Origin of the sequence: Herbidospora yilanensis, from assembly GCF_001570565.1 — a bacterium.
Classification (GTDB): domain Bacteria; phylum Actinomycetota; class Actinomycetes; order Streptosporangiales; family Streptosporangiaceae; genus Herbidospora; species Herbidospora yilanensis.
The window spans coordinates 1-56,894 of the sequence record NZ_BBXE01000025.1 but is presented as its reverse complement, the minus strand read 5'-3'; the positions used below and the strand labels follow the sequence as shown (position 1 = coordinate 56,894).

Sequence of the window (56,894 nt, the reverse complement as noted above, 5' to 3'; positions counted from 1 at the left end):
GATGGTGCCGACCCCCTCGGTCACCGCCGCCGACCAGATGCCCTACGAGGCGATCCGCGCCGCCGCCGCCGAGGGCTTCATCGTGCCGTCGAAGGCCAAGAACGCCGCCGGCGGTCTTGAGTACCTGCGCCAGATGCTCTCCAAGCAGGGCGCCCGCGACTTCACCGAGAAGACCAAGTCGCTGACCGTCGTCATCGGCGCCACCGAGGGCCTGACCCTGTCGCCCGGCCTGACCTCGGTCGCCGCCGCGCAGACCGCCGCCGGGACCAATGTGGTCACCTTCTCCTCCTTCGAGGGCTGGTACAAGGAGCTGGAGACCGAGCTGCGCAAGCAGACCAACGCCCTGATGTTCGGCCGCATCAGCGCCGAAGAGTTCGCCACCAAGATGCAGGAGGCGGCGGACAAGACCAAGGCGGACTCCTCGATCGTCAAGCAGACCCGGAACGTGTGACCCATGCGGCGTGGCCGGCTGACGCCGGGCGCGGTCAGGAAGTGGGGCTTCATCGTCTCCTTCCTGGCCGCGCCGCTGGCGATCTACATCGTCTTCTTCGTGAGTCCCAACCTGCAGGCCCTCCAGCTCGCGCTGACGAACTCACGCGGAATCTCACCCGACTTCCAGTACGTCGGGTTCGAGAACTTCACCCGGCTGTTCGGCGACGAGGTGTTCTGGGCCGCGGTCCGGCACCACGGGCTGATCCTGCTGGTCATGCCGCTGGTCACGATCGTGATCGCGTTGTTCTTCTCGTTCCTGCTCAACCTCGGGGGCGGGCAGAGGAACGGGCAGCTCGCCGGTGTGTGGGGGTCGTCCTTCTACAAGGTCGTCTTCTTCTTCCCGCAGGTGCTCGCCGTCGTCATCGTCGGCGTGTTGTTCCAGGCGGTGCTGAACCCCCAGAAGTCGGGCATCCTCAACAGCGTCCTGGGCTGGTTCGGGGTCGATCCCGTCGGCTGGCTGATCAAGCCCGACCTCGCGCTCTGGACGATCATCGGCGTGATGGTCTGGCAGGGCGTCGGCTTCTACGTCGTGCTGTTCAGCGCCGGCATGGCCGGGGTGCCGAAGGAGATCTTCGAGGCGGCCGCCCTCGACGGCGCCAACCGGTTCACGCTGTTCTTCAAGATCACGCTGCCGCTGGTGTGGAACACCGTCCAGGTCGGCTGGGTCTATCTGGGCATCGCGGCCTTCGACGCCTTCGCGCTGGTGCAGGTGCTCTCGATCGACCGCGGCGGGCCCGACAACGCCACGACCGTGTTGCCGCTGGAGATCTTCCGGCAGACCTTCACCTACTACCGGTTCGGCTACGCGTCCGCGATGGGCGTCGCGCTGGTCTTCCTGGTGCTGACGTTCGCGGCCCTCACCATGCGGGTCACCCGGCGCGAGAGGATCGAGTACTGATGAAGTCCGCGCGTCTGTTCGGCGGCGTCTCCCACCTCATGCTCGTGCTCTGGACGATCCTCACGGTGACGCCGATCGTCTACACGTTCCTCAACTCGTTCAAGACCAACACCGAGATCTTCGGCGACAGCCCGCTCGCGTTGCCGAGGCAGTGGGGCTGGGGGGCGTGGGGCCGCGCGTGGGAGACCTCGCGCATCGGCGAATACCTGGTCAACACCGTCATCGTGGTGGCGTTCTCCACGTTCTTCACGATGCTGCTCGGCTCGATGGCGGCCTACGTGTTGTCCCGGTACGACTTCCGCGGCAACCGCCTCGTCTACACCCTGTTCGTGGCCGGTCTGTCGATCCCGCCCTTCCTCGCGTTGTCGGCCCTCTACAAGGTGGTCGACAACGTCGGCCTGCTCGGCACCCACACCGGTGTCGTGCTGGTCTACGTCGCCTACTCGATGCCGTTCACGGTGTTCTTCCTGACGGCGTTCTTCAAGACGCTGCCGACGACGGTCGCCGAGGCGGCGATGATGGACGGCTGCGGGCACGCCCGCACGTTCTTCCAGATCATGTTGCCGATGGCCAAACCCGGCCTGATCAGCATCACGATCTTCAACGTGATCGGCCAGTGGAACCAGTACCTGCTGCCGATCGCGCTGCTCCCGGGCGACAAGCAGGACAAGTGGCTGATCACCCAGGGCATCGCCAACATCTCGACCAGCGCCGGCTACGAGGCCGACTGGGCCGGCCTGTTCGCCGCCCTGTCGATGGCGATCATCCCGATCCTGATCGTGTACGTCATCTTCCAGCGCCAGATCCAGACCGGGCTGACGGCTGGAGTCGGCAAGTGACTCACACGCCGAGCACGTTGGCGAGCGCCGTACGCGAGGAGACCCCGAGCTTGCGGTAGACGTGCGCGAGGTGGTCGTCGACCGTACGACTGCTCAGCATCAGGCGGGCGGCGATCTCCTTGCTGGTCAGGCCGGTCTTGGCCAGCTCGGCGATCTGCCGCTCCCGCTTGGTCAGCAGGTCGCCCCTACGAGGGCCGCGCGCGGCCAGGCGGCGCTGCTCGCGTTCGGCCTCCTCGGCCAGCACTCCGGCGCCGACCTCGGCGGCGAGCGCCCTGGCCATCGCGAGCGCCTTGTGGCCGTCGTCGCGGAAGGGGGCGGTCATGATCAGCGTACGGGCCGCCTGGGGCCGGAACCCGGCGGCGCCGAACAGGTCCACCGACCGCGCCGCGAACTCCGCCGCCCCCGCGAGGTCGCCCTCGGCGGCCCGCACACACGCCAGCGCGCGTGCTGCGAACGCGTGCTGGGCCGGGAGCGCGAGCGCCCCGGCGGCGGCCAGCGCCGCATTGGCGGCGGCGCTGGCCCAGGCCACCTCGTCGCAGCCGAGCAGCGCCTGGGTGAGGGTCTCCAGCCACATCGGCCGGTAGCCCGGCTGGCACTGCGGCATGCCGACGCCGCCGCCGATGCCGAGCAACATCCAGCGGGCCCGGTCGGGCTCGCCGGCGGACAGCAGCACCTGCGCCGACAGGCAGACCGTGCTGGCCGACCACCAGCCGTCGACCCCGGCCACCGAGCCGGCCGCCCACGTCGCGAGGCTGACCGCCCGCTCCACGTCGGTGTAGGCGACCGACTCGGCCAGGATCGCCCGCACCAGCGCCAGCAGGATCGGGCTGCCCGACTGGCAGGCGACGTCCTCGGCCTCCTCGCCGAACCTGATCGCCTCGGCCAGGTGGCCGGTCCGGCCGCAGAGCTGGGTGAGCGCCATCAGCACGTCGGCCAGCAGGGCGCTGCGCGACAGGGACCGGGCCAGCGTCAGCGCCCGGCGGGCGTGGCGTTCGGCGTCGGCCTGCCGTTCCACGAACGACTCGGCCCAGACCAGCCGGGTCAGCGCGGTCAGCTCCCGGGTGGCGGCGGCGTCGCTCAGCGCGTCGGCGGCGTGCGCGGCGGCGTCGACGGCCTCGGCGGCCGGGCCGGGGTCGCCCTCGTAGGCGGCGGCGAAGGCGAGCAGCGAACGGCCGGCCGACTCCTCCTCGGGGTTCTCGGCGGCGTCGACGGCCGCCGCGATGTCGGCCGTCGCGGCCGGCACGTCGCCCAGGTGCAGCCGCAGGGTGGCCAGCTCGCGGTGCAGCCACGCGCCCCTGCCGCCCTTGGCGGCCTCGTTGGTGAGCAGGGAGGCGGCTTCGGCGTACCGGCCGAGCAGGCGTTCGACCACGGCGCAGGCGGCGACGAGCTCGCTGCGGTGGCCGACCGGCAGGTGCGGGAGCAGCTCGTGGAGGGCCGCGCGGGCGTCCTCCAGGCGGCCGTCGTAGATGAGCGCCTGGGCCAGCAGCACGTGCAACTGGACGGAGACGGGGTCGGTCAGGTCGCCGACCAGCGGCTGCGCCGCCTTCAGCCACTCGACCGCCGCGGCGGGGGCGATGTTCACGGCCTCGCGGGCCGCCGCCATCAGCGTCGGCAGGTCGCCGGGTTCGTGCCTGCTGGCGGTCCGCGCGACGTGATGGGCCACCTCCCTGACCGGCGCCCCCAGCGCCGACAGCTCCCGCGCCGCCAGCCGGTGGGCCAGCATGCGCCACGCCGGGTCGGCGCCCTCGTACACGAGCTGCCGGAGCAGCGGATGGCGGAACCGGAAGCGGCCGTCGCCGGTGTCGCGGATGAGGTCGCGGGCGGCGAGCTCGCCGAGCACCGCCGGGACCGGCCCGAGCATCGCCACGTCGTCGGGGGTGAAGGCGTCGCCGAGCACCGCCCCGGCCTGGGCGGCCCGTAACTCCATGTCGGACAGGCGGGCGAGCTCCCCGGACAGCAGCCCGGTCAGCGTCGACCCGGCGGCCCCGCCCGCCAGGCCCTTCAGGTAGAGCGGGTTGCCGCCGCTCTCGTCGTGGAGGTCGCGCAGTTCGGGCCGGTCGCCGAGTAGCTCGCGCGCCTCGCCGAGCGACAGCGGCCCGACCCTGACCCGGACGTGCGGGACGGCGGCCGGTCCGGCCTCGGCCAGCGCGCCGAGCAGCCGGTGGCCGGCCTGGCGGTCGCGGTAGGCGCAGACGACGAGCAGCTCCTCGGCCGGCCGCCTGATCAGGTAGGCCAGCAGCTCGCACGAGGCCGGGTCGGCCCAGTGGAGGTCGTCGAGGATCAGCGCCACCCGGCCGAGCTCCGCGAGGTGCTCGCGGACGGTCCGGGCCAGCGCCAGCCGGTCGCCGCCCCCGAGCGGGCCGAGGGCGTCTTCGAAGACCCGGTGGGGAAGGTCGCGCTCGAACTCGGTGGCCACCCCCCGGAGCACCTTGATCTCCCGGCCGCCCGCCTCCCGGGCGAACTCGGTCAGCAGGCGGGTCTTGCCGATGCCGGGCTCCCCGGTCACCTCGGCGAGACCACCCGACTCCAGGGCTCCGGCCAGCGCGGCCGATTCCGCTTCACGTCCCACGAACACGAAAGACAGTAAAACCCCGCAATCCTACGGATGCTAGGAGGTTGACCGGATGTCACGGTTAGACTCCGCCATCCGGCAGCCCCCCTCCAGGAGTCTGTGTTGATGAACGAGTTCCCCTTCCCCTTCTTCGGGGCGGGAGAGGCGAAGTACTACATGTGGGCCGAGGTCCACGTGCGGTTCGAGCGCGAACCCTCGAGTTATCAGCGTTCGGCGATCGAGTCGAGCTGCCCTGGACCGCTCCAGGACACCATCGACTGGGCCGACGGCCGCCAGCTCATGGTCGCCTCGGGACTGTTCCTGCACGGCGCGCTGGCCCGCGCCTATCCCGCCAAACCCGGCGACGACGACTACCTGGGCGACGACGGCTGGTTCTACGCCGCCCACTCGCGGGTGGAGAGGTTCAACTCGGCCATCGAGTCGTGGCTGGCCTACGCCAACGACCACTGCCCGGTCATGGTCGCCTACCGGCAGGAGGACGGCGACAGCGGCGGCACCCAGCTCTCCCGCTGGCACGACTGGAGCGTCACCCAGCTCCCGCGCCTGATGGCCGACCTGGAGCCGATCCTGGCCAAGTCGATCGCCACCCGGCAGCAGACCCACGCCACCCACATGGTGCGCGGCATCATGTCGATGGCCCGCCGCGCCCGCGCCAAGGCCGCGCCGACCACGAGCGGCGGCTGGCCGCGCCTGTGAGACGGTGAGGTGTATGGCATGGACCAAAGACGGCGAGACGCTCCGGCGCTCCATCGAGGCCCCCGACTTCCCGACCGCGATCCTGATCGTCGACCGGGTGGCGGAGGAGGCCGAGAAGATGAACCACCATCCCGACATCGACATCCGCTGGCGCACGCTCCACTTCGTGCTCACCACCCATGACGCGGGCGGCCTGACCGACCTCGACTACCGGCTGGCCGAGCGCATCGACGAGATCGCCCGCTCCCACGGGGCCTGAGCGGGATCGTCAACCGAAGACCGCGGGTGGCGGCACGGGTGCCGCCACCGGGTCTCCGTCGTGGATGGGCTTGGCCCCCGCGACGAACCTCACCAGATCCTCGCCCGCCACGCAGCGCGCCCGCGTGAGCCCGCCCGCGGCCGACCGCACGAGCCGGTCGAGCGGCAGGTCCCGGTCGGAGGCGACCACGATCAGGTTGCCGAACCGGCGTCCGCGCAGCACACCCGGTTCGGCCAGCAGGGTGACGTGCCGGAACACCCCGCGCACGGTCGACAGCAGCCGCCGCGCGAACCGCAGCCCCTTGCCGTCGGCCACGTTGACCAGCAGCGTGCCGTGCGGTCTCAGGACGCGGGCCAGGTCGCCCATGTACTCGGCCGTGGCCAGCTCGATCGGCATGATCGCGCCCGAGAAGGCGTCGAGGATGACGAGGTCGGCCGAGGCGTCCTCCAGGGTCGCGACGCCCTCCCGCCCGCCGGTCGTCTTCACCTTGAGCCGGGGCACCGTCTTCAGTGCGAGCTGGTCTCTGACGAGTTGCACGAGCGCGTGGTCGGGTTCGATGACGATCTGGCGGGAGCCCGGACGCGTCGCCGCCACATAGCGGGGCAGCGTGAACCCGCCCCCGCCCACGTGGGTCACGTCGAGCGGACCCTCCGGCAGGCAGTCGACCGCGATGCCCATGAGCTGGACGTACTCGAAATCGAGATGGGTCGGGTCGGCCAGGTCGACGTACGACTGAGGGACCCCGTCCATCAGCAGCATCCACCCGGCCGGGTTGTCGAGGTCGCGCAGCAGTTCGACCTCCCCGAACACGACGAGGTAGCGGCCCGGTACCGGGTTCGTGGACTTCGCCATCACAATCTCTCTGCCTGTCGTCTTCGCGTGGTATATCCAGGAGTGCACTCCGACCCCCAGGAGAACCTAATGCGCAGGCGGCCCCTGCTCGTTCTCGTCGCGGCGGTCGTCACCATGTTCGTCGCCGGGGTGTCCGGACTCATCGTGAGCGGCCGGAGTGTGCCGCCCCCCGACCCGGTGACCACCGCGAGGCCCGAGGGCGTGCCCGACGAACTGGTCGAGCCGGAGAACCCCAACCGCAACACCCCCTGGGACGCCGGGACCGCCTACCTGAAGGAGTGGGAGAAGGGCGACCTGGCGGCGATGCGCGCGCTCGTCCACGACCCCCCGGAGGATTTCACCTCGCTCCACCAGGCCGCCGACACCGCGCTGCAGGCGGTGAGCCGGGCCTTCGTCCCCCTGTCCGTGGACGAGATCGACGACGTCACCGCCGACCTGTCGTTCACGGGGGAGTGGACGATGGCCGACGGCCCCCCAATGAGGCTGACCTCGACGGTCCGCCTCACCGTGGTCAAGCGCGAGTGGATGGTCGACTGGACGCCCGAGACCATCCACCCCGACCTGGAGCACGGCGACACCATCGAACGCCGCGACCTGCCGGGCGCCCCCTACCGCCTGGCCACCCGCGAGGGCGAGGCGCTGCCGCCCAACAGCTACGCCGACTCCTACGTCGGCGACCTGGCCGCGCAGGCCCCGCCCAACCCCTCGACCGGCGGCTGGCGCGTGGTGATCGACAAGCCCTTCGACGACGAGGTCGAGGAGGTCTACCGCCACGAGCAACCCCTCACCGAGGGCCCGGTCTTCACCACGACGATCGACAAGTACGTCCAGATGGCCGCCGCCCGCGCCCTCGACCCGGTGGGCAAGCCCGCGGCGATCGTCGCGATCCGGCCCTCGACGGGCGAGGTGCTCGCGGTGGCCGACCGGCTCGGCGGCAAGGGCGCCTTCTCCTCGGCCTTCCCGCCCGGCTCGACCTTCAAGATCGTCACCGCGGCGGCGCTGCTGGCCGCCGGGGTCACCCCCGACCAGCAGGTGAGCTGCCCGGCCACCTACCAGATCCCGTTCGGACGCGTGATCAGCAACTACCAGGCCCACGACTTCGGCACGCTGGCCTTCCGGCAGGCCTTCGCCGAGTCGTGCAACACCACCTTCGCCCAGCTCGCGGTCGAACGGGTCCCGGCGGCGACGCTGACCGCCCAGGCGGCGGCCTTCGGGTTCGGCGCCACCCTGTCGACCGGCGCGGGCGGCTCCTGCGGGTCGCTGACCGAGCCGCACAACCACGACGCGCTGGCCGAGGCGTCGTTCGGCCAGGGCACCGTGGTGGCCACGCCGCTGTGCATGGCGAGCGTGGCGGCGGCCGTGCAGAGCGGGGTCTGGCGGGGGCCGAGACTGCTCGCCGACGCGACCGGCCAGCCGGCCGAGGCGCCGCTCGCGCCCGGGGTGGCCGAAGGGCTGCGCGCCATGATGTCGTCGGTGGTGTCGGAGGGCACCGCGGAGGGCACCGGCCTGCCCGCCGGGGTGAGCGGCAAGACCGGCACCGCCGAGGAGGCCGGCCAGGACGACCACGCCTGGTTCGTCGGCTTCCACGACGACCTGGCGTTCGCGGTGTTCGTCAAGAACGGCGGCACCGGCCGTGACGTGGCGATCCCGATCGCGGCCCGGTTCCTGAACGCCCTCTAATACTTGGCCCACTTATGGGCTGAAAGCGGGATATTTCTGGACACATACCTCCTGATGGAGGTGAGGTCACATGCATCTGAACGCCGACCTGAACGCGGGCCTCCGCCCGGTCAGCCGTGACACCTGGTGGGTGCTGGCGGTCCGGGGCCTGCTGGCGGTGATCTTCGGCGTCATCGCCCTGGCGTGGCCGGGCATCACCCTGCTCGCCCTCGTCTACGTCTTCGCCGCCTACGCCATCGTCAACGGCCTGTTCACCATCGCGGGCGCGTTCCGCGAGGCCAACAAGGGCTCCCGAGGCTGGATGATCTTCTCCGGCGCCGTCGGGGTCGTCGTCGGCATCGTCGTGGCCACCTGGCCCGCGATCACGGCGATCGTGCTGCTGTGGCTGATCGGCGCCTGGTTCGTCGTCACCGGCCTGCTGGAGATCGTCGCCGCCGTGAACGCCCGCAGGCGGATCGACGGAGACTGGAGCCTGATGCTGGCCGGAGTCCTGTCGGTGGTCTTCGGCGTCGTCCTGGTCATCTGGCCGGCCGCCGGCGCCCTGACGCTGGCCTGGCTGATCGGCACCCTGGCGATCCTTCTCGGGCTGTCGCTCTTCTACCTGGCCTTCCGGGTGAAGAACATGCCTGCGTAAGATTTTCCGCGTATGGCGGCATAGGTCGGGAATATCTTCATCATGACGGTTCACGAGCGGCTCTCCCGGCACCTGCTCGTCGACGGCCTCCCGGTCGTCCTCGATCTGGCGCGCAGCTCGGGTTCCTGGCTCGTCGACGCCCGCGACGGCCGGAGACACCTCGACTTCTTCACCTCGTACGCGTCGTCGCCCCTGGGTTTCAACCCCTTCGACGACGACCCGGCCTTCCTCGCCCGCCTCGGGCGGCTGGCCGCCAACAAGCCGGCCAACTCCGACCTCTACACCGAGGAGCTGGCCGACTTCACCGACACCTTCACCCGCGTCCTCGGCGACCCCGAACTGCCCCACCTGTTCCTCGTGGAAGGCGGCTCGGCGGCCGTCGAGAACGCGCTGAAGGTCGCCTTCGACTGGAAGAGCCGCTGGAACGAGGCCAACGGCCGCCACCCCGGCCTGGGCACCCAGGTGCTCCACCTGAGCCGCGCCTTCCACGGCCGGGGCGGCTACACCCTCTCGCTCACCAACACCGAACCGGTCAAGACCGACCGGTTCCCCAAGTTCGGCTGGCCCCGCATCGACAGCCCCGCGATCCACCTGGGCGACGTCGAGGCGGCGGAGCGCCACGCGCTCGGCCAGGCCGAGGAGGCGTTCCGCAAGTACCCCCACGACATCGCCTGCTTCATCGCCGAACCCATCCAGTGCGAGGCGGGCGACAACCACCTGCGCCCGGAGTTCCTGCGCGCCATGCAGGACCTGTGCCACCGCCACGAGGCCCTGTTCGTGCTCGACGAGGTGCAGACCGGGGTGGGCGTGACGGGGTCGGCGTGGGCGTACCGGGCGCTGGGCCTCCAGCCCGATGTGGTGGCGTTCGCGAAGAAGATGCAGGTCGGCGGGGTGATGGCCGGGCGCAGGGTCGACCTGGTGCCCGACAACGTGTTCCGCGTCAGCGGCCGGATCAACTCCACGTGGGGCGGCGGCCTGACCGACATCGTGCGCGCCACCCGCGTCCTGCGGATCGTGGAACGCGACGGCCTGATCGAACACGCCGGCGTGCTCGGCGACAAGCTGCTCGGCGCCCTGCGCGAACTGGAGGCCGAGGGCCTGCTCCGCAACGCGCGTGGTCGCGGGTTGCTCGCCGCCTTCGACGTGCCCGACCGCGACGCGGTCGTCACCCGGTTGCGCGAGCGTGAGTCGCTGCTGGTCCTGCCCGCCTCAGAGGGGACCGTACGGCTCCGCCCACCCCTGAACGTCACCCCGGAGGAGATCGAGGTGGGGCTGTCCCGCCTAAGGCGAGGGCTCGCGACCTGACCACAGGTCGATGGCGGTCCCCCGGGAGGCGACGCCCAGCTTGGCGTAGATCCGGTTGACGTGGTTCTTGACCGTCTTCTCGCTGAGGAACAGCCGTTGTGCGATCTGGTTGTTGGAATGACCGTTGGCGATGAGGTCCATGACCTCGGTCTCACGCTTGCTGAGGGCCGTTCCGGTGGGGTCGTCGACTCGCATCTGGCCTCCGTGGCAGAGATCCATTGGCAGAGAGTTAAGTCGCCGCGGGCCCCCGCGTCCGGCGTAGCGGTTGTGAGCGATTTTAACGCGCGTGAAAGCCCTGTGGGGGTTGCTTCGTGGGCAAATCGCACCCGGTGTGCGTCACCGCAGCACGACGGGCCGCTCGGGCACACCAGAGGTGACGATCTCCGTGACGAGATCACCGAGGTCGGCGGGGTAGACGGTCTCACGGGTGGCCCGCAACTCGCCGACCGTCCACCACCGATATTCCTGAATAGTGTCAGGCTGTGTCGCCCGCGCGACGTCGACGTCGCGCGCGGAGAGTCGGGCCAGGTAGTAACGCTCGACCTGGCGGATGATCGCGCCCTGGAATGGGAACTCCTTGGTGCGCTCGGCGACCGGCCCATCTACGCGGACCCCGTCGCCGTCGGTGCCGAGTTCCTCGCACATCTCCCGGCGCAGAGCCGTAAGGTGGTCCTCCGTGCCGTTGAGGGCACCGCCCGGGGTGGCCCAGAATCCGCCGTTTTCTTCGTAGCGCAACAGCAACACCCGCCCGTCACCGTCGAGCGCGACGACGCGGACGGCTGTTCGCAACGGCGGGATTGTCATGCGCCCAAGTGTGACAGCCGGGGGACTCGATGCGGCCGGAGTCGACTATGTGGTCGGACGGGAGAGCCGTAACGGATGAGGGGCTCGTCCCTGGGTGTGAGTGCGTGTGAAATCGGATCTGTAGATCTCAACGTCGGTCACGGGCACACACCAAGTAAGGGTGAACTTCTTCGGCCGATCGTCGCCGTCGATACTCAGCGTGAAGGTGACATAGGACTCCGACATGGTTTCGGCAACGTCACCGCCTGCCCAGGAGGGCAGGTGAACCGTAGTCCGGCACACCGGGGATCTGGAAAGTCGAGAGGCCGAAGTCGGTTGTGCGGCCAGCTGGCGGAGCCGCAAAGCAGGGAAACCTGTGACCGAGGAACGAGACCCGGCGCTCTCGGGTGGTGATCAGTCAGAACGATGAAGGGCCGGTCCCGAAGGACCGGCCCTTGCGCTGGGTGAGTAATGGGACTTGAACCCACGACATCCAGGACCACAACCTGGCGCTCTGCCAACTGAGCTATACCCACCATGTGCGCGATCCCGCTCACCCGGTCTCGCGTACAAGCACGAGTGTAGCGGTATCGCGAGACAACTACGAACTACTAACCGCCTCCGCCGTGTCGCGTGCCGTCGCCGAGTCGGGACCGGGCTGGGGGACGAACACGGTCGCCCGGTAGTAGCGCAGTTCGCGGATGCTCTCGGTGATGTCGGCGAGGGCGCGGTGGCCGCCCTGCTTCTCGGGTGAGGCGAAGTAGACGCGCGGATACCAGCGCCGGGCCAGTTCCTTGATCGAGGAGACGTCGATCATCCGGTAGTGGAGGTGGTTGTCGACCACGGGCATGTCGCGCGCCAGGAACGAGCGGTCGGTGGCGATCGAGTTGCCGCACAGCGGAGCCTTCTTGGGCTCCGGGAGGTGGCCCCGGATGTATTCCAGGACGATGGCCTCGGCCTCGGCGAGGGTCACGCCGCCCGCCAGGGCCTCAAGCAGGCCGGAGGCGGTGTGCATGGTGCGCACGATCTCCGACATCTGCTCCAGCGCCTCCGGCGGGGGCTTGATGACGACGTCGACCCCGTGGTCCAACTGGTTCAGCTCACCGTCGGTGACGACACAGGCGACCTCCACCAGTGCGTCGCGCCCGAGGTCGAGCCCGGTCATTTCGCAGTCGATCCAGACCAGCAGGTCGTTCATGTCCTTAGCGTAGTGCTCCCGCTCAGTGCGTTTGGAGCGAGTCCAGGACATCACCGACCTGCTCGGACTCCAGGTTGTCGGGGATCGACACGTAGAAGAACGAGGGCCGCTTGCCTTCGCCCATGTCGACCAGCACGAACGCGCCCGTCTCGGTCTTGAACTTGTAGTCGTTGGCCTTGGCCTCGGCGCTGAAGTCCATCTTGTACTCGATGATCCACGCGTCGCGGTCGCCGACCTTGATCGCCTCGTTGCGGATGATCTGCCGCTCGTGCGCGATCGAGTAGAAGATCGGCTCGTACGCCGACAGCAGTGTCGTGGTGACCACTTCGAGGTCTTCGACGCCCCGGTAGGGGAGCATCTGGGGGAGCTGGGCCGCCGCGACCGTGCCCATCCAGTCGGCGCCCTCCTGGCCGTTGAACGCCGGCTGGGAGACGGCGGCGTAGCCGCTGGTGAACAGCGGATAGGTCGGGTCGTTGGGGGCGTTCATGGTCTTCGGGTCGGAGACCTTCCACGGCTCGCCCAGGTACTTGTAGCTCAGGCCCGAGACCGAGTCGTTGATGCGGCCGTCCTCCGGCTGCGGGAACGCCGTGATCGAGGGCTGCTGGGGCTGCTGCTGGTCGGGGATCGGCTCCTGCTCCTGCGGCGGCGCCTGCTCGGTCTGGGGCGGCGGCACCGGCTCGTTGGTGGCCGGCGGCCGGGCGATCGAGGGCTCGCCGGCGCCCTGGTTCAGGAACACGAACGCGCCGCCCACGACGAGCGCGATGACGAGCACGATGCCGACGCCGCCGAGCACCCACGGCAGCGGCGAGGGCGGCTTCGGCGGCGCCCCGAACTGGGGCAGCGGCAACTGGCTCGTCGCGCCCCACGCCTGCGAGGGGGCCGGCTGGGGCGAGGCCCACTGCGGCGGGGCCGGAGGGGGAGCGAACTGCGCGGTGGCAGCGGCCGGCGCGGCGGGGGTGGTCGCCAGGGTCTCCTGTTCGGCGGGCTCCGGAGACTCCGGGGCGTCCTGGCCTTCCAGGGGATGGGTGGCGTCGGTCCACTGCGAACCGTCCCACCACCGCAGTCGCGGCGAGCCGTAGGGGTCCGGATACCAGCCGGCGGGGGTCGTCGTCATGCCGTGCAGCCTAGTGAAGTCAGCATTTGTACGAGAAGCTCGCCTTCGCGGCGATGGGCTTCCCCTCGGGGGTGTGGTCGAGCACGCGGAGCGTGGCCGTGCCCTTGAATCGGCCCGGACCGCTCACCTGCCAGATCAGCGGAAGATCTACCGAAGTCGTGCCCGATTCGACCCGCTGGGTGCCCTCGGTCACCCGGCCGTCGCTCTGCTCCCACTCGTACTTGAACGTGCCGCTCTCGCCGTTGGTGGTGACCACGGCCATGATCTTGGTCTTGGCGTCGCACCCCTGGGTCTTCTTCGGCGCGGACACGCTGACCTTGGTCACCGACATCTCGGCGGGCGGGGCCATCCGCATATAGAGGACGAATCCGGCGATCAGCAGGCAGACCACCAGCGAGCTGAGCCACGCGCCCCGGCGCTTCTGCCGGGGCTTGCGGCGGCTCTGGGCCGAGGGGGCGGCGTGCTGGGTGGCGCCCTGCCGCCAGATCTGCGCGGCGGAGGTGTCGGCCGGCACACCCGGGCCGAACCGCATGCCGCCCGACTCCGCCGGGGGCGGCCCCCCCAGGTGACGTGCCGGGTCGAGCAGGGTCCGCAGCTCACCGCTCTCCGGCAGCCGCGCGGGCGGCAGCGCGGCGGCCACGGGCGGCAGCGCCGACCAGGCGTGGAGGGTGCGCACCAGCGACTCGCGGGTGCCGAACCCGGCCGGGAGCATGTCACGGCCGTTCGTCAGGACGTCGCGGGCCGAGGCCAGGCCGTGGGAGCCGGCCACCGACGCGGCGTGGTCGAGCAGTTGCGCCGACTGGCCGGTGGCCCAGCTCGTCGACAGGGTGCGGGCCAGGCTCTGCCAGGCGGCGATGTCACGTTCCGGGGAGGCGGGCTCGCCGCGCAGCGCCTCCAGCAGCCCGCGTTCGGCCAGCAGGGCCGAGCCGTCTTCGCCGATGACGACCGTGCCGGGATGGACCGCGCCGTGGGCCAGGCCCGCGGCGTGCAGGCCCAGCAAAGTCTGGGCGGTCTCGATCAGGATCGTGGCGGCGCTGCCCGCGTCGGGCCCCCAGCCGAGCTGGCCCCCGCCCGTGAGCAGGTCGGCCACGGTCGGGACGGCGCGGCGGCCGACGATCAGCCAGACCTCGCCGTGGGCCGCCACCAGGTCGGCGACCGGCAGCAGGCCGTACTGCCCCGACTGGGCCAGCCGCCGATCAGCGGAAATGGCCGCCACCAGGCGCTCACGCGCGCCCGGGGCGGCCAGAAGGTGGTCGTTGAACCGGAGCAGCCCCGACGGCTCGCCGCCGGGGCCCTCCGCGTCGTGCCAGGTGCCGACCTCGCTGACCCGCGTCCTGCCGGTCAGCCGATGGCCCGCGACAGTGCCCCCGTCATGCATGACTACTTACGCCTCCGCCGGTGCCTTCCCGCCATCGATCGCTTCACGGCAAGTGTGGCGGGCACGAGGCCGGTCGTCATCAGGCCGAGGGCGAAGAATCCGGCGGCGGCCGTCTCTCCGGTGGTCGGCGCGACGGTCGGATTGAGCGTCGGCTCGTCGGTGTCACGGGTAGGCGGCGGCTCCTCTGACGGGGAGGACGCCGGGCCGCCCGGCGAACCGGAGTTGGGCGTGGTCGACGTGGACGGCTGTGTGGTGGGGGTCTCCGAGGTGGTCGGTGTCTGGCTCACCGTGGGAGTGGGGGTCGGAGAGGCCGAAGTCGGGGTGGGCGACGGGGTCGGGGTCTCATCGCCCGGCTCGCTGCTGGCCGTCGGGTCGCCCGGCTCCTCCAGGCCGCCACCGCCGCCGCCCGGCTTCTTGGTCGGCTTGGGGGTCGGCTTCTTGGTGGGCTTCTTCGTCGGCTTCGGCTTCGGCTGCTGCGTCGGCTTCGGCTGGGTGTTCGACGTCGGCTGGGTGACCGGGGGCTGGGTTCCGTCGGCGTCGGGCGACTCGGTGACCTCGGGGGACTCCTCGACCGGGACCTCTTCGATCAGGCCGTCGTCGACCTCCTCGACCAGCGGGTCGGGGGCCGTCGAGGTGTTCACCGGGCTCGGGGTGAGCGTGGTGGTCCCGGCCGACAGGGTCGCGCCGCTGATCGAGCCGACCAGCACGGCCGTGCCGCCCGCGATCACCGCCATGCCGACCACGGTCAGGCCGATCTTCACGAACGCCTTGCTGAAGAAGCCGCTCCTGCGCTCCTCGTCGCCGCCGAGGTCCTCGCCGCCGGCGGCGAGCTGGGTGTTGGCGAGCTGGGTGTTGGCCTCGGGCACGGCCGCGGCCAGCGGGAAGAAGGCGGCCAGCAGACCGGCCAGTGCCGCCAGGCGGCGGCGTCCGCGCTCCTCCCACTGCGGGCCGTACGTCTCCAGCGCCACCGACTCCAGTTCCTGGAGGAAGGCGTGGGCCGAGGCGGGGCGCTCCTGCGGGTGCTTGGACATGCCGCGCTCGATGAGGCCGCGGAGCTGGGGCTGGATCTGCTCAAGCGGGACCGGGGCGGCCTGGTGCTGGTGGGCCAGCGCGGCCAGGTTGTTGGCCTGGAAGGGGCGCTGGCCGGTGAGGCACTCGAAGAACACCACGGTGGCGGCGTAGACGTCGGTCGTCGGACCGGCCGGCGCGCCCGCCCACTGCTCGGGGGCCATGTAGGACGGCGTGCCCGAGGCGGGCATGCCCTCGCCCGCGCGGGCGGCGATGCCGAAGTCGACGAGCTTGCTGTGGCCGTCGCCGTCGACCATGACGTTCTCGGGCTTGAAGTCCCGGTGCACCACGCCCATGTCGTGGGCGATGGCGAGGCCGATGAGGGAGCCCTTGAGCACCGCCAGGGCGGCCTCGGGTCCCGTGGGGCCTTCGGAGCGGATCATCGCGCGCAGCGAGACGCCGTCGACGAGCTCCATGACGATCGCGGCGCCGTGGGGCTGCTCGACGTACTCGTAGAAGCGGGCGGCGTGCGGGTTGCGGTCCATCAGCGCGAGGAGGCGGGCCTCGTGCCGGAACCGGGCGACGAAGTTGAGGTCGGCTCGGAGTTCCTGGGAGAGATATTTGATCGCGACTAGCGTTCCATCGGCATCGTGCCTGGCCAGCACGACCTGTCCGGCTGCGCCGGTGCCGAGCTCGCGTAGCTCCGTATAGCCGGGAACCCGCCAGGCGCCGGTCTGGCCGTACATGCGGTCTCCTTCTGTGCCCGGGCCCCCACCATGACGACCACAGAGCCTAACGGCGGGTCTACCTCGTGATGGGAAAAGTCATGAGATTGTAGTGACTCAGTGTCAAACGTGACTTTAGTGGTACAGGTGGGTGGGCCGGGGACGCCGTGATCCGGTCCGGGGGGCGGCGACGGCTCAGTCCGGCCGATTGACCAGGGCATATTGTGACACCGGCCGTCTGGGAAGCAATACTGGGCGACGTGCCGATCCATGCCCGGCGGGCATGTGATCCCGCGATCAGGTGACCGTGATCACAGCGGGGACTCCTGCGCCAGAGGCGTCACGGAGAAGAAAAAAGGCGACCCGGCCGCCCATGCGAGTCCCTGCCGGGTACTCGATGGCCACATGGGCGCCGGTCGCCTCGTGCTGCGTTAAGTAGACGCCCGGTTGGGCGGCGGGGTTGTCAAAGGTCATCTACCGGAGATATGGGCGGGAACCGGAATGTCCCGGGTCATCTTGGGATCGGGCTCCGGCTCGCCCCACGTGGTGACGACGGGGAGCACTCCCGCCCAGATCGGCAGGTCGTAGTCCTCGTCGTCGTCGTTCGGGCCGGCCGCGCGCATCTTGACCGAGGCCTCCTCCAGCGACAGCGCCAGCACGGCCGTGGCGGCCATCTCCTTGCGGTTGGGCAGGCGCGCGTAGTCCCACTGGCCCGGGGCGAGCTGCTCGGTGATGGCGGCCAGGCCGGCCATGCGCTCCTCCTCGTCGGTGACCAGGCGCGGCACGCCGTAGATCATCGCCGAGCGGTAGTTGACCGAGTGGTGGAAGACCGAGCGGGCCAGCACGATGCCGTCGAGGTGGGTGACGGTGACGCAGATCGTGTCGCCGGGGGCGGTGCGCAGGGACCGGGCGCCGGTGGAGCCGTGGAGGTAGAGGGTGTCGCCGATGCGCCCGTATCCGGTCGGGACGACCATCGGGGAGCCGTCGACGATCACCCCGAGGTGGCAGATCAGGCCGGCGTCGAGGACGGCGTGGAGCTCGGCGCGGTCGGTGCGGCCACGGTCCTTGGAACGGCCGAGGACGGTACGAGGGGTGCTGGACAACTCGGTCATACGGCTACCGTAGGAGCCGAGTGGCCTGGAGGAACACGTCCACTTTCGCGGCGTTGAGGGAGACCACTTTGCGGGAGCAGCAGGTCGAGCTGCCGGTGGCCGTCGACCGGTCCAGCCCGACGCCCCTGGTCGTCCAGGTCGGCGACCAACTGCGGGCGGCCATGCGCGACGGCGCGCTGCGGGCCGGGGAGCGGCTGCCCTCCAGCCGCGGCCTGGCCGGGCTGCTCGGCGTCAGCCGGACCGTGGTCACCGAGGCCTACCAGCAGCTCTACGCCGAGGGCTGGCTCGACGGGCGGCACGGCTCGGGCACCTACGTGGCCGACGTCCACGCCGACGGCGGCGACGGCTCCGGCGCCCGCCCGGCCGGCCTCGGGCCGTCTCCCGACGCCGACCTCCAGCCGCCCGCCGCCGGTCTCGTCGATCTGCGGCCCGGCCGCCCCTGGGTCACGGCCTACGACACCGCCGCCTGGCGGCGGGCCTGGCGGGCCGCCGCGGACCTGCCGATGAGCGCCTGGCCCGACCTCTACGGCGACCCGATGTTGCGCGAGGCCCTGGCCGACCACCTGCGCCGGGCGCGCGCGGTGCCCGCCGGGCCGGGGAACGTGCTGATCACGCGCGGCACCGGCAACGGTCTCGACCTGCTGGCCGCCACCCTGCTGAAGCCCGGTGACCGGGTCGGGGTGGAGGAACCGGGCTACCGGTCGGCCCGGCGCATCTTCGCCTCGCGGGGCGCCGAGATCGTGCCGTGCCCGGTCGACGCCGACGGCCTGATCGTCGACGACCTGCCCATCGGCCTGCGGATGATCTACACGACGCCGGCGCACCAGTTCCCGACCGGAGGCCGCCTGCCCATCCCGCGCCGGGAACGCCTGCTCGCCTGGGCCCGCGCCACCGGCGCGCTCGTCGTCGAAGACGACTACGACGCCGAGTTCCGCTACGACGTCGCCCCGCTCCCCGCCCTCTACGGCCTCGGTCCCGAGCAGGTCGTGCTGCTCGGCACGTTGTCGAAGTCGCTCAGCCCCGACGTCGGCGTCGGCTGGCTGGTCGCCGGGCGACCGCTGCTCGACCTGGTCGCGAGAACGCGGAAGGAACTGGCCGACCGCACGTCGGGGCCGGTCCAGCGCGCGGTCGCCGTCCTGCTCGACCGCGGTGACCTGGACCGGCACCTGAGGCGCATGCGCCTGGAGTACGCCCGCAGGCGCGCGGCCGTGGTGGCCGCCCTCGGCCCGTGGACCAAGGGCGACACGGCCGGTCTGCACGTCCTGGCGGAACTTCCGGAACACGTCGTGCCGGAAGTGGTCGCCGGAGCCCGTGAACGGGGGGTCCTGGTCGACACGACCATTCGCCACCACCACGGCCCGCCCCGCGTCCACGGCCTCGTCGTCGGGTACGGTTCGGCCGCACTCCACGACGTCCGCCAGGGCTGCGGGATCGTCAGGAACCTGCTAGACCACGCTCTCCAGGAGCCGTAGTTCCTCCCGGGGACGGGGCACCTCTAATTGCGGCGCGCTGTCTCCGATGATGCGGGCGACGTCGATGGCCCCCGGGTCCCCCTCGGCGGAACCCGGAACCTGCGAATGCCCGAAGTGCCCCCCACGGGCCCAGAGGCGGCGGTTGCCGTCCTGCACCAGCGAATGGGGCATGGGTAGTGGCGGACCGGCCGGCCAGCGTCGGGGAACCTCCCACGAGTCGAGCCAGGCGAGGATCTCGTCGAGACCGTCGAGCTTGCTGTCGGTGAACGGTTCGTGCACCGACCCCAAGACCCGGATCTGGACGCACACCCGGCCCTGCCGGTTGAGGTCTCCGGTGAGGCCGCAGGCCGCGCGGGTGGGCGGCAACTGCTGGATGATCTGCCCCGTCACCGGGTTCCACACCAGGTGGGCGGGGCGGTTGAGCTGGACGAGCCGCTGGGCCACGGATTTGGCCGAGATCCCTTGTGGGTCTGTCGGCCAAATGAACCAGACCACCCTGGGCGCGCCCCCGATCATGGGGCCGGCGTCCTGGGGAGCGGGAATGCGACTGGCGACGGGTAGCCATGCCTGGGCCACTGTGCCCCCTCATGTCCTCGGTCGCCCTGTTTTCTCCCCTTATGCTCTTCGGGCGAAACGCGTGATTCCGTACCTGCCCCGGCGGACGACGGCGTAGCCACGGGTCAGCGCGCGCTCCCGGAGATAGACCAGCGGGAGCGCCCGGCCCTCCACGGCGCGGGCGAACCGGCCCGGCCCGGTGGTCCGGCTCACCGTCAGGCGGGGAACGGCCAGCATGTCGGGGGCGGGCAGGCCGGCCATGTCGTTGGCGACCGCGCACGCCGCCCAGAACCCGGCCCGCCGCGCCTCCCGGCGGACCCGCGCGCTGGAGTAGCCGTAGGGATAGGCCATCGTCGTCACCGGGAGCCCGAGTCTGTCCTCCAGGACCGCCTTGCCGCGCCGGAGTTCCTGCCGGAGTTCGGCGTCGGGCAACTGGTCGAGCTGCGGATGGCTGTGGCTGTGCCCGGCGATCTCGTGCCCCTGCGCGGCGGCCTCCCGGGCCTGCGACCAGCTCACCATGTGGTCGAGCGGCCGGCCGGCCGCCTCGCCGCCCGCGTCGGCCACCCAGCCCGTGGTCAGGAACAGGGTGGCCGGGAAGCCGAACCGGTCGAGGATCGGCATCGCCTCGGTGTGGAAGTCGGCGTAGCCGTCGTCGAAGGTGAGCACCACCGGCCTGGCCGGGAGGGTCGGGCCGGCGCCGTTCACGGCCGCGATCAGGCTCGCGAACGTCATCGGCGTGAACCCGTTGTCCGCCAGGTAGGCCAGTTGCCCGGCGAAGTCGCCCGGCCGCACGGCGAGCGGCCGGGTCTCGGCGTTGGGCCGGTCGGTGACCGAGTGGTACATCAGGATCGGCACCCGGTTCATCGCCGCGCCTTCCCGACCAGGTAACCCCAGGTCGTCCAGGCCAGCCCGACGACGATGGCGGCGCTCCTGCCCCACCGGAGGGTGACCAGGCCCTTCAGCGCGCCGAGCGGCAGGGTCCGGAACGTGTACGACCGCTCGCTCGCCAGCCCGTCGCCGCTGCCCACGCTCCGGGTCACCAGGGCCTTCGACAACCCCTCGGCGTAGCAGCGGGACCGGAAGTAGCGGAAGGTCTCCCGCGCGGCCGGGACCCGGTGGCCGATGCCCGCCGACGGCTCGAACAGCAGCACCGAACCGGGCAGCCGCTGGGTGAGCCGGATGCAGAACTCGGTCTCCTCGCAGCCCAGCGGTCTGCTCTCGCCGCCCCTGACGCTGCGGCCGATGCCGGTGGAGAACCCGCCCGCCGCGCCGATCACCTCGCGCCGGAAGATCGCGTTGCCGCCCATCACGTTGCGGATCGGCGCCCGGCTCTCCGGCATGCCCTTGTAGGTGCAGCCGACCGTCCAGTCGAACTCCACCGGGAACCAGCGGGGACGCCGGGTGGCCCAGAGCGGGCGGGTCGCACCGCCCGCGCCGACGACGCCCGGCTGCGCCATGGCCGACTCCAGGCCCTCGATCCAGCCCGGGTCGGCCACCGCGTCGTCGTCGAGGAACGCGACGTAGCCGCCGGTGGCCGCCTCGGCGCCGGTGTTCTTGCCGCCCGACAGGCCCTTGTCGTGGACGTTCTCCAGCACGATCGCGTCGGGGTAGGCCCGCTTGAGCCGCAGGTGGAGGTCCGGGTTGTGGTCGACGACCAGGATGAGCTCACGCGCCCGGACCGTCTGCGCCCGCACCGAGGCGACCGCGGCGGCGATGTCGTCCCAGCGGTCCTCCGTGTACACGCAGATCACGACGGAGGTGTTCATGCCGCGCCCTGGTCGGCCGTGGCCGGTTGCGGCAGCGGCGCCGGGGTCGCGCGGCGGCGCCGCCACTCCCGCACGATCGTCCGCAGCACCCGCAGCCCGTCGCGGATCGCCCGCAGGTTCGACTCCCCATGGATGCGGCAGCGCTCGTGACTGGGCACCTCGTGCACCCGCAGCCCCGCCCTGGCCGCCCGGATGTTCATCAGCGTCTCGACCTCGAAGCCCTTGCAGTCGAGGTCGAGCGCGGGCAGGTGGCGGGCCCAGAAGGCGTTGTAGCCGTAGCACAGGTCGGTGTAACGGGTGCGGTAGAGCGTGTTCACGATGGTGCGCAGCATGCTGTTGCCGGCCCGCCGGGTGACCGTGAGGTCGTCGCTGCCGCCGCCGGGGACGTACCGCGACCCCTTGGCGAAGTCGGCCCCGCTGACCAGGGCGCTGACGAAGTGGATGATCTCCCGGCCGTCGGTCGAGCCGTCGGCGTCGATCATCACGATGATGTCGCCCGTGCAGGCCGCGAACCCGGCGGCCAGGGCGTCGCCCTTGCCGCGCCCGGTCTGGTGGACGATCCGCAGGCCCGGCCGCAGCCGCCGGGCCACCTCGACGGTGTCGTCGGTCGAATGGCCGTCGACCAGCACGACTTCGTGCACCCAGGTGGGCAGCGTGGCGAACACGTGGGGCAGGTTCTCGGCCTCGTTCATCGCGGGCACGACGACGCTGACGGTCGGCGAGACCGCGAGGTGGGGGCCGAGGGGGGTGTAACGCTCGACGTGCGGAAGCGGCCGCAAGCCGGTGATCTCGGGACTCATGGTGACGGAGATGTCCTTCCGGGCGGTCTGTCATGAGCGGAGACTGCCAGCGGACCGGCGCGACTGGACGAGATGGGCAGCGGCTCGTCCCGGTCGTGGGGCAGAGGGTGTGGGGTCGTCACCCGGAGTGCTGGGCGGGGGTGACGCGAGTGCGGGGGCGGTGAAGCTGGCGCAGGATCACCAGAAACGCGCTCACCACCGCGACGGTGGCCACGCCGGCACGCGGTGACCAGGCGTCGAAGAGGAGCATCGCCTCGGCGAGAAGAACGTTGACAGCCAGACTGGCCGCCAGTCCCACGGTTAGTGCCGACAGGGGGTCACGATCACGCAACAACCCGGCGATGGCCGCGCCGGGCGCCAGGAGCAGGAACAGAGGCGTCAAGATCAGCCTGGCGGGGGTCCGCACGTCGGCCAGCGCGAGCACGGCTCCCGCCACGCACAACGCGCCGACCACACCGATCAGGACGGTCTTCATGGTCCCCATGTCACTCTCCCGGCTGGTGGAGGCACTTCATAGGATCAACCGGGGGCACGCACGTCAATGGCGACGCTTTTCGCGGCGCCCGGTTCACAAAGGACCAGGACTCTATCGGTAACGGATCGGCAACCGCCCGTGTTATCGGCGGGATTGCTGGGGTTCCTGTCAGGTTCCCTGGGGCTCGCCGGAGGTCTGGGCCGCCGGGGTCTCCGTGGGCACGGGGGTCGGCTCGTCCGTCTTCGGGGGCGTCGGCGTGGGCCGGGGCGGGTTGGTGGGGTCGGGCACGCCGCCACCGGGCGGGGAGTAGCCGTCGCCGCGCCAGCTGATCCGGCACGACGGGTTGCCGCCGGGCGAGGTGATCGCGATCGTGGTGCCGCCGGCCGACTTCGGGTCGACGATCGAGATCGTCATGCGCCCGCTCGCGCCCTTCTTCAGCACCCCCCGTGCCGGGGCGATCGACACGTTGTCGCCCGCGCGGGCGCTCCAGGCGATTGGAGCGTTCCTGGCGGTGAGGTAGAGCACCCCGCCGGTGGACTCGCCGAGGTCGCCGGGGCAGGTCATCGACAACGCGGCCCTGGCGGCGGCCGGCCGCTTGGTCGGCTTGGGCGTCTTCGCCGGCGTGCGGGTCGGCCGGGGCCGCGCCGACGGCTGCCCGGCCGCTGTGGGGACCGGCGCGGGAGCCTGCGTGGACGAGGTCTGTTCGGCCTCCACCGGCGTCGGGTCGGCCGGAGGGGTCTCCTCCTCCACCGGGGGTGCGGTGTCCTCCTCGGTGACCTCGTACTGGGGGGCCCGGACGGTGTCGTCCGTGGGCTGCGGCATGGCCTCGACGCGGGTGGGCGCGCCCGCGCCGGCGCCGTTCACCCAGAACACCCCGCCCCCCGCGATCAGGGCCACGCCGAGAGCGGCCACGGCGGGCGTCGCGCGCCGGGACTTCTTCTTCCCCGCCGCCCGCCGTGACACGCCCCCCGCCCGGCGGCCCCGCTTCACCCGGGGCCGCCGCTCGACCGGCACGGGGAATCCGTTCCGGTCGAAGTGATCCCCGTCCCGCACGATGAGGATCTTCGTTTCGTCTCGTTCGGGGTGTGCGCACGTGTCCACGACCCGGCGCCGCAGCGACAGCGGCGGGAACGCCACCGGCACCATCTCCAGCAGCTTCGGCGCCGAGACGTGCCGCTGCCTGCCCTCGACGCAGACCTCGCAGCCCGCGATGTGGCGGCTCAGCCGCCGGCGCAGCAGCGTGCTCAGCGGGCCGTCCCAGGAGTCGACCATCGCCGACAGGTCGGGGCAGTGGGCCCGGCCGGTCCGGGCCAGTACCACCGCCGCGGCCGAGTTCTCCAGGTGGTCGCGGGCCCGCTCCAGCCGCGTCGCCGCCTGGCGGGAGGTCAGCCCCAGCACGGCGCCCGCCTCGGCCGGGGTCAGGTCATGACGCAGGGAGAGCTCCAGCACCTCCCGCTCGGGCCCGCTCAGCTCGCCCAGCGCCTCGTGGACCAGCATGGTCATCTCGGGGTCGGGGCTGTCGGCGAGGTCGATCGGCGCCGTCGCGGCGCCGGGCGTCCGGGACGCGCACTGGAAGCGCACCAGGGCGTAGAGCCACGCCCGCAACCGCTGGGTCTCGGTCAACCGGCCCACCGAGGCGACCGCGAGCACGAGGGCGTCGTGCACGGCACCGGCGGCCAGGTCGAGGTCGCGCAGCCGGCTGAACGCGTAGTCGTTCAGCCGGTCGGCGTACGCGTCGTACAGGCTGGCTGGTGCGTGCGCGTCGTCGCGTCTGAGCGCGTCGAGCAGACGGTTGTCGTCGGCTCGCCCGACGGTCGGCCATCCGGGCAACGGATTCCTCCCCGAGAACAGGACCTCCCGGTCCCCACACGAGAAGGACGCCCCTTTCCGACGCCGCGTTTACTGTCCTCAAGGCCATGCTCAAGTGGCATGACCTGGGAAGACAGCGACTCCTGTGACTCGGGTGAAGATGATTTGGCGCTGGGGCGATTGAGGGCGTGCCGGGGGCGGGTGGTGCCCTGGAGGGGGAGACGGGTGCGGATCTCCGGCTTCCCCCGATCGGGTGGTGGCGCTATTTGGCGCTGGGGCAGTTGGGGGCGCACAGGCGGCGGGCGATGCCCTGGAGGAAGATGTTTCGGATCTCCAGCACCGTCTCGGGGAAGTACGCCTGGCCGCCGGTGGCCTTGGCGATGTTCTGCATCTGGGCCCGGTTCGCGTCGCCCTCGGTGTTGAACGAGATGATCAGGATCGAGACCGGCTTCGCGGGGTCGAAGGACTCCTTCAGCCGCTTCAGGATGCCCGCGTTGGTGATGCCGCCGCTCGGGTCGTCGTTGCCGACGCCGTCGGTGAACAGCAGGATCGTGTTGATCTTGTCGGCCTCGTACTCGTCGGTCATCTTCCGGTACGCCGCCCACAACGAGTCGTTGAGGCCGGTGTTCCCCGTGGGGATCGCCTTGATCTGGCTCATCTGCCGGGCGATCACCTCGCGCCGGGTCACCCCGTCGATCTGCTGGGCGAGCGGCCCGACCGGGACCGTCTCCTTCCAGTCGACCTTGTCGCCGTTGAGGTTGTCGGAGAAGATCCAGGTCCCGATCTCGGTCTTGTCCGGGAACAGCTTCAGGCCCTCGGTGCTGACCTGCGAGATGGCCTGCATGCGGGTGATGCCGGAGGAGTCGGCGGGCAGCGCCATCGTGCCGGAGACGTCCAGGAGCGACAGCAACTTGGTGCCCAGGCCGACGCGCTTCCACGACTGCGCGAGCGTGGTGACGGTCTTGGCGTCGGGGATCGGCAGGGCCGTGGGGGCCTCGGCCCGCATCCCGGTCTCGGGGGTCAGGACGGTGCCCTGGCCCTCGGGGGTGCGGAAGCCGTGGCCCTGGATGGTCTTGCGGGAGGCGGTGGAGCCGAGTTCGGTGGTGAACAACTTGGCGGCCTGCGCGCTCTCGGGGTCCTTCGCCGTGGTGATGATCGGGTAGTCGAGGTTGACGGTGCCCTCGGCCGGATAGAGCGCCACGGCCGCGTTCTTGTTCTCCTTGTTGAACGCCCACACCGACTGCTCGGAGGTCACGCCGATCGGCACCCGGCTGGCGGTCTTCGACAGCGTCGCGAACAGGTTGTCGGGCGAGGTCACCTTCGACTCGGAGAGTTGCCGCAGCACGCCGACCAGCAGTTCCTCGGACCCTTCGTCGCCGCTCTGCCGCAGGATGCCGGCCCCGGCCAGCAGCGCGCCGAGTCCGGCGGCGTTCTTGGCGGGGTCGAGCACGACCACGCGGACCTTGCTCGCGAGCCCGTCGGGGTTGGCGGCGTTGGCGGCCGTCATCATGCCGGTCCAGCTCGGCTCCAGCGACTCGGCCAGCTTGGCGGCGGCGGCCTTCGGCGCGGCCAGCACGATCGGCGAGGTGGCCAGGCTGGCGCTCACCTTGGGCGCCGACTTGGCGGGCATCTGCGACAACCACAACGAGGAGTCGGGGATCCAGAGGTCGGGCGCGGAGCTGGCGCCGCCGGTCCCGGCCAGCGCGGCGGCGACCCCGTCGGAGTCGGCCCCCTTGACGGCCACGTCGATGCAACTGCCGTCGACGGTCTTCTCGGCCTTCACGAACCGCCCGGCGATCTCGCTCACGGCCGGTTCGATGTCCTTGGCCACGGCCACGAACAGGGACACCTTCTCACCGGAGCACCCGGCCGTGTCCTTGTTCACCACGACGTACGCGGCCACGCCCAGCAGTACCGCGAGGGCCACGGCCCCCGCCAGCGGGACGAGCACCTTGCCCGGCCCGGCCGACTTACGCCGGGAAGGGGGCTGCTCGTACGCGGGGTAGCCGCCCTCGATCTCGTCAGTGCGGTGACGTCCCACGATGGCCTCTTCGTCAGTCGTTGCTCTCCCCGCCAGGCATATAGGGAGATTCTCCGTAATGCTTACGGAACCATAGTGGCAACCCTTAGACCGGCAAAACGGTCCTTTTACTGCGATGATGGGCATCGCGATACATCTTGACATGGCGATCTCGCGATGTATCGTGTTCGTACATTCAGGCGAATCTGCACCCGGGGGCTGGGGATGCGTGACGGAGATCTCCTCCTGCTGGAGTTCAACCGCCCCGGCCTGCCGCCCTCGGCCAGAGAGGCGATGCGGGCCGTTCCGGGGCTGCGCGCCGTCCATCTGACGGGCCGCCACGGCCGGGTCTGGACGGTCCCGGGCGGCGCCTCGGAAGTGATCGTCGCCCTCCGCGACGCCGGCATGGACGTCGCCGTGTTGTCGCTTCAGTGGTCGCAGACGTGCCCGCGCCAGGCCCTGGCGCCCTCGAAGACGGCGATCCCCGCGAGCGAGAGCGCCACCAGCGGGTCGGCCCACCACCAGCCGATCGAGGCCGCCGCGAACCCGGCGAGCACCCCGGCCGCGGTCAACCCGCAGAGCACGTTCTGGGTGCCCTCCCCGGTCGTTGCCGCCGAGGCCAGGCGGGCCCCGACCCGCCGCTTGGCCCACCCGAGAACCGGCATGCTGACCAGGCTGATCGTGGTGACCAGAACGCCGAGCACGGTCGGCGCGGCCCGGTGACCCTGCTCCAGGTCGTGGAGCACGTGCAGCACGAGATAGGGCGCCAGCAGCCAGAAGCTCACCGCGACCGCGCGGGTCGCCCGGAACTCGGCGATCGGCGACGCCAGCCGCGCGCCGGTGAAGCGCCACAACACGATGAGGCTGGCCAGCGCCTCGACCAGGGCCGCGAGACCCCAGCCGAGCAGGGCGGCCGAGTCGGCGGCCCAGCCGGCGTAGACGCCCACCAGGGATTCGGCGCCGAGCCAGCCGAGGGTCGCCACCGACAGCAGACGCGCGCGGCGGGCGTCCCTCAGCCAGCTTTCGGCCACGACAACGGCCGGGCGCGTGAGCGTCCGCTGGTCAGGCACCTTGACCCCCGATCACCCTCGCGCCGCCGGATACAGCGCTGAGTACTTTATCGGCCGCCTTCCGTCACATCTGTTTGCCGTTGCCAAGGGGTGGCAAGGGTAGGCTTGCGTGATGGTCATCGAGCTCCACGACCCGGCTGACCCGCGCTTGACCGACTTCACCCACTTGCGTGACGTGGAGCTCCGCAAGAGCCTGGAGGCCGAACACGGCCTGTTCCTGGCCGAAGGCGAGAAGGTCATCCGCCGCGCCCTCCAGACCGGCCACCCCGCGCGGGCCTTCCTGACCACCCCGAAGTGGCTCACCCACCTGGCCGACGTGCTCGACGACCAGGTCGTGTACGTCGTGAGCGACGCCCTCATGGAGCAGGTGACCGGCTTCCCGGTCCACCGGGGCGCGCTGGCCTCGTTCGAACGCCTGGAGCTGCCCGCGGTCGCCACGCTGGCCCGGCGGTCGAACCGGATCATCGTCCTGGAAGACCTGGTCGACCACGCCAACGTCGGCGCGATCTTCCGGTCGGCGGCGGCGCTCGGCGTCGATGCCGTGGTCCTGTCGCCCCGCTGCGCCGACCCCCTCTACCGCCGGGCGATCAAGGTCTCGATGGGCGCCGTCTTCGCCATCCCGTGGGCCCGCATGGACGACTGGCACGGCGGCCTGGCCGCCCTCGACGGCTACGACACCCTGGCGCTCACCCCCGACGCCTCGGCCGTGCCGATCGACGAGGTCACGCTGGGCGACAAGGCCGCGCTGCTGCTCGGCTCCGAAGGCGACGGCCTGTCGTCGCGCTGGCTCGGCCAGGCGACCGAGCGGGTCCGCATCCCGATGAGCCCCGCCGCCCTGAAGAACGGCGTCGACTCCCTCAACGTCGTGGCCGCCGCCGCTATCGCCTGTCACTCACTCGTTCGGCCCAGCTCAGCAGGTTCCGCGCCGTCGTGAACCGCCGCAGGTCGCCCGTGTCGCCCAGGATCACCCCGAGATAGGTGCGGCCGTCCCGCCGTGCCGCGAACGCCAGGCAGTAGCCGGCCGCTCGGGTGAAGCCCGTCTTCAGCCCGATGACGCCGGGCGTGGTGCCGAGCAGCTTGTTGGTGTTCGTCCAGGTGTGCCCGGAGGCCCGCACGACCCGGGTACGCGCGATCTGCGCCAGCACCCGGTCCTTCAGCACCACCCGGGTCAGCTCCAGCTGGTCGCGGGCGGTCGAGTACTGCCCCGCCGCCGGCAGCCCGTCGGCGTTCACGAACCGGGTGTCGTCGAGATGGAGGGCGCGGGCCGCGGCGTTCATCCTGGCCACGAACCGCCGCTTGCCGGGCCCGTAGGCGCGCGCCAGCGCGTTCGACGCGTCGGCGGCCGAGGGCAGCAGCAGCGCGTAGAGGAGCTGCCGGACCGTCAGCCGCTCCCCGGCCCGCAGCCCCGCATGGGTGGCGCCGGTGGAGCGGGCGTGGTTCACGTCGGCGGCGGTGATCGTCACCAGGTCGTCGAGATCGGCCTGCCGCCGCACGACGTAGGCCGTCATCACCTTCGTGAGGCTGGCGACCGGCACCCGCCGGTCCTCGTGTTTGGCGTACGGGACCGTTCCCGACGTGAGATCCACGACGTAGACCTCGCTCGCGGTCACCCGAGGGTCGGCGTGGGCGGGGGCCGAGAGGACGATCGCCCAGGTGAGGGCGGCACTGACGAGAACGACGGCACGCATGCCCGCATGATCGCACGGGTAGGCATGCGACGGCCGGACGGCATTCGGGGGGAAGACATGGCGAGCAGATTCGTCATCAGCAGGGACGCGGCGGGGGCCTACCGGTTCCGGCTCGTCATGGGCAACGGGCAGACGATCGCGGTCAGCGAGGCCTTCACCAGCCGCGCGGCCTGCGTGAACGGCATCGAGTCGGTACGCCGCACCGCGCCCGAGGCGGCACTCGACGACTCGGAGCTCTAGCCCGCTTGTGACGCCGCCGCGGTGTCGCGGCCGCGGCGGCGCCACACGACGTACAGAACCAGAAGGGCCAGCACCACGACGGCGAGCACGACCGCGATGACCGGCGAGTCGGCGGCCAGCCCGAGCCAGGCCCAGATGACCGAATAGAGCCCGAACCAGACCAGCGGCGCCCAGGTCAGGCAGCCCAGCGCGCTGGCCACCAGATACCAGCGGTAGTTGATCCGCAGCACCCCGGCCACCCAGGGCAGCGTGTGCCGCAGGCCCGGCACGAAGAAACACCCGTAGACGGCGAGCGCCCCCCATTTGCGGACGACGTTCTCGACCTTGATGATGCGCTCTTGCCCGATCCTGCGCCCGAGGCGCGACTCGTAGACGGCGTCGCCGACCTTGTGCCCCACCCAGTAGTAGACCTGGAAGGCCCCGAAGAGCGCGACCGTGAGGATCGCGCCGACGAGCCAGTAGGGCAGCCCGAACAACGGGTCCCCGAACTCCACCGTGTGCCGCCTCTTCCCAGGAATTAGGACAGCCTTACCTTAAGCGACCCATCGTGGACCGCGCCAGGCGCCACTCGCCCTGCAAGCGGACGGCAACCACCACTCAACCATGGCGTTCTACAAAAAAGGCATGAAATCCCGCAGCCTCGCTCCGGTCGTCGTGAGCGGCGGCGGAACCGCGCTGCGGCTCCTCGTCGCCACCCTCGCCGTCGCCGCCGCCTACCTGACCGGAACCGCCGTCACCGACGAACCGGCCCGTTCCGTCACCCTGTCGTCGGCCCAGTCGATCCCCGCCGAGAACACGCTCGCCGCCCCCCTGGCGGCCGGGCTGACCGTGGGCGAACTGCCCGACTGCTCCTACCGCGTCCGCGGCGCGGTCGACTCGGGCGCCGTCTCCTACGAGTGGACGCTCCAGCGCTACAGCCCTTCCGCGAGGGCCTGGCAGGACTACCTGTCGAGCGCCGGCGGCTTCGACGGCGCCGCCCGCACCGTCGACTGGCGCGTGCGCGTCCCCGGCAACCCCGGCCTCTACCGGGCGGTCCTGGACGTGGCGGACAACCGGACCATAAGCGAGAAGTTCCAGGTCAACTGCTGATTCATGGGTCGGGATCTCCCTGGCGGGAGGCAGGGTGGTTCGGGTCAGGACGACTCCGAGACCGGGAGCCACCCATGTCCCACCACCTCGACTCGCCCCTCGCCCGCCAGGACCCACGTCTGGACGTCTGCGACCTCTACGTCTTCCGCGGCGAACGCGGCACCGTCCTCGCCGCCGACCACAGCCACTCCTTCGCCGGTCCCGACGCGCCGAAGGGCCTCCACCCCGAGGGCCGCTACGAATTCAAGATCGACGGCAACGGCGACGCCGTCGAGGACGTGACCTTCCGTTTCACCTTCGGCGAGCGCGACGCCGAGGGCGGCCAGACCTTCCGCCTCCACCACGTGAGCTCCGGCGCGGAGAAACTCATCGCCGAGGGCCGCCTGGGCGAGACGAAGGAACTCGACTGCGGCGGCCGGGTCTGGATCGGCCAGGCCGGCGACTCGTTCTGGATCGAACCCGACGTCCTGCACGCCGTCGGCCAGGCCTTCCAGCACGGCACCACCGTCGACCTGACCGGCTGGAACCCCGACAAGGCGGGCAACCTCTTCGCCGGCCACACGGTCTACTCGATCGTGCTGGAACTCCCGGACGACGAACTGCGCCCCATCGCGGGCCCCGACGGCCGCATCGGCGTCTGGGTCCAGACCAGCCTCGCCACCGACAGCGGCGGCTGGCACCCGATCAACCGCTGTGGCCTGCCGATGATCCACCCCCTGTTCACCCAGTACGACGAGGACCTGGGCGACCGCCTCAACACCAACGACCCCGCCGACGACATCCGCCTCCACGGAGACCTGATCCGCTCGAAGGTGGCCGGAGTCGTCCGCGCCTACGGCACCGCCGCCGACCCGGAGGCCTACGCGCGGACGGTCATGGAACGCATGCTCCCGAACATGCTGCCCTACCGGATCGGCACCAAGGCCGCCTTCACCTTCGCGGGCTGGAACGGCCGCGCCCTGACCGACAACGCCCCGGACGTGATGTTCTCCTTCGCGGCGAACACCCCGGTGACCCTGGGGATCGGGCGCGAATCGGTCACGTCGAAGCCGAGGGACGAGTTCCCGTACGTGCCGACGGTCGAGCACGACTGATCTTCACGCGTCCCAGAGGCCGCCTGGCTGGCCATTGGCATCCTTCGAAGACATCTTCGCGATCTGCGAATGGACGACCGGTGTCAGGCGCGGTCGAGGGCGATCTCCGCTTCGTCCACCCATCTCTGCACGCCGACCCGCCGCGCCACCGCCAGCGCCTTCTCGTAGTGGGACCGGGCGTCGGGGTGGCCGAGCTTCACGGCCAGGTCGCCCAGGGTGCGGGCGACCGGCCACAGGGCCACCACGCCCGTTCCGGCCCCGGCGATGCGGTCGTGGAAGGGGCGGAGGGCGGTGTAGGCCTCGTTCATGCGGTCGGCGTCGTCGAGCCGCAGGCCCGCCAGAGCGCGCCAGGTCATCGCCAGTTCGTAGAGGAAGTCGCCGCGGACCGGCTCTCTGGTCACGGCCACCGCGCGGGCGTCGCGCAGGTGGCCCGCCTCGGCCAGGGCGACGGCGTAGGCGTCGAGCGTCCACTTCGCGCCTCGGGTGTGCGCCTCGCCGAGGGCGTCGGCCATCTCGTCGGCCTTGCCCTGCACCAGGTGGAGGCAGAAGGTCGCGATCAGCGGCAGGTCCTGGCGGCCCTCCAGCATGCCGGCGCGGGCCGTCAGGCGGGCCGCGTTGCGGTAGGCCGTCTCGGCGCCGGCGTAGTCGCCGGAGATCATGAGGCGCTGGCCGGCGTACCAGGCGCCGACGGCCGCGGGGGCGGCCAGGCCGTATTGGCGGCCGAGCTGGTCGGCGCGGGCGAGCTGGCGGTCGGCCTCGGCGAAGTCGCCTCGGGCCGCCGCGCATTCGAGCAGCACCAGGTGGGCGAGGGTCTGCACGGAGATCTGGCCCGACTCGGCGCCGACGCGGAGCAGTTCGCGGCCGATGTCTTCGCGCTCGTCGACCTGGGCCAGCGTGTAGGACTGCCGCAGCCGGCCGCTCAGCGCCATCGCCAGCAGGTTGGGGTCGCCGCTGGCGCGGGCCAGCTCCTCGGCCTCCAGTGACGCCTGCTCGCCGCGCGGGGTGGCCGAGCCTTCGAGCTCCAGGGCCAGGGTGGCCAGCAGGCTGGCGCGCAGCGAGTGTTCGCTGGGCGGCAGCTCCAGCAGCGCCTTCTCGGTGACGTCGACGATCTCCCACGCCGTGCGGGTGAAGTCGCGGGCGATGCCCTTGTGGGGGACGGCCAGGGCCGCCGCCACCCGGGCGGTCAGTTCGAGGTCGCCGAGTGGCAGCGCCACGTCCATCGCGTCGCGCCGGTGGGCGCGGGCGGCGGTCATGTCTCCGGCCAGGGCCAGCGCGTGGATGGTGCGGACCTGGAGTTCGAGCCGGTCCTTTCCTGGACGCCCGCCCGCCCGGTCGTAGGCGTTGATCGCGCGTTCCCACTGCGAGGCGGCCTCGCGGTAGGCGTAGCGGCGTTCGGCCTGCTCGCCGGCGAGGCCCGCGTAGCGGACCGCCTTGGCGGCCGTGTCGGCGGTGCCGGCCAGGTCGTAGTGGTGGGCCAGGGCCGCCACGTCACCAGGGGTGCGTGACTCGATGACCGAGGCGACCGCCGCGTGGAGGCGCGAGCGGCGCAGCCGGGAGGCGTCGGAGTAGAGGGTGTCGCGCACCATCTCGTGGTCGAAGCGCAGCCGCCCGGCCCTCGGTTCGGTGACCAGGCCGGCCAGCAGCGCGGCCTCGACCGCGTCGACGACCGAGTCTTCTTCGCCGGAGATGTCGACCAGCACGTCGACGTCGACGTCGCGGCCGATCACGGCGGCCTGGAGCAGGATCTGCTGGGCCTTCTCGGGCAGGCGCGCGATGCGGCGGCGGAGCACGTCGCGTACACCCGAGGGCACCTGGGAGATGTCGGCCTCCGCCTCGAAGAGGCGGACCGTCTCCTTCACGTAGAACGGGTTGCCGCCGGTGCGCTCGACGATCGCGGCCACGACGTCGTGGTCGATCTCGCCGCGCACGAACGTCGCCCGCACGAGCTCGGCGGTCTGCGCCGGGTCGAGGCCGTCGAGCTCGACCCGGACCGGGCCGAGGCGGGCCAGGGCGGCCAGCACGTCTTGCTGCGGGTCGCTGAGCTCGCCCTCGCGGCAGGTCACCACGAGCAGCACCCGGCTGGCGGCCAGCAGGCTCGGCAGCGCGCGCAGCAGCGCGAGGGTCTGGTCGTCGGCCCAGTGGAGGTCTTCGAGGGTGATCAGCAGCGGCGCCTCGCGGGCCACGCCCGACAGGAACCCGCCCACCGCCCGGTGGAGCCGGAAGCCGCCGGAGGCGTCGTCGTCGTTGGGGACCGGCGCGTGGTCGTCGAGCAGCGGCGCGAGCAGCGCGCCGTACTCCCCGGCGCCGCGCCGGGCGATCAGCGCCCGCAGCACCTCGACCCAGGCCCAGCCGGGCGGGGTGGCCGCGCTGTCGGGGCAGCCGCCTCCGGCGATGATCCAGCCCTGCCCTTCGAGGCGGCCGGAGAGCTGGCGCAGCAGTGTGGTCTTGCCCGAGCCGGGGTCGCCGGTGACCATCGCGATGGCGAGGCGGCCCGACTTGGCGTGGGGAGCGGCGGCCAGCAGCGAGGTCAGCTCGGAGTCGCGGCCGACGAACGGCTCGGGCTCCAGCGGCGGCAGCGGGCTCACTTCGAGCGGGCGCGGCGGCCAGGTCGGGGTGGTCTCGGCCCGGCGCGGCAGCGGGGTCAGGTCGAGCCCCGGGTCCTGCGACAGGATGTCGCTCTCCAACTTGCGCAGGGCCGGGCCGGGGTCGATGCCGAGTTCGTCGTCGAGGATGGTGCGGGCCCGGCGCAGCGCGGCCAGCGCGTCGCCCTGCCGCCCGCAGCGGTAGAGGCCGAGCGACAGCAGCCGCCAGCCCTCCTCGCGCAGCGGGTGTTCGGTGGTGAGCGCTTCGAGGTCGGGCACGGTCTCGGCGTGGAGCCCGAGGCGCAGCCCCGCGTCGGCGTGGCGCTCCCGCGCCACCAGCCGCAGCTCGCTGAGGCGGGTCACCTCGGCCTCGGCCCAGGGCTGGTCCTGGAAGTCGCTGTACGGCGTGCCCTGCCACAACCCCAGAGCCGATTCGAGCCGCGCCCTGGCCGTCTGCGGGTTGTCGTCGAGCCGCTCACCGGCGGCCCGCACGGTCGCCTCGAACCGGAGGGCGTCGATCTGCTCCGGCGCGGCCCGCAGGGCGTAGCCGGAGGCGACGGTGACCAGCAGCCGGTTGGGCCCGCCACGGGGACGGTTGGGCTCCAGCACCCGCCGCAGCCGGGAGATGTACACCTGGAGGCCCGACTGCGCGCCCTTGGCGGCGTCGTCGGACCACAGGTCGAAGAGGAGGGTGTCGACGGGTACGACCTGGCCCCGGGCGACCAGAAGCCGCGCCAGGACGGCCCGCTGGCGGAGGCCGCCGAGATCGAGCTCGTTCTCGCCGTCGTACGCTTCGACCGGACCAAGGACCCGGAAGACCACCGTGCTCATGTCAGCCGCCACGCTATGCGCGCCGCCAAACGGTACACAAGACGTTCACCGGTCATCCTCACTTCGGGGAGAGTGAGGTCAATTGTCGCGCAAGATCATGATGCTTTCTCGCGGGTGACCGGTTCGCATTCCCGCCTCCCGTCGCGCCTGCGCAGAAGTGCCCAGCCCCCGAGTGCCAGCCCGCCCCACGGGATCTCGATCGTGTACGTCCAGAATCCGAACAGGATGGCCGCCGCGGTGGCCTGTGTCTCGCCCGCGCCGAACCCGATCAGCGCGAGCGCGGTGCCGGCCTCCATGAACCCCGCGCCGCTGGGCGTGGCCAGGGCGCTCGTCAGCACCCGCGACAACGCGAACACCGCGATCGACTGGGCCGTGCCGACCCAGGAACCGGTCCCGACCATGCAGAGCGCCAGGATGAACCACTGGAAGCCGAGGAAGAACACCATCCCGAGCGACATCTTGAGCCAGCCCGACCGGACCACTCCGGCCATGTCGTCGCGCAGTTTGTGGATGGCGTCGGAGGCCCACCGCTCGGCCGGCCGGATCTTCCGGGGCGACAGCGCCACGAGGCGGTCGGCGCCGTGCCCGATGACGCGGGCCCCCCGCTCCCAGAACAGCGCCGCCCCGACGACCACCACGAGCGCGAGCAGCGACCCGGAGGCGGCCCATCCGGCCTTGGTGACCGTGGGTGAGAGCGCCGTCCCCGACAGCAGGAGGGCGAGGATGCCCACCGCGGGCAGCAGGAATCGGAAGATCATGTTCCAGACCCCGCTGACCAGCGTCGAGGCGACGATGGCCCCCACGGGGAACCCCCACCCCTTGGTCATCGCCATCGTCAGCGCCACTCCGGCGGCGCCGCCGAACGGCAGCAGGTTGCTGACCGCGCTCCCGGCGGCGTTCAGGGTGAGGGCCTGCGTGTGCCCAAGACCGGGCAGCGACCCGGTGAGCACGAAGGTGTAGGCGAGCAGGCTGGCCAGCCACACCGCGGTCATCAGCGCGGCCATCTGCCACGAGACCGCCGCGAACAGCCCGCCGATCTGGCCCCACGACATCGTCGCGCCCGTGAGCGACCCGATGATCGAGGGCAGGTAGACGATCAGCCCCGCGGCCAGGGCCAGCGACGCGACCGACATGGCGACCCGCACCCACCTGTTCATGCGCCCAGTCTGCCGGGCACCCGGACCGCTTCGCTCCTCCTCTGGGACGAGAATCAGTCGTCGAAGGGATGGGTCATCTTCGTGCCGGGGGGCAGGTCGCGGCGGACGTACCACTCGGTGCCGAAGACGTAGCGGTAGACCGGGGCCGGGATCTTCAGCAGGGCGGCCAGGGTGCGGTCGCCGTCGCCGCCGCTGGCCTGGGTGGCGTGGGCGGCCATCGACTGGCGTTTCACCGACGTCCACTTCCGGACGTTGACCCGGTGGGTGATGTCGGCCGAGGCCGAGTAGGCGGTCTCGAAGGAGCGGATGTCGAGCTGGGGGTAGAACCTCGCGGCCAGCCGCACGCCCTTCAGCAGGGGGTCGCGGTTGACGGTGGCCTCCAGGAGGATCGGCGGGATCGCGGCCAGTTTCGCCGCCCGGGTGCCGACCCGGTAGACCTGCACGTGGTCGGGGTGGCCGTAGCCGCCCGAGGGGTCGTAGATGGTCAGGAGTTCGGCCTTCTCCTCGTCGAGGATCGCGGCCAGGCGGGTGGCGGCCTCTTCGATGTCGGCGTCCATGAAGGCGTCGGCGGGGCGGTCTTCGGCGCCGCCGCCGGCCTCCAGGCCCGAGTCGGCGTAGCCGAGGCGCACCACGCGGGCGCAGCCGAGCCGGGCGGCCGAGTCGTAGAGCTCGTTCATGCGGGCCTCGCCGAGCTCGTCGCCGTGGGGTAGTTCGGCCAGGCCGTGTTCGCCCGCCGTGGCCACCACCAGGACCACGCGGTGGCCCTCGGCTGCGAGCATCGCCATCGTCCCGGCCGTCAGCAGCGCCTCGTCGTCGGGATGGGCGTGAAAGAACACCGCTGTCTTCACCCGACACATGATCCCACCCTCCGATCGTGCGTTTGAGCCGGGTCCGGACCTCTGTCAGGCTGATCGGGTGCGCATCCTTCACGTGAGCGACTGCTACCTGCCCCGGCTGGGCGGCATCGAGGTGCAGGTCGCCGACCTGATCAGGAGCCAGCGCGAGGCCGGGCACGACGTCGAGGTGGTCACCGCGACGCCGGGGGAGCCGCTGCCGGGGGTCCACCGGGTGACCGCGCGCATGCCGTTCGACCTGCCGGTCCACCCGCGCGGCACGGGTCATCTGATCCGGATCATGACGCGGCGGAACCCCGACGTCGTCCACGTCCACACGGGCGCGGTGTCGCCGTTCGCGTGGATGGGGGTGCAGGCCGCCCACCGGGTGAGGCTGCCGACGGTCGTGACCGTCCACAGCATGTGGGATCCGGTCACCGCGAACCTCTACCGCGTGCTCAAGACCTCCGGATGGCACGACTGGGGTCTCGTCGGCACGGCCGTCTCGGAGGCCGCCGCCCGGCACATCCGGCGCGTGGCGGGCATGAAGACGCCGGTCCACGTCGTCTCCAACGGGCTCGACCTGTCGGGCTGGCGGCCCGACGGCCCGGCCCGCACTCCTTCCGACGAGGTCCACGTGGTCGCCGTCGGCAGGCTGGCGCCGCGCAAGCAGCCCGTACGACTCCTGAAGCTCCTGGAGGCCGCCAAGGCCAGAACCCCGCGCCATGTCACCCTGCGGGCCACGATCGTGGGCGACGGCCCCGCACGGGGCCAGATGGAACGCCATCTGAGATCGAAGCGGATCGACTGGGTCGAGATGCCGGGCAGGTACACCCGGGACCAGATCAGGGAGCTGCTGGCGGAGGCCGACGTCTTCGTCGCCCCGGCGCCCCGGGAGTCGTTCGGTCTGGCCGCGCTGGAGGCGCGCGCGGCGGGCGTGCCGGTGGTGGCACGGTCGCAGAGCGGGGTGGCCGATTTCGTGAGCCCGGGCAAGGAAGGCCTGCTGGGGCGCACCTTCGACGAGCTGGCCGGTGCGGTGGCCCGGCTCGCGGGGGACCCTGCGCTACGAGGGGCGATCGCCGAGCACAATCGGTCGACGTCGCCGGTCAGATGCTCGTGGCCGGTGGTCCTCGAAGGATTCGAGCGCTGTTATGAACGGGCCGCCGACGCTTCGTCGGGCCGGCGGTAGGACGAGGGCCGGGTCAAAAAGGGAGGACCCGCCCCGACGGAGTGCGCAGGTCGATGGGCAGCGGCTGCCGGGGCGGACGGGGGCGCTGGACGATCTGGACCCTTTTCACAAGAGGCTCTCCTCTCTCGTATTGGTCTCAGCCTTCCCAGTAATACGTATTGATCACGCCAACCGGGTCACTTCGACCTTTACTTCTTGTCTTCCCGCAGGTGGTCCTTGGTAAATACCTTTCAAAGGGGGTACGTCAGCGTAGTCTCTCCCGCGCGCTACCACTACATGTGTTTCGCCTACTTTTGAGCGATTTGTCGGGTCGAGCGCGTTCCACTCGCCCGACCAGTACTCCACCCACGCGTGCGACTGCCCCGCGACGGGCTCGCCGATCACCGCGTCCGCCGCCGGATGGATGTAGCCGGAGACGTACCGGGCCGGCAACCCGGCCGCCCGCATCAGCGCGACGGTCAGGTGCGCCATGTCCTGGCAGACGCCCTTGCCGTGGTCCCAGGCCTCCTGGGCGCTGGTGAGCACCCCCGTGGCGCCGGGCACGTATTCGACCCGTTCGTGGACGGCCCACGCGATGGCCTCGGCGGTCTCGTGCGGGTCGCGGCCGTGCGTCTGGGCCAGCCCGACCTCGCCGCAGGTGATCGTGGTCCGCTCGGTGGGCCGCAGCAGCTCGGCGACCGGGCCGGTCACGTTCCTCAGCAGATCCCAGCTCAGCGGCTTGGCCAGCGGCCGGACCGGAGAGGTGTCGACCCGGGCCTCCGCCTCGATCGCGAGCGTCCGGTGGCCGCCCGTCACGTCGAAGACGCTGACCTGGGTGCCCCAGTAGTCGCGGTAGGTCCAGACCGGCGTCGTGGGCCGGATGACCAGGCTGTAGTCGAGCGTGGCCTGCCGGTGGTCGTCGACCGGGGTCATCCGGACCTCGTTGTACGACGACGCCGCCTCGCCGTCGTACTCCACGAACGTCGAGTGGCGGATCCTCACACGCCAGCCGGTTTCCACACCGCACCTCCCAGCGCCTGCACGCCCAGCTCCCAGCGCAGCGTCGAGGCGTGCTGGAAGAACCGTTCCGTCAACCCCTCCGAGGCGATCACGCACGCCGCCTGGAGGGTGATCAGCAGCTCGGGGAGCTGCTCTTCGAGGCCCGCCGTGTCGGCGTACTCCAGCGCCATCCGGACCCGCCCGACGGCCGCCCGCGCCGGGTCGCTCATGCCCGCCCTGCCCTGGTTGGGGCTGAGTTCGGCCAGGCACTGCTCGGCGGTGGTGAGGGCGTGCATGACCGAGCGGGGGAAGAGCCGGTCGAGCAGGAGGAACTCCAGCACCCGCTTCGCGTCGCCCCGATGGGTCCGGGTGAACGACTCGTCGGCCCCGCACGCCTCCAGCAGCGCCTTCCAGCCGGTCGACTCCGACGGCGGCGCGAACTCGCTGGGCAGCACCTCGGCGTGCACGGCCAGCAGGCGGGCGGTCATGTCGACCCGCTCCAGGCTGCGGCCGAGCACGATGAACAACCAGCCGTCGTCGCGGCTCATGGTCGCATCGGTGAGGCCGGAGAACAGGGCGGCGCGCTCGCGGACGTACCGGAGGTAGCCGTGCGGGCCGAGCCGTTCGGCCCCGATCTGGCGGATCGGCAGTTCGTTCCAGGTGACGTTGAGGCACTCCCAGACCTCGCTGGAGATGATCTCCCGCACCCCGCGCGCGTTCTCCCGGGCCGCCCGGACGCACCCGGCGATCGAGCTCGGCGTGGCCGAGTCGTAGGCCAGGCGCTGGATCATCGTCTCGGTCGTGGGGTTGTCGCCGCCCTCGTGGCCGAGGATGGCCAGCACCGTCGACCAGTCCTCGTCGTCGCCGAGGGTGCGGTGCAGCGACACGTCGAGCAGGCGGGCGATGTCGTCGGAACGCTCGACGTACCGGCCGATCCAGTAGAGGGTCTCCGCGATGCGGCTCAGCAGCTCTCTCACTGTTCGTTCTCCCCGTCCCAGGCGGCGTTGCGGCTCGGTTGCCAGTGCGCCGGGGGCTGGTGGCCGCCGGTCACGACGTGCGGGATGCGCGGCCCCGGCTCCGACAACACCCAGGTGTCCTTGGAGCCTCCGCCCTGGCTGGAGTTGACGACCAGCTCGCCCTCGGGCAGCGCGACCCGGGTCAGGCCGCCCGGCAGCAGCCAGACGTCGTCGCCGTCGTTGACGGCGAACGGCCGCAGGTCGATGTGCCGGGGGCGGGGCAGGTCGCCGATGAGGGCCGGCGAGGTCGAGAGCGCGACGGGCCGCTGGGCGATCCACTTCCTCGGCTCCCTCTGCACGTTCTCCGCCAGCCCCCGGAGGGTCTCCTCACTCGCCCGGGGGCCGATGACGATGCCCTTGCCGCCGGCTCCGTCGACCGGTTTCAGCACCAGGTCGCCGACGTTGCCGAGCACCCATTCGAGGGTGTCGGCGTCCTCCAGCCGGTAGGTCTCCACGTTGGAGATCAGCGGCGTCTCGCCGAGGTAGTACTTCATCAGGTCCGGCACGTACGTGTAGAGCAGCTTGTCGTCGGCCACCCCGTTGCCGACCGCGTTGGCGATGGCGACCGTGCCGGCGCGGGCGGCGTTCAGCAGCCCCGGGCAGCCGAGGGTCGAGTCGGGCCGGAAGTGCAACGGGTCGAGGTAGTCGTCGTCGACCCGCCGGTAGATCACGTGGACCGGCCGCTTGCCGTGGGTGGTGACCATGTAGACCCGGTTGTTCTCGCAGATCAGGTCCCGTCCCTCGACGAGCTCGACGCCCATCAGCCGGGCGAGCAGGGCGTGCTCGAAGTAGGCGGCGTTGTAGACCCCGGGGGTCAGCACGACGACCGTCGGATCGTTGATCGCCGTCGGCGCGGCCCGCCGCAGGGCGGCCAGGAGCCGGGCCGGATATTCGTCGACCGCGCGCACCCGCTGCTCGGTGAACAGCGCCGGGAGCGTGCGCATCATCGCCAGCCGGTTCTCCAGGACGTAGCTGACGCCGCTCGGGGTTCGGACGTTGTCCTCCAGCACCCGGAAGGCGCCCATCTCGTCGCGGATGATGTCGATGCCCGCGATGTGGACGCGCACCCCGTTCGCCGGCCTGATCCCGTCGGCCATCCGGTGGAAGTGGGGGGAGCTGTGGAGGAGCGACCACGGGACGACGCCGTCGTGGAAGATCTGGCGGCCGCCGTACACGTCGGCGAGGAAGGCCTCCAGCGTGCGCACCCGCTGCCGGACCGCGCGGGCGATCAGGTCCCACTCGGCGGCGTCGATGACGCGGGGGATCAGATCGAGCGGGAAGGGGCGTTCCTCGCCCGCGTAGTCGAACGTCACCCCCCGGTCGGTGAACACCCGGGCCAGTTGGTCGGCCCGGAACCGGAGCTCGTCGGCCCCGAGGGGTTGCAGGGCCGCGAACAGCCCTTGATACGGCGGCCGGGGTGTGCCCGGCCGCTCGAACATCTCGTCCCATGCGTCGGCCAGGGCATATGAGTCGAATATGTCCGCCATGTCCGGAGCGTAGGAAACCGATGTTTCGCGCGATGCCGCCGGATGTTACGGCCGCGCGTGCACGTAGCCCGGCCAGGAGCCGTAACCCGTGATGTCCCGGGCGCCGGCGACCGCGTGGGACTCGCAGAGGAACCCGGTGACGAGGCTCCCGTCGTCGAGCTCGACCGAGCCGAGCCCGAGCGGCGGCGCGATCTTCGTGAGCAGCTCGCCCAGTTCGGCCGTGCCGAGGTGGAACAGCTCCACCTCGATGGACGCGCCGTCCGGCGTCCGGACCATGCCGGGCCGGTCGCCGAGGTCGTAGAGCCGGTAGGCCGCGGCCGTCCGGGCGAGGCCCCCCGGCGTCGCGCCGAGCGCCACGAGTTCGGGATGCAGCGGATGGCCGGTCCGGTGCGCCCCCACCACGGCCAGCGGCGTCCCGTTCTTCCTGATCCGGTACGGGGTGGCTCCCGCCAGCCCCGTGTGGAACCGTTCGGCGGCGTCCGCGAGCGGACCGTCGGCGCCTGCGGGGGCCAGCAGGGTGACGCCGTGCGGTCTGCCCGCGGACGTGAAGCCGGCCGGGACGGCGATCCCGGCCAGATCGAGGAGGTTGGCGAAGGTCGTGTAGGTGCCCAGGACGGAGTTGCGGCCGATGGGATCCTCGGCCATCTCGGTGAGGGTGAACGTCCGCGGGACGGTCGGGACGGCGATGGCGTCGACCTCCGCCCAGGTCCGGCGGGTTTCGGCCATGAGCTCCCTGAGCCGATGGAGGCCCCGGAAGGCGTCCGCGCCGGTGACGCCCGCCCCCGTGCCGAGGACCTTCGCGGTGACCGGGTGCAGCGAATCGGGGTGGGCCTCGGCGAACGGCCCCAGCACACTCCACCGCTCGGCCACCCACGGCCCCTCGTAGAGCAGGCGCCCGGCCGCCAGGAAGGGTTCGACGTCGATGTCGACGAGCTCGTAACCGAGGCCGCCGAGCCGGGTCAGCACCTCGGTCCAGGCCGCGTCGCCCCGGACGACGCCGATCCTCCTGATCGGCTTCTCGCCCGGGGGCAGCTCGCGGGACCAGGGGTCGTCCCGCTCGTACCCCTGGATGATCTCCAGCACGATCCGGGCGTCGTGGACGTTCAGTGAGAAGACGCTCGGGCAGTCGAGCGACGCGCACGCCGGGACCACGCCGAGGGTGCTGACCAGCCCCTTAGACGGTTTCAGCCCGACGGTCCCGGTCATCACCGCCGGCACCCGCCCCGACCCCGCGGTGTCGGTGCCGATCGAGAAGCTCACCAGCCCCGCGCTCACCGCCACCGCCGACCCCGACGACGATCCCCCCGAGATCAGCCCCTTGACCAGCGGCGACTCCACCGACCCGTAGGGGCTGCGCGACCCGGAGAGCCCGGTGGCGAACTGGTCGAGGTTGTTCTTGCCGATCAGGATCGCGCCCGCGCCGATCAGCCGGTCGACGAGCGGGGCCGACCGGCCGGGCCGGTAGGCGTAGTCGGGACAGGCGACGGTCGTGGGCAGACCGGCGACGTCGATGTTGTCCTTGACGGAGAAGGGGATGCCATAGAGGGGCAGACCGGGATCTTCGGGCAGCTCGGCGAGGATCTCCTCCTCGGGCCGGAGAGTGATCCACACGCCGTCGTCGCCCCTGGCCTTGATCCTGCGGTAGACCTCGGCGACGACCTCACGGGGATGCAGCCCTTTCCGGTACGCCGCCCGCAACGCCGCAATCTGCAGATCCACGAACCCTCCATCGCGTCGATTGTCGACAAAATATCTCCCGATGGATCCGGTGCCTACCGTCACGTGTTAATTCCAGGTAGCGATACACAGGCGTGCCGAAGCTCGGGCGGATCCTGCTTCCGGCGGCGGGCGTGTTCCTGCTGCCGGTCGTCATCAACTACGCGACCAGCGACGTCGCGCCGCACGTCACCTGGCCCCTGGCCGTGGTGCTCGCGGCGATCGTGGCGGGCCGTGAATACCTGGCGCAGCGGAAGACGCTGGTCGTGGGCCACGTCCGGACGGAACATCGTGAACGCGCCGCCGCCAACGTCCGGCGTCACCTCCGCGAGCGCCTCGACCAGTCGCTGACCAGGATCGCCCGCGCCCGCCTGGACCTCGACACGGTCCCCGACGCCGTCGCCGCGCCGCCGCATTCGTGGCACGTGAGCCGGGGCGACGACCCCTGGCAGCCGTCGGCGACCACGACGCCCCTCGACGTCTACGACCACCTCGACGGGTCGATGCTGATCCTGGGCGCACCCGGGGCGGGCAAGACCACGATGATCCTCGAACTCGCCGAAGCCCTTCTGGACCGGCCGGACGCGCCACTGCCGATCGTGGTCGAACTATCGGACTGGGCCCGGCCCCGCCGTGTCCTCCTCCGCCGCGTTCCCCCCGACGACCTGCGGAAATGGCTGTTCAAGCGGATCGAGAAGCTCTACGGCATCGGCGACGGCATCGCCGGCTCCTGGTTGGCCGAGGGCCGGATCGCCCTGCTGATCGACGGATTCGACGAGGTCCCCGTCGAACACCGCGACCGCTGCGTGGCGGAGGTCAACGCCCTCTACGAGTCCTGCCCGCAGCTCTCCCTCGTGATCGGCAGCCGCGCCGACGAGTACCGTGAACTGCCGCGGGCCCGGCGGTTCCGGCTCAGGGGCGCCGTGTCCATCCGCCCGCTCACCTCCACGCAGGTGGTCGGATACCTCGCCGAGGGCGGCCCCCGCCTCCGGCCGGCGCGGTACGCCGTCACGAAGGACCCCGGCCTGCTCGAACTGATCACCGCCCCGTTCTGGTTGTTCGTGCTGATCGTGGCCGTCGCCGAAGCCCCCCGGGGCGCCCCCGGCTGGAGCCGGGACGACCTGCTGGCCTCCTACGTGCGGCAGGTGTTCCGCGGCGGACGGCGACCGCTGCACCGCTTCCGTGAGGCGCAGGTGCTCAGGTGGGTCCCGCAACTCGCCCGGGTCGAACTCGCGCTGAACACCCGCACTCTGCCCGGCCGCCACCCCGGCCTCGGGTCGTTCGCCTGGTGGTGGGCGCTGCCCGCCACGCTGCGATCCGGTCTCGGGGCCGACGGGGTGGCGACCGCCATGGCCGTCTGGTCGGCGACGGCCACCGCCGTCCTCGTGGTGGCCGAGGGGGTCGGCTGGGGGTCGGCGGCGGCGGTGGTGGCCGTGTTCTGGCTGACCGCCGGCACATGGATGCTGGGCAAGCGGCCTCCCGCGCCGCTGCCCGCCTCGGTCCGGCTGCGGTGCGGGTTGTGCGGCGCGCTGCTCGGCCTGGCCGGAGCCGCCGTCATCGCAGGCCTGGCCTGGGCCGGGACCCTCGCCGCGCCGTGGCCGGCGCGGACCGCGGGGATCTGCCTGCTGCTGGGCACCGTGCTGATGCTCATCATGCGGCTCGGTGGGGCGCTCCGCCGGACGGCGACCTGGAGCCCGTTCTTCGCCGCCCTGCTGACCGCCCACTTCGCCTGGTCGGGCACGGCGATCGTGCCCGTCTTCGTGGGGATCGCGCTCGGGATCTGCATTGCGCTGCTGCTGGTGACGACCGACGCGACCGCCCAGGAGCCGAACTTCACCGGCTTCGGCGCGGGCCTGCCGCCGCTGCTGGCCGGAGCGGCCGCCGGTCTCGTGGCCGGCCTCCTGTGGGGGCCGGGCGGGGGCGGCTCGTTCATGACGCCGACCACCCTGCTGTTGTCGGTCATGGGGGCCTCGTTCGTGGCGGCGCTGCCCGTGACGGCCGTCGGCGGCCTGGGCGCCTGGGTGTTCCTGGTGCTCTTCGGCCTGCTCCCGGTCCGCCATCGGCGTTTCATGGCGCACGCGGCCGACCTCGGGCTGCTCCGGCGCGACGGAAGGGGATACCGGTTCCCCCACCTGATCCTGACGGAGTATCTGGCTAGGGAAGCCGGGCCGCCGCCCGGGCGAAGCTCTCCAGCGTGAGGTCCCAGAACCGCGGCACGTCGATCGACCGGGCCACGTTCGCGTTGGGCAGGCGGCCGCGCAGGTTGAAGTCGATCACCGTCATGCCCGACGTGAACCGGCCCGCCGTCTCCACGTCGACCACGCCGGGCGTGAACTCGAACAGGGTCGGGTCGGCCACGAAGGCGACGGCCAGCGCGTCGTGGACCGCCGGGCCGTCGTGGGCCGTCGTCATGCCGTAGAACTCCAGGCTGGGGATCAGCAACTCGCTCCCGAGGCGTCCCAGGCCCCGCATCCGATCGAGGATCGGCCCGGCGGCCAAGGCCGTCAGGCTGACGTCGAGGCCGATCTGGTTGACCGTCCAGCCGGCCCCGAAGACGATCGCCGCCGCCTCGGGGTCGGCCGCGATGTTGAACTCCGCCGCCGGGGTGCGGTTGCCCCGGGTGTACGACCCGCCCAGGATCGTGAAGTCACGTGCCCACTCCATGATCCGGGGCTCCTTGCGCACCGCCAGGGCGATGTTCGTGAGGGGGCCGACGGCGACCAGGGAGATCTCGCCGGGAGAGGCCGCGAGGGTGTCGGCGATGAAGTCGGCGGCGTGCCCGTCGCCCGGCTTCAGCCGGGGTTCCGGCAGCACCGCCGCGCCCAGCCCGCCGAACCCGTGGACCTCGGCCGCGTCGATCCGGCTCGCCACGAGCGCCCCGGGGGAGCCGGCGACCACGGGCACCGAGGGGAATCCCAGGAACTCCCGCAGCTTGAGCGCGTTGAGCGTCGTCATCTCCAGGGAGACGTTCCCGCCGACCGTGGTGATCCCGACGAGGTCGAGCGCCGGGGAGCCGTGGGCGAGGGTGATCGCCAGGGCGTCGTCGATCCCGGGGTCGCAGTCAATGAGGATCTTCTTTGGTGCGGGCACGCCTCAGAGCGTAACCCGCTGGCGAATCTTGAGGGCGCTGTCGATCTGCCGATGCATGATCCGCGCCCGTTCGAACTCACCGCGCTCCGCGCTCGCCTCGGCGAGATTTCGGACGACGCCGAGCACGGCCCCCGCGACTTCCCGCAACTGCGTTTCCCTGGCCCAGTGCGCGCTCATCGGATCGAGGCCCAGCACGTCGAGCATCGCCCTTACCTCGGCGCATTTCCGCGCCGCCCTGAGAACGTCGCCGGAATCGAGCGCCGCGTTCCCCTCATTGACGGCCGCGTGAATCAGCGAAACCGCCTGAGGGAGATTCAGGTCGTGGTCCATCGCCTCTCTGAACTGCGGCGGAAGCTCGCCCGGCGTTTCCACGGCCACGCGGTGAACAAAACGTTCGATCCGCCGGTACGCCACCGCGCTCTCCTCCACCGCGCCCACCGAGAATTCCATCGGCGACCGATAGTGGGCGGCGGCCAGATAGAACCGCAGTTCCACCGGGCGTATCCGCCGGAGTAACGTGTGCACCGCGAGTGGGTTCTTCGCCGTCTTGCGAATCTTCTCGCCCCGGTGGGTGACCGGTCCGTTGTGCAGCCAGAATCGCGCGAAACCGTCGCCGGCGGCGCGCGACTGGGCGATCTCGTTCTCGTGGTGCGGGAAGATGAGATTTGCTCCGCCGCCGTGGATGTCGAATTCGGCGCCCAGATATTTGCGCGCCATCGCGGAACATTCGAGATGCCATCCGGGCCGGCCGTCCCCCCATGGCGCGTGCCAGACGGGTTCCCCCGGTCGGCCTCTTTTCCACAACGCGAAATCGCGGGGGTCGCGTTTGCCGTGGCCGGGTTCCTCGCCGCCGCGCATCTGGCTCGGGCGCTGCCCGGAGAGTTCGCCGTAGCCGGGGAAGGAGGAGATCGAGAAATACACGTCGCCGTCGGACGTGTAGGCGTTGCCGGAGGCGAGGAGCTGCTCGATCAGCTCCACCATCTCGGGGATGTGGCCGGTCGCCCGCGGCTCCACGCTGGGCGGAAGGCAACCGAGGGCCTCGTAGGTGCTCTCGAACGACCGGTAGACCGGGTCGGTGATCCGCCACCAGTGCACGCCCTCGGAAAGCGAGCGGCTGATGATTTTGTCTTCGATGTCGGTGACGTTCCGGCAGAAGAGAACGCGATATCCGGAATATGTCAGCCAGCGGTGCAGAATATCGAAGTTCACTTGCGAGCGTATTTGCCCGACATGCGGCGGGACGACGACGGTGGGACCGCAGAGATAAATGGATGCGATTCCCGGAATTCGGGGGGAGAAATCGCGGACCGACCGGCTGAAAGTATCGTATAGGCGAAGTCCCACCTAGCCGAGGGTAAGCCAGAAATCCGCGTCCTGTCGATAGAAACGGGCAGACGTGCGGTGCACATCATGAATGCCACATTGTGAGACAGGTCAAACGGGTTGACAGGGTAATGAACCACGCGTCATGGCTAAGGGATCGGCTATGGACAAATCGGTCGGGTGGAGGTACGGCCCGCGCCCCGGTGGGTGGGCGTGGGCGGCCGGCGACAGCTGGTCCGGTTCGGCTTGTGGGCCGCGCCCCTCTCTTTGACGAGAGACAGGGCGCGGGTGCCGCCTGACAGTCGGCCGCCGGAGGCGCGGGCCATACCGGCTGGGGGTGTCCGAAACTATCGGCGGATCACGTGCAGAACCGAGGCGATGCGCTCGGCGGCGGTCACGACGTCGGAGGCGTGCCCGATGCGGCCGGCCCAGGAGAGCCAGTACCACCACTCTCCGTCGTTGGCGTTGGACGCCAGCACGTCCTCCGCCATGGCGGGAGCCATCGGGTTCACCACTCGAAGCCGGGGGTAGAGGCCGGCCGGCGCCGACAGGCGTACCTGGAACGAGTGCGCCTCAAGTTGGGCGGCGAGCCGTTCGAGGTGGTCCATCGCCTCGCTGCGATCTGCCTTCATCGCCATGGTGGTCTCCAGGGGACGTTGCGACCTTTCTCCGGAAAGGGTGAACCTGGGATGACTGCCCGGCAATCGGGCGTACTAGCCGAATACGTGCAATAACCAGGGAACTCGCTGGTATTCAGTGGAACACCCACGGTTCCGGGGACACGAACGCATAACAGGCCTGGTGGTTGGGTGCAGGCCGATTAACGTAGTGGTAACACCCGTAATCGCTGTCCTGGCTGGTCCACGGCAAACTAGGACACGCAGGACGGAAGCAGCGGAAGGGCAGGCGGGATGGCCCGAGGAGAGCACTCTCCGGCATGTGCTCGTCGCTGGCGCGAGCAGGCCGAGGCACGGCAGTGGTCGATGTGGCAGACGGTTCAGGCGATCCACGGCTGCTGCGGTGTCAGCATGCTGAAGGCGCACCGGCTCGGCCGGGGATGGTCCGCGCGCCAGGCGATCGAGGAACTCGAATACCTCTGTGAGCAGCAGTCGCTGGGCCTGCCCAGGGCCAGCATCGACCTGCTCAACGCATGGGAGAACAACCGGGCGCGGCCGCGCCCCCAGACGATCGACCTGCTGGCCCGGCTCTACAAGGCCAACGCCGTGCGCCTCGGCCTCGCCGCCGACTACTGCGACGACCCCGGCGTGAGCCAGAAGGTCGTGGTCGTGGCCAACGGGTCCTCCGAAGACGCCGTCCACGTCGAAGACCTGGCCGACGACGACACCGACCGGCGGGCGCTGTTCCACCAGGCGATGTTGATGGGCACCCCCAACGGCAGGTTCTTCGCCGAGGTCGAGGGCACCCGGCACGATTTGGACCGATCCCTGGCCACCACGACCGTCACCGAAGACCAGCTCGACCGGCTCGACGAGCAGGTGCTGCGCTACCGGCGCGAATACATGACCACCCCGCCCACGCCCATGTTGTGCCGGGTGATGCTGGAGCTGGCCGACGTACGCAAACTGACCGGCGCCCGGCAGCCCGCCGGCGTGCAGCGCCGCCTCCTGACGGCCACCACGATGCTGGCCCTGCTGTCGGCCGACGCCCTCATGAAACTCGGCGACACCCGCCAGGCCCACGCCTGGTACGGCACCGCCCGCACCTCCGCCGACGACGTCGGCGACCTGCGGTTACGCGCCCTGGTCAGGGCCAACCAGACGATGTTGCCCTATTACTACGGCGACCTCACCGAGACCGTCCGGCTGGCCCGCGAGGCCCGCATGCTGGCCGGTTCGGCCCCCAGTTCCCCGGCGGCCCTCGCCGCCGCCGCCGAGGCGCGGGCGCTGGCCCGGATGGGCGACCGCAAGGCCGCCCGCATCGCGCTCGCCGAGGCGGAGCAGATCTTCGCCCGCATGCGCGGCATGAGCCAGGACGACCTCGCCTTCGTCTTCACCGAGAAGCGCATGAGCTTCTACCGCACCGGCACCCTGATCGAGCTCGGCGACGACTCCCAGCTCCAGAACCTGGAGATGGACTCGGGGTTCCAGACGATCGACCCCGCGCTGATCCTGCTCGACCAGGCCACCCACCTGGCCCGCCACGGCGACTACGAGGAGGCCTGCCGCCTCGCCGCCCAGGCGCTCAGCCAGGTCCCGGCCGAGCACCGCACCTCGATCGTCATCACCCGGGCGAAGGCGCTGCTTAACGAGGCCGATCCGCGGCTCCCCGCCGTCCGCAACCTGAACCAGGTCCTGTCGGAGTCGTCCCTCCGGCTGGCCATATGAGCGCCTCACACGTGACGATCACGCACCTCGCCCGCGCCACGACCGCCCGCCCGCTCGCCGACGAGGCGTTCACGGTCCTGCGCGCGGTCTGCGACCGCATCGGGGTCGACGCCGGCGGCGCCAGGCTGATGCGGCTGCGCAGCAACGCCGTCTTCAAGCTCCGGGGCGACATGGTGGTCCGGATCGCCACCGCCCCCGACGCCCTCACCCGGCTCCCCGCCGTGCTGGCGGTGGCCCGCTGGCTGGCCGACCGGGGGTTCCCCACGGTCCGGCCGGTCGACGAGATCCCCCACCAGCCCATCGTCCACGGCGGCCGGGCGGTCACCTTCTGGCGCTACGTCCGCTCCAACGGCTCCCCGACCACCACCGAGCTCGGCCACGTGCTGCGCGACCTCCACCGCGAACCGGTGCCGACGTCGATCCCGCTCCGGCGGCTCACCGACCCGCTGGCCGAGGTCCGGCACGCGGTGGAGCACCGGGCCGAGGTGCTCACCACCTACCAGCGCCGCTGGCTCGGCGACCGGATCGAGGAACTGACCGATCGCTGGCACACCCTCGACTCGGGCCCGCCGGTCCTGCTCCACGGCGACGCCTGGATCGACAACCTGCTCCGCTGCCGCGACGGCAATGCGATTCTTTGCGATTGGGACGGCGTGGCCGTAGGCCCCCGTGAGTGGGATCTCGTCCACACCTACCACGGCCAGCGCAGGTTCGGCCTCTCGGCCGGCGACGTCGACGCCTTCGCCCACGCCTACGGCTCTGACCTGCGAGATTGGCCCGGCTATGCGACCCTGATGGAGATCAGGGACATGTACGCCGTCGGCATCCACATCCGCAACGCCCTCGGCGACCCGTTCTCCCGGCAGGAACTTCCGCGCCGTCTCGACTCGCTGACCAGAGGTGATGGCCACGCGAGGTGGTACATGGCTGCCCCCGCGCTCGGGGTGCGCTAGGCTTGACGTGTTGCAGTGGTGTTTTGTAAAGAACGCCTCCGGCCGCACGGCCGGTAGCGGGCGTACTGCTTTTCCGACGTAGGCGGATGCAGGGCTGGTCCGCTAAGCAGCCCGTCCCGTTGACCTGACGGGACGGTGAGGCTCCGCATAAGGAGAAGCAGTTGTCTGAAGGCACCGTCAAGTGGTTCAACGCCGAAAAGGGCTTTGGTTTCATCGCCCCCGACGACGGCACCCCTGACGTGTTCGTGCACTACTCGGCGATCAACAGCGGTGGCTACCGCAGCCTGGACGAGAACCAGCGCGTCAGCTTCCAGACCGTGCAGGGCCAGAAGGGTCCGCAGGCCGAGAACGTGACGCCGATCTAAGTTCCATCCAGCATCAACCAGAAGCCGACCGATTGCCTCGTGCAACGGTCGGCTTTCTCGTGCCGCAAATGGGTAGGGGCGCTGCCCATGCGGCTGACCCAGACCTCCGAACTGTGGTGGAAGAACGCCATCGTCTACTGCCTCGACATCGAGACCTTCGCCGACGGGAACGGCGACGGGATCGGTGACTTCCGGGGCGCCGTCCAGCATCTCGATCATCTCGACCGGCTCGGCGTGACCTGCATCTGGCTCATGCCGTTCTTCCCGACCCCCGACCGCGACGACGGATACGACATCGTCGACTTCTACAGCGTCGACCCCCGCCTCGGCACCCTGGGCGACTTCGTCGAGTTCATGCGGGTGGCCCGGGACCGGGGCATCCGGGTGATCGCCGACCTGGTCGTGAACCACACCTCCGACCAGCACCCCTGGTTCCAGGACGCCCGCTCCTCCCGGGACTCCAAGCACCGCGACTGGTACATCTGGTCGGACAAGCCCGAGCCCGACGACCCCGAGGGGGTCGTGTTCCCCGACCAGGAGGACAGCCTCTGGCAGTGGGACGCCCAGACCGAGCAGTACTACTTCCATCGTTTCTACAAGTTCCAGCCCGACCTCAACACCTCGAATCCCGAGGTGCGGGACGAGATCGCCCGCATCCTGGGATTCTGGATGGAGCTGGGCCTGTCGGGCTTCCGCGTCGACGCGGTGCCGTTCCTGGTCGAACGGGTGCTCGAACAGGACGACGCGCTGCCCGACCCCCACGAGTTCTTCGCCGACCTGCGGGCGTTCATGAACCGCCGCGACGGGACGGCGATGCTGCTGGGGGAGGTGAACCTGCCGTACAAGGACCTGATGGCCTATTTCGGCGACACCCCGCTCGGCAATGAGATCACGATGTGCTTCGACTTCATCGGCATGCAGCGGATGTACCTGTCGCTGGCCCGGGAGGACGCCCGTCCGCTCGCAGAGGCCCTGCGGGAGCGTCCCGCGCCGCCGAAGGACAGCCAGTGGGCCTCGTTCGTGCGCAACCACGACGAACTGACCCTCGACAAGCTGACCGACGCCGAGCGGGAGGAGGTCTTCGCCGCCTTCGCGCCCGACGAGGACATGCGGATCTACGACCGCGGCATCCGGCGGCGCCTGCCGACCATGCTCGACGGCGACCAGCGCCGCATCCGGATGGTCTACAGCCTCCTGTTCGCGCTGCCCGGCACCCCCGTGCTCTTCTACGGCGAGGAGATCGGGATGGGGGAGAACCTCGCGATCGAGGGCCGCCAGTCGGTCCGGACCCCGATGCAGTGGACGTCCGGCCGCCACGGCGGCTTCAGCGCGGTCGAACCGGCGATCCCGATGCCCGGCGGCGACTACGGCCCCGACGAGATCAGCGTCGGCGCCCAGCGGCGCGATCCGGAGTCGCTGCTGTCGTGGATCGGGCGGCTCGTCGAGCAGTACCGCGAGGCCCCCGAACTGGCGTGGGGCGGCTACGAGGTGCTCGACGGAGGAGACGACGCCCTCTTAGTGATCAGGAACGAAGGGATCGTGACCCTGCACAACTTCGCCGGACGGACGGCGAAGGCGACCCTGACCCTCGGCGAGGAGGGGAAGGTCCTGGCCGACCTGTTCTCCGACGACACGGTGGAGATCAGGGACGGGCGGGCTCTGGTGGAGGTCGAGGACTACGGTTGCCGCTGGTTCCGCGTCTCCGACCCGGACACCGCGCCCTAGACCGGCTACGCGTGGCGGGCGGCCATGATCCGGGTGCGCAGCGCGTCGAGGAAGACGCCGCGGGTCTCCGAGAAGGTGCTGGTCGGCGTATCCGTCGACCAGCACCAGGCTATGGGCGATCTTGTTTCAGCAGGTTCTTCAGCGCGTCCTCGATGCCCCGGTGGAAGGTCGGATAGGCGTAGATCATCGACCGCAGGGTCGGCACCGGCACCCGGGCGTGCACCGCCACCGCGAGCGCCCCCATCACCTCGCCGCCCGCCGGGCCGACCGCCGTCGCGCCGACCAGGACGTCGCCCGAGGCCACCAGTTTGATCAGGATGTCTTTGGTCCCGTGGATCCAGTCGCGCGCCCCGGCCGTGGTGATCCCGGTCGACACGGACAGGCCCTCGTCGCGGGCCTGTCTCTCGGTCAGGCCGACCGCGCCGACCTCCGGGTCGGTGTAGGTCACGCGGGGGACGGCGCGGTAGTCGGCACCGGCGACCTCCTCGCCCAGGATGTCGAGCGCGGCGATCCGCCCCTGGTAGTTGGCCACGTGGGTGAACCCTCCGCGGCCGGTCACGTCGCCGGCCGCCCAGACCCCGTCGGTCACCCGCATGCGGGGGTCGGTCGGGACGAACCGGGCGGTCTCGTCGACCCCGATGACCGACAGGCCGGTCAGGTCGGTCTTCCGGCCGGCCACCACGAGGAGGCGGTCCGCCTCGATCACCTCGTCGCCGACCGTCACCGCGAACCGGCCGTCGTAGGCCACCCGGGAGGCGGAGACGCCGGTGAGCACGCGGATGCCCTCGTCGCGGAAGACCTTCGCGATCAGCCTCCCGGCCTCGGGTTCCTCGCCCGGCAACAACGTGGGGGCGGCCTCCAGGAGCGTGATCCCGGTGCCGAAGCGGGCGAAGACCTGGGCCAGTTCGAGGCCGACCGCCCCGCCGCCCAGCACGATCATCGACTCGGGCACGCTCTCCGTCGCGACGGCCTCGTGATTGGTCCAATAGGGCGTTCCGGCCAGTCCGTCGATGTCCGGGATCGCCGGCCGGGTCCCCGTGGAGATCAGCAGGCCGCGCCGGGCACGCAGCACCCGGTCTCCCACGGTCACCTCGCGGGGGCCGGTGACGACGCCGTGGCCGCGTACGAGATGACCACCCTTCTTCTCGAAGCGGTCGGCGGCGGCCTGGTCGTTCCAGTCGTCGGTGGCCTCGGCGCGGATGCGTCGGGCCACGGGTGTCCAGTCGGGGGAGACGGTCGCGTCGCCGGCCAGGCCGGCGACGCGCCGGGCCTCACCCAGGACGTGGGCGGCCCGGATCATCATCTTCGACGGTACGCAGCCCCAATAAGGACATTCGCCGCCGACCAGGTCCGCCTCGACCGCGGCCACACTCAGCCCGGCCTCGACGAGCCGACCGGCGGCGTCCTCGCCACCCGGGCCCATGCCGAGCACGATCACGTCGAATTCATCCATGCCCGGCTACCTGCCCATGCGGCGTCAGATCAGGCCGAGCTCCTTGACCGCGTCGCGCTCCTCCTGGAGCTCCTTGACCGAGGCGTCGATCTTGCCGCGGGAGAAGTCGTCGATGTCCAGGCCCTGGACGATCTCCCACTGACCGTTCCGCGAGACCACCGGGAACGAGGAGATGATGCCCTCGGGCACGCCGTAGGAGCCGTCGGAGACGATCGCGGCGGAGGTCCAGTCGCCCTCGGGCGTGCCGTTGACCCACGAGTGGACGTGGTCGATCGCGGCGTTGGCGGCCGACGCGGCGCTGGACGCGCCCCGGGCCTCGATGATCGCGGCGCCGCGCTTGGCGACCGTGGGGATGAAGGTGTCCTTCAGCCAGTCCTGGTCGACCAGCTCAGCGGCGATCTTGCCGCCGACTTCGGCGTGGTAGAGGTCGGGGTACTGCGTCGCGGAGTGGTTGCCCCAGATCGTCATCTTCTTGATGTCGGTGACCGGGACGCCCAGCTTCGACGAGAGCTGCGAAAGGGCGCGGTTGTGGTCGAGCCGGGTCATGGCGGTGAACCGGTCGGCCGGGACGTCGGGGGCGTGCCGCTGGGCGATCAGCGCGTTGGTGTTGGCGGGGTTGCCCACGACCAGGACGCGTACGTCGTCGGCCGCGTGGTCGTTGATCGCCTGACCCTGCGGGCCGAAGATGCCGCCGTTGGCCGACAGCAGGTCGCCGCGCTCCATGCCCGCCGTGCGGGGACGGGCGCCGACCAGCAGCGCGACGTTGGTCCCGTTGAACGCGTAGTTCGGGTCGTCTGTGATGTCGATGCCCTTGAGCAGCGGGAAGGCGCAGTCGTCGAGCTCCATCGCGGTGCCCTCGGCCGCCTTCAGCGCCGGAGTGATCTCCAGCAGGCTGAGCTGGACGGGCACGTCCGGCCCGAGCAGGTGCCCCGAGGCGATGCGGAAGAGCAGGGCGTAACCGATCTGGCCGGCCGCGCCGGTGACGGTCACTTTGACGGTCATGACGATTCCCCTTCGGGCGGTGTACGTGTCCTGCGGATGCTACTCGCCAGTCGAGGCCCACTTATGCTCAGGCCACGGGTTTGCGGCAATTCCTGGAGATGTGGCCGGGACCCGGCGCCCGGCGGTGTGGCCGTCTCTGGCTCGGAAATCGGGCAAACGTGGCGATAGAGCTGAAACTTTCAAGTTACAAACGGGGTTTTCGGCCGGTGACCGGGCGACGTGTGCGCTGGTCGCCGCCGGTGCTGGTGTTTCGGGGCGCGGGAGAGGGAGGCTGGGGGCGAACGGTCTTCCTGTACGGCACGGGACCGCGCACCTAAGGTCCGTGGGAGCGCTCCCAGCGCGCAGTGAATCATCGCAGGAGGACCCCCTCAATGAGATCCACCCCCCGATCCGGAGCCGCGCGCTCCCGACTGCGCCGTGGCCTCGCCGCGTTCGCGGTGGCCGCGCTCGGATCCACCATGGCCGTCGTCACGGCAACGTCCGCGCAGGCCGCGGTGACGTGTGACGTGACGTACACCACCAACGACTGGACCACCAGCCCCGGCCAGGGAGGCTTCACCGCCAACCTGACGGTCCGCAACACCGGCGACGCGCTTTCGAGCTGGAACCTCGGTTTCACGTTCCCGAACTCGGGCCAGCGCGTGAGCCAGGGCTGGTCGGCGAACTGGACGCAGAGCGGCTCGAACGTGACCGCGGCGAGCATGCCGTGGAACGGGAGCCTGGCGTCCGGCGCCACCCTGAGCCTGGGCTTCAACGGCACGTGGAGCGGCAGCAACCCCAAGCCGACGTCCTTCACCGTGAACGGCGTGACCTGCGGCGGCGTCAACCCGTCTCCGTCGCCCTCGCCTTCGCCGTCCCCCAGCCCCTCACCGTCGCCTTCGCCCAGCCCGTCGCCTTCCCCCTCTCCCTCCCCTTCCCCGTCTCCGTCTCCGTCCCCGTCTCCTTCGCCTTCACCCTCGCCCAGCCCGTCGCCGTCGCCCTCGCCGCCCGGACCCCGGGTGGACAACCCCTACGACGGCGCGACCGGTTATGTGAACCCCGACTGGTCGGCCAGCGCCGCGTCCGAGCCGGGTGGTTCGGCCGTCGCGAACACCTCCACGGCCATCTGGCTGGACCGGATCGCCGCCATCAGCAGTGGTTCGGCCGGTAACAACAGCAAGGGTCTGCGTGACCACCTGGATCTGGCCGTTCAGCAGGACGCCGCCAACGGCTCCGCGCCGGTGGTG

General features: G+C 71.0%; 51 protein-coding genes and 1 tRNA gene (1 of these 52 running past the window's edge). 20 read left to right on the top strand and 32 right to left on the bottom strand.

What is annotated here, in order from left to right; all coding sequences use genetic code 11:
- The 3 genes in view from ngcE to AW273_RS19745 are tightly spaced (at most 3 nt apart) and all read left to right on the top strand, a layout consistent with a single transcriptional unit that may run on beyond the window.
- On the top strand, window positions 1-451 hold the final stretch of the coding sequence (ngcE, locus tag AW273_RS19755; protein ID WP_062349884.1) for an N-acetylglucosamine/diacetylchitobiose ABC transporter substrate-binding protein. It extends 1,001 nt beyond the left edge of the window; the window shows 451 of its 1,452 coding nt (coding positions 1,002-1,452); its start codon lies beyond the left edge, outside the window; the stop codon is at window positions 449-451.
- Window positions 452-454: 3 nt separating this feature from the next.
- Complete coding sequence (locus AW273_RS19750; protein ID WP_062349882.1) at window positions 455-1,390, top strand: carbohydrate ABC transporter permease; 936 nt, start codon at window positions 455-457, stop codon at window positions 1,388-1,390.
- Window positions 1,390-2,229 carry a carbohydrate ABC transporter permease gene (locus tag AW273_RS19745; protein WP_062349881.1) on the top strand — a complete coding sequence of 280 codons (840 nt, stop codon included), beginning with the start codon at window positions 1,390-1,392 and terminating at the stop codon, window positions 2,227-2,229. Before AW273_RS19750 ends, AW273_RS19745 begins: the two co-directional genes overlap by 1 nt.
- A gap of 1 nt (window position 2,230) precedes the next feature.
- Here the strand turns inward: AW273_RS19745 and AW273_RS19740 are convergent, their stop codons facing one another.
- Window positions 2,231-4,804 (bottom strand): ATP-binding protein, encoded by a 2,574-nt coding sequence (locus tag AW273_RS19740; RefSeq protein ID WP_062349879.1) that lies wholly within the window; start codon window positions 4,802-4,804, stop codon window positions 2,231-2,233.
- 102 nt (window positions 4,805-4,906) lie between these two features.
- Between AW273_RS19740 and AW273_RS19735 the strand changes: the two genes are divergently transcribed.
- Together AW273_RS19735 and AW273_RS19730 are read left to right on the top strand one after the other, a co-directional pair.
- On the top strand, window positions 4,907-5,497 hold the full coding sequence (locus AW273_RS19735) for a hypothetical protein (protein WP_062349877.1): 591 nt from the start codon (window positions 4,907-4,909) through the stop codon (window positions 5,495-5,497).
- A gap of 13 nt (window positions 5,498-5,510) precedes the next feature.
- A complete protein-coding gene (locus tag AW273_RS19730) occupies window positions 5,511-5,756 on the top strand; it encodes a 4a-hydroxytetrahydrobiopterin dehydratase (RefSeq protein ID WP_062349875.1) in 246 nt (81 codons plus the stop codon).
- 9 nt (window positions 5,757-5,765) lie between these two features.
- Here AW273_RS19730 and AW273_RS19725 read toward each other — a convergent pair whose 3' ends face one another.
- Window positions 5,766-6,608 carry a spermidine synthase gene (locus AW273_RS19725; protein WP_062349873.1) on the bottom strand — a complete coding sequence of 281 codons (843 nt, stop codon included), beginning with the start codon at window positions 6,606-6,608 and terminating at the stop codon, window positions 5,766-5,768.
- Between the two features lie 69 nt (window positions 6,609-6,677).
- On the opposite strand from AW273_RS19725, the gene AW273_RS19720 reads away from it, so the two are divergent.
- The 3 genes from AW273_RS19720 to lat all read left to right on the top strand — a co-directional run bounded on the left by AW273_RS19720 (window position 6,678) and on the right by lat (window position 10,227).
- Window positions 6,678-8,288, top strand: a complete 1,611-nt coding sequence (locus tag AW273_RS19720) for a penicillin-binding transpeptidase domain-containing protein (protein WP_062349870.1) — start codon at window positions 6,678-6,680, stop codon at window positions 8,286-8,288.
- Window positions 8,289-8,358: 70 nt separating this feature from the next.
- Entirely contained in the window at window positions 8,359-8,922 is a 564-nt protein-coding gene (locus tag AW273_RS19715; RefSeq protein WP_062349868.1) for an HdeD family acid-resistance protein, read from the top strand.
- 42 nt (window positions 8,923-8,964) lie between these two features.
- Window positions 8,965-10,227 carry an L-lysine 6-transaminase gene (gene lat, locus AW273_RS19710; protein WP_062349866.1) on the top strand — a complete coding sequence of 421 codons (1,263 nt, stop codon included), beginning with the start codon at window positions 8,965-8,967 and terminating at the stop codon, window positions 10,225-10,227.
- Here the strand turns inward: lat and AW273_RS19705 are convergent.
- From AW273_RS19705 to AW273_RS19670, 8 genes are all read right to left on the bottom strand, one after another.
- On the bottom strand, window positions 10,204-10,422 hold the full coding sequence (locus tag AW273_RS19705; protein ID WP_030455926.1) for a response regulator transcription factor: 219 nt from the start codon (window positions 10,420-10,422) through the stop codon (window positions 10,204-10,206). The two genes, lat and AW273_RS19705, sit on opposite strands and share 24 nt — an antisense overlap.
- Window positions 10,423-10,563: 141 nt before the next feature.
- The gene (locus AW273_RS19700) at window positions 10,564-11,031 is read right to left on the bottom strand and encodes an NUDIX hydrolase (RefSeq protein WP_063910029.1); all 468 of its coding nucleotides are present in this window, start codon (window positions 11,029-11,031) and stop codon (window positions 10,564-10,566) included.
- Between the two features lie 442 nt (window positions 11,032-11,473).
- Window positions 11,474-11,546, bottom strand: a tRNA-His gene (locus AW273_RS19695).
- 65 nt (window positions 11,547-11,611) lie between these two features.
- Window positions 11,612-12,208 carry an oligoribonuclease gene (gene orn / locus AW273_RS19690; RefSeq protein ID WP_062349863.1) on the bottom strand — a complete coding sequence of 199 codons (597 nt, stop codon included), beginning with the start codon at window positions 12,206-12,208 and terminating at the stop codon, window positions 11,612-11,614.
- Between the two features lie 22 nt (window positions 12,209-12,230).
- Complete coding sequence (locus AW273_RS37955) at window positions 12,231-13,322, bottom strand: DUF2510 domain-containing protein (RefSeq protein ID WP_062349861.1); 1,092 nt, start codon at window positions 13,320-13,322, stop codon at window positions 12,231-12,233.
- Between the two features lie 19 nt (window positions 13,323-13,341).
- On the bottom strand, window positions 13,342-14,700 hold the full coding sequence (locus tag AW273_RS19680; protein WP_062349859.1) for a protein kinase family protein: 1,359 nt from the start codon (window positions 14,698-14,700) through the stop codon (window positions 13,342-13,344).
- 2 nt (window positions 14,701-14,702) lie between these two features.
- A complete protein-coding gene (locus tag AW273_RS19675) occupies window positions 14,703-16,454 on the bottom strand; it encodes a serine/threonine-protein kinase (protein WP_062349858.1) in 1,752 nt (583 codons plus the stop codon).
- A 449-nt stretch (window positions 16,455-16,903) separates the two neighbouring features.
- Window positions 16,904-17,545 (bottom strand): pyridoxamine 5'-phosphate oxidase family protein, encoded by a 642-nt coding sequence (locus AW273_RS19670; protein WP_062349856.1) that lies wholly within the window; start codon window positions 17,543-17,545, stop codon window positions 16,904-16,906.
- A gap of 53 nt (window positions 17,546-17,598) precedes the next feature.
- Here AW273_RS19670 and pdxR point away from each other — a divergent pair, with 53 nt between their 5' ends.
- Complete coding sequence (gene pdxR, locus AW273_RS19665; protein WP_232327511.1) at window positions 17,599-19,017, top strand: MocR-like pyridoxine biosynthesis transcription factor PdxR; 1,419 nt, start codon at window positions 17,599-17,601, stop codon at window positions 19,015-19,017.
- Here pdxR and AW273_RS19660 read toward each other — a convergent pair.
- The 8 genes from AW273_RS19660 to AW273_RS19625 all read right to left on the bottom strand — a co-directional run bounded on the left by AW273_RS19660 (window position 18,991) and on the right by AW273_RS19625 (window position 27,512).
- Window positions 18,991-19,461 carry a hypothetical protein gene (locus AW273_RS19660; RefSeq protein WP_198168245.1) on the bottom strand — a complete coding sequence of 157 codons (471 nt, stop codon included), beginning with the start codon at window positions 19,459-19,461 and terminating at the stop codon, window positions 18,991-18,993. The two genes, pdxR and AW273_RS19660, sit on opposite strands and share 27 nt — an antisense overlap.
- A 171-nt stretch (window positions 19,462-19,632) precedes the next feature.
- Window positions 19,633-20,436 (bottom strand): polysaccharide deacetylase family protein, encoded by an 804-nt coding sequence (locus AW273_RS19655; RefSeq protein ID WP_062349850.1) that lies wholly within the window; start codon window positions 20,434-20,436, stop codon window positions 19,633-19,635.
- On the bottom strand, window positions 20,433-21,338 hold the full coding sequence (locus tag AW273_RS19650; RefSeq protein WP_063910028.1) for a glycosyltransferase family 2 protein: 906 nt from the start codon (window positions 21,336-21,338) through the stop codon (window positions 20,433-20,435). Before AW273_RS19650 ends, AW273_RS19655 begins: the two co-directional genes overlap by 4 nt.
- On the bottom strand, window positions 21,335-22,138 hold the full coding sequence (locus AW273_RS19645) for a glycosyltransferase family 2 protein (protein WP_062349848.1): 804 nt from the start codon (window positions 22,136-22,138) through the stop codon (window positions 21,335-21,337). The genes AW273_RS19650 and AW273_RS19645 overlap by 4 nt, the downstream gene beginning before the upstream one ends.
- A 118-nt stretch (window positions 22,139-22,256) precedes the next feature.
- Window positions 22,257-22,622: a hypothetical protein gene (locus AW273_RS19640; protein WP_062349846.1), complete on the bottom strand. Its 366-nt coding sequence runs from the start codon at window positions 22,620-22,622 to the stop codon at window positions 22,257-22,259.
- Window positions 22,623-22,781: 159 nt separating this feature from the next.
- Window positions 22,782-24,443 (bottom strand): sigma-70 family RNA polymerase sigma factor, encoded by a 1,662-nt coding sequence (locus AW273_RS19635; protein WP_062349844.1) that lies wholly within the window; start codon window positions 24,441-24,443, stop codon window positions 22,782-22,784.
- Between the two features lie 241 nt (window positions 24,444-24,684).
- On the bottom strand, window positions 24,685-26,463 hold the full coding sequence (locus AW273_RS19630) for a substrate-binding domain-containing protein (RefSeq protein ID WP_232327510.1): 1,779 nt from the start codon (window positions 26,461-26,463) through the stop codon (window positions 24,685-24,687).
- Window positions 26,464-26,870: 407 nt separating this feature from the next.
- Window positions 26,871-27,512, bottom strand: a complete 642-nt coding sequence (locus tag AW273_RS19625) for a cation diffusion facilitator family transporter (protein ID WP_062349842.1) — start codon at window positions 27,510-27,512, stop codon at window positions 26,871-26,873.
- Between the two features lie 112 nt (window positions 27,513-27,624).
- On the opposite strand from AW273_RS19625, the gene AW273_RS19620 reads away from it, so the two are divergent.
- A complete protein-coding gene (locus AW273_RS19620) occupies window positions 27,625-28,446 on the top strand; it encodes a TrmH family RNA methyltransferase (RefSeq protein WP_062349840.1) in 822 nt (273 codons plus the stop codon).
- Here AW273_RS19620 and AW273_RS19615 read toward each other — a convergent pair.
- On the bottom strand, window positions 28,391-29,200 hold the full coding sequence (locus tag AW273_RS19615) for a D-alanyl-D-alanine carboxypeptidase family protein (RefSeq protein WP_062349837.1): 810 nt from the start codon (window positions 29,198-29,200) through the stop codon (window positions 28,391-28,393). The two genes, AW273_RS19620 and AW273_RS19615, sit on opposite strands and share 56 nt — an antisense overlap.
- A gap of 57 nt (window positions 29,201-29,257) precedes the next feature.
- Between AW273_RS19615 and AW273_RS19610 the strand changes: the two genes are divergently transcribed.
- Complete coding sequence (locus AW273_RS19610) at window positions 29,258-29,440, top strand: YegP family protein (protein ID WP_062349835.1); 183 nt, start codon at window positions 29,258-29,260, stop codon at window positions 29,438-29,440.
- Here the strand turns inward: AW273_RS19610 and AW273_RS19605 are convergent.
- Window positions 29,437-29,934, bottom strand: coding sequence for a DedA family protein (locus tag AW273_RS19605; protein ID WP_232327509.1), 498 nt, complete (start codon window positions 29,932-29,934; stop codon window positions 29,437-29,439). The genes AW273_RS19610 and AW273_RS19605 overlap by 4 nt on opposite strands.
- Before the next feature lie 130 nt (window positions 29,935-30,064).
- Here AW273_RS19605 and AW273_RS19600 point away from each other — a divergent pair, with 130 nt between their 5' ends.
- Window positions 30,065-30,529, top strand: a complete 465-nt coding sequence (locus tag AW273_RS19600) for a hypothetical protein (protein WP_157555953.1) — start codon at window positions 30,065-30,067, stop codon at window positions 30,527-30,529.
- A 74-nt stretch (window positions 30,530-30,603) separates the two neighbouring features.
- Complete coding sequence (locus AW273_RS19595; RefSeq protein WP_062349826.1) at window positions 30,604-31,623, top strand: DUF4331 family protein; 1,020 nt, start codon at window positions 30,604-30,606, stop codon at window positions 31,621-31,623.
- A gap of 83 nt (window positions 31,624-31,706) precedes the next feature.
- Here AW273_RS19595 and AW273_RS19590 read toward each other — a convergent pair whose 3' ends face one another.
- The 3 genes from AW273_RS19590 to AW273_RS19580 all read right to left on the bottom strand — a co-directional run bounded on the left by AW273_RS19590 (window position 31,707) and on the right by AW273_RS19580 (window position 37,041).
- Window positions 31,707-35,036 (bottom strand): ATP-binding protein, encoded by a 3,330-nt coding sequence (locus tag AW273_RS19590; RefSeq protein WP_062349824.1) that lies wholly within the window; start codon window positions 35,034-35,036, stop codon window positions 31,707-31,709.
- Between the two features lie 95 nt (window positions 35,037-35,131).
- A complete protein-coding gene (locus tag AW273_RS19585) occupies window positions 35,132-36,193 on the bottom strand; it encodes a lysylphosphatidylglycerol synthase transmembrane domain-containing protein (protein WP_062349822.1) in 1,062 nt (353 codons plus the stop codon).
- A 53-nt stretch (window positions 36,194-36,246) separates the two neighbouring features.
- A complete protein-coding gene (locus AW273_RS19580; RefSeq protein ID WP_232327508.1) occupies window positions 36,247-37,041 on the bottom strand; it encodes a PIG-L family deacetylase in 795 nt (264 codons plus the stop codon).
- Between the two features lie 67 nt (window positions 37,042-37,108).
- Between AW273_RS19580 and AW273_RS19575 the strand changes: the two genes are divergently transcribed.
- Window positions 37,109-38,215, top strand: coding sequence for a glycosyltransferase family 4 protein (locus AW273_RS19575; RefSeq protein ID WP_062349817.1), 1,107 nt, complete (start codon window positions 37,109-37,111; stop codon window positions 38,213-38,215).
- A gap of 162 nt (window positions 38,216-38,377) precedes the next feature.
- On the opposite strand, the gene AW273_RS19570 is transcribed toward AW273_RS19575, so the two are convergent.
- The 4 genes from AW273_RS19570 to atzF are packed head-to-tail and all read right to left on the bottom strand — an operon-like array spanning window position 38,378 to window position 43,415.
- Complete coding sequence (locus AW273_RS19570) at window positions 38,378-39,196, bottom strand: transglutaminase family protein (protein ID WP_232327507.1); 819 nt, start codon at window positions 39,194-39,196, stop codon at window positions 38,378-38,380.
- A complete protein-coding gene (locus AW273_RS19565) occupies window positions 39,193-40,170 on the bottom strand; it encodes an alpha-E domain-containing protein (RefSeq protein ID WP_198168242.1) in 978 nt (325 codons plus the stop codon). Before AW273_RS19565 ends, AW273_RS19570 begins: the two co-directional genes overlap by 4 nt.
- Window positions 40,167-41,696 (bottom strand): circularly permuted type 2 ATP-grasp protein, encoded by a 1,530-nt coding sequence (locus AW273_RS19560; protein WP_157555949.1) that lies wholly within the window; start codon window positions 41,694-41,696, stop codon window positions 40,167-40,169. Before AW273_RS19560 ends, AW273_RS19565 begins: the two co-directional genes overlap by 4 nt.
- Window positions 41,697-41,741: 45 nt before the next feature.
- Window positions 41,742-43,415: an allophanate hydrolase gene (gene atzF, locus AW273_RS19555; protein ID WP_063910027.1), complete on the bottom strand. Its 1,674-nt coding sequence runs from the start codon at window positions 43,413-43,415 to the stop codon at window positions 41,742-41,744.
- 92 nt (window positions 43,416-43,507) lie between these two features.
- On the opposite strand from atzF, the gene AW273_RS19550 reads away from it, so the two are divergent.
- A complete protein-coding gene (locus tag AW273_RS19550; RefSeq protein ID WP_062349814.1) occupies window positions 43,508-45,610 on the top strand; it encodes an NACHT domain-containing protein in 2,103 nt (700 codons plus the stop codon).
- Here the strand turns inward: AW273_RS19550 and AW273_RS19545 are convergent.
- From AW273_RS19545 to AW273_RS19535, 3 genes are all read right to left on the bottom strand, one after another.
- Complete coding sequence (locus AW273_RS19545; RefSeq protein ID WP_062349813.1) at window positions 45,567-46,502, bottom strand: nucleoside hydrolase; 936 nt, start codon at window positions 46,500-46,502, stop codon at window positions 45,567-45,569. The genes AW273_RS19550 and AW273_RS19545 overlap by 44 nt on opposite strands.
- A 3-nt stretch (window positions 46,503-46,505) precedes the next feature.
- Window positions 46,506-47,846 carry a cysteine--tRNA ligase gene (gene cysS / locus AW273_RS19540; protein WP_062349811.1) on the bottom strand — a complete coding sequence of 447 codons (1,341 nt, stop codon included), beginning with the start codon at window positions 47,844-47,846 and terminating at the stop codon, window positions 46,506-46,508.
- Between the two features lie 326 nt (window positions 47,847-48,172).
- A complete protein-coding gene (locus AW273_RS19535; protein ID WP_030455892.1) occupies window positions 48,173-48,457 on the bottom strand; it encodes a hypothetical protein in 285 nt (94 codons plus the stop codon).
- Between the two features lie 396 nt (window positions 48,458-48,853).
- Here AW273_RS19535 and AW273_RS19530 point away from each other — a divergent pair, with 396 nt between their 5' ends.
- The 4 genes from AW273_RS19530 (at window position 48,854) to AW273_RS19515 (ending at window position 53,213) form a co-directional block, all read left to right on the top strand.
- Window positions 48,854-50,170, top strand: a complete 1,317-nt coding sequence (locus AW273_RS19530) for an NsdA family TPR-like regulatory protein (RefSeq protein WP_232327506.1) — start codon at window positions 48,854-48,856, stop codon at window positions 50,168-50,170.
- Between the two features lie 11 nt (window positions 50,171-50,181).
- Complete coding sequence (locus tag AW273_RS19525) at window positions 50,182-51,123, top strand: aminoglycoside phosphotransferase family protein (protein WP_232327505.1); 942 nt, start codon at window positions 50,182-50,184, stop codon at window positions 51,121-51,123.
- Between the two features lie 161 nt (window positions 51,124-51,284).
- On the top strand, window positions 51,285-51,488 hold the full coding sequence (locus tag AW273_RS19520; RefSeq protein WP_030455889.1) for a cold-shock protein: 204 nt from the start codon (window positions 51,285-51,287) through the stop codon (window positions 51,486-51,488).
- 87 nt (window positions 51,489-51,575) lie between these two features.
- On the top strand, window positions 51,576-53,213 hold the full coding sequence (locus tag AW273_RS19515; RefSeq protein WP_062349808.1) for an alpha-amylase family protein: 1,638 nt from the start codon (window positions 51,576-51,578) through the stop codon (window positions 53,211-53,213).
- Window positions 53,214-53,322: 109 nt separating this feature from the next.
- Here AW273_RS19515 and AW273_RS19510 read toward each other — a convergent pair whose 3' ends face one another.
- Window positions 53,323-54,666 carry a dihydrolipoyl dehydrogenase family protein gene (locus AW273_RS19510; RefSeq protein WP_062349806.1) on the bottom strand — a complete coding sequence of 448 codons (1,344 nt, stop codon included), beginning with the start codon at window positions 54,664-54,666 and terminating at the stop codon, window positions 53,323-53,325.
- A gap of 24 nt (window positions 54,667-54,690) precedes the next feature.
- Window positions 54,691-55,668 (bottom strand): malate dehydrogenase, encoded by a 978-nt coding sequence (locus tag AW273_RS19505; protein ID WP_062349804.1) that lies wholly within the window; start codon window positions 55,666-55,668, stop codon window positions 54,691-54,693.
- Between the two features lie 371 nt (window positions 55,669-56,039).
- On the opposite strand from AW273_RS19505, the gene AW273_RS36375 reads away from it, so the two are divergent.
- Window positions 56,040-56,894 (top strand): cellulose binding domain-containing protein (locus AW273_RS36375; protein ID WP_198168241.1); only part of this gene is annotated, 855 nt, incomplete at its 3' end.

What these genes read in the sequence shown, in the direction of transcription:
- AW273_RS19615 (WP_062349837.1), bottom strand. Translation starts at nt 29,200, where the DNA reads ATGCGTGCCGTCGTTCTCGTCAGTGCCGCCCTCACCTGGGCGATCGTC.
- AW273_RS19560 (WP_157555949.1), bottom strand. Translation starts at nt 41,696, where the DNA reads ATGGCGGACATATTCGACTCATATGCCCTGGCCGACGCATGGGACGAG.
- AW273_RS19700 (WP_063910029.1), bottom strand. Translation starts at nt 11,031, where the DNA reads ATGACAATCCCGCCGTTGCGAACAGCCGTCCGCGTCGTCGCGCTCGAC.
- lat (WP_062349866.1), top strand. Translation starts at nt 8,965, where the DNA reads ATGACGGTTCACGAGCGGCTCTCCCGGCACCTGCTCGTCGACGGCCTC.
- AW273_RS19600 (WP_157555953.1), top strand. Translation starts at nt 30,065, where the DNA reads ATGAAATCCCGCAGCCTCGCTCCGGTCGTCGTGAGCGGCGGCGGAACC.
- AW273_RS19730 (WP_062349875.1), top strand. Translation starts at nt 5,511, where the DNA reads ATGGCATGGACCAAAGACGGCGAGACGCTCCGGCGCTCCATCGAGGCC.
- AW273_RS19645 (WP_062349848.1), bottom strand. Translation starts at nt 22,138, where the DNA reads ATGAGTCCCGAGATCACCGGCTTGCGGCCGCTTCCGCACGTCGAGCGT.
- AW273_RS19655 (WP_062349850.1), bottom strand. Translation starts at nt 20,436, where the DNA reads ATGAACCGGGTGCCGATCCTGATGTACCACTCGGTCACCGACCGGCCC.
- AW273_RS19620 (WP_062349840.1), top strand. Translation starts at nt 27,625, where the DNA reads ATGGTCATCGAGCTCCACGACCCGGCTGACCCGCGCTTGACCGACTTC.
- orn (WP_062349863.1), bottom strand. Translation starts at nt 12,208, where the DNA reads ATGAACGACCTGCTGGTCTGGATCGACTGCGAAATGACCGGGCTCGAC.
- AW273_RS19590 (WP_062349824.1), bottom strand. Translation starts at nt 35,036, where the DNA reads ATGAGCACGGTGGTCTTCCGGGTCCTTGGTCCGGTCGAAGCGTACGAC.
- AW273_RS19670 (WP_062349856.1), bottom strand. Translation starts at nt 17,545, where the DNA reads ATGACCGAGTTGTCCAGCACCCCTCGTACCGTCCTCGGCCGTTCCAAG.
- AW273_RS19530 (WP_232327506.1), top strand. Translation starts at nt 48,854, where the DNA reads ATGCTGAAGGCGCACCGGCTCGGCCGGGGATGGTCCGCGCGCCAGGCG.
- AW273_RS19585 (WP_062349822.1), bottom strand. Translation starts at nt 36,193, where the DNA reads ATGAACAGGTGGGTGCGGGTCGCCATGTCGGTCGCGTCGCTGGCCCTG.
- AW273_RS19535 (WP_030455892.1), bottom strand. Translation starts at nt 48,457, where the DNA reads ATGAAGGCAGATCGCAGCGAGGCGATGGACCACCTCGAACGGCTCGCC.
- AW273_RS19705 (WP_030455926.1), bottom strand. Translation starts at nt 10,422, where the DNA reads ATGCGAGTCGACGACCCCACCGGAACGGCCCTCAGCAAGCGTGAGACC.
- AW273_RS19515 (WP_062349808.1), top strand. Translation starts at nt 51,576, where the DNA reads ATGCGGCTGACCCAGACCTCCGAACTGTGGTGGAAGAACGCCATCGTC.
- AW273_RS19725 (WP_062349873.1), bottom strand. Translation starts at nt 6,608, where the DNA reads ATGGCGAAGTCCACGAACCCGGTACCGGGCCGCTACCTCGTCGTGTTC.
- AW273_RS19720 (WP_062349870.1), top strand. Translation starts at nt 6,678, where the DNA reads ATGCGCAGGCGGCCCCTGCTCGTTCTCGTCGCGGCGGTCGTCACCATG.
- AW273_RS19510 (WP_062349806.1), bottom strand. Translation starts at nt 54,666, where the DNA reads ATGGATGAATTCGACGTGATCGTGCTCGGCATGGGCCCGGGTGGCGAG.
- AW273_RS19650 (WP_063910028.1), bottom strand. Translation starts at nt 21,338, where the DNA reads ATGAACACCTCCGTCGTGATCTGCGTGTACACGGAGGACCGCTGGGAC.
- AW273_RS19680 (WP_062349859.1), bottom strand. Translation starts at nt 14,700, where the DNA reads ATGCATGACGGGGGCACTGTCGCGGGCCATCGGCTGACCGGCAGGACG.
- AW273_RS19640 (WP_062349846.1), bottom strand. Translation starts at nt 22,622, where the DNA reads ATGGGGACCATGAAGACCGTCCTGATCGGTGTGGTCGGCGCGTTGTGC.
- AW273_RS19715 (WP_062349868.1), top strand. Translation starts at nt 8,359, where the DNA reads ATGCATCTGAACGCCGACCTGAACGCGGGCCTCCGCCCGGTCAGCCGT.
- AW273_RS19595 (WP_062349826.1), top strand. Translation starts at nt 30,604, where the DNA reads ATGTCCCACCACCTCGACTCGCCCCTCGCCCGCCAGGACCCACGTCTG.
- AW273_RS19745 (WP_062349881.1), top strand. Translation starts at nt 1,390, where the DNA reads ATGAAGTCCGCGCGTCTGTTCGGCGGCGTCTCCCACCTCATGCTCGTG.
- AW273_RS19675 (WP_062349858.1), bottom strand. Translation starts at nt 16,454, where the DNA reads ATGTACGGCCAGACCGGCGCCTGGCGGGTTCCCGGCTATACGGAGCTA.
- AW273_RS19505 (WP_062349804.1), bottom strand. Translation starts at nt 55,668, where the DNA reads ATGACCGTCAAAGTGACCGTCACCGGCGCGGCCGGCCAGATCGGTTAC.
- AW273_RS19735 (WP_062349877.1), top strand. Translation starts at nt 4,907, where the DNA reads ATGAACGAGTTCCCCTTCCCCTTCTTCGGGGCGGGAGAGGCGAAGTAC.
- AW273_RS19750 (WP_062349882.1), top strand. Translation starts at nt 455, where the DNA reads ATGCGGCGTGGCCGGCTGACGCCGGGCGCGGTCAGGAAGTGGGGCTTC.
- AW273_RS19610 (WP_062349835.1), top strand. Translation starts at nt 29,258, where the DNA reads ATGGCGAGCAGATTCGTCATCAGCAGGGACGCGGCGGGGGCCTACCGG.
- AW273_RS37955 (WP_062349861.1), bottom strand. Translation starts at nt 13,322, where the DNA reads ATGACGACGACCCCCGCCGGCTGGTATCCGGACCCCTACGGCTCGCCG.